We start from the raw sequence: 57,177 nt of genomic DNA, 5'->3' as shown, positions 1-57,177 counted from the left end.
GCGACGGGCGGGCGAGCACCACGAACCCGGCGATCGCCGCGGCACTCAGCGCTGCTGCGAGCCGAGGGTCGGCTCGCAGCAGCCGCAGCAGGGCCAGCACCGTGCCCCCGACGATGGCGAGGTTCGCGCCGGACACGGCCAGCAGGTGGGTGAGACCCGCGGCCTTGAAGTCGGCCTCCACCTCGGAGGTGAGACCGGCGGTGTCGCCGACCGCCAACCCGGGGAGCAGTCCGGCCGGTGCGGGCGGCAGCACAGCGGCGGCGGCCTCACGTAAGCCGCTGCGCAGCCCACCGGCCGCGTGCTGCCACCACGGCGCCGGCGTGACCTCGTGGGGCGGCCCGCGCACCCGCAACACGGCGATCGTGAGATCCAGTCGACCGGCGGGGGCCAGCAGGCCCTCGGCAGTGGCGCTCTGTCCCGGCAGCAACCCGACCCACCCGTCGGCCGGCGCGATGAGCAGCACCCTCCCGCCCGCGCTCCAGTGGCCGGCATCGACCTGCGCTCCGGCCAGCACGGACGGAATCAGGACCTGCCCGGCGGTGCCAGGGCTGGAACCGTAGGCCTCGGTGCGGATCGGCCGCGGGTCGTCGCGGAGCATCACACGCAGCGTCGCCGCCGCTCCCCGCTCGGCCGGTTCCCGCAGAGGATGCTGGACGAGGAGCAGGGTGTGCGCGGTGGCCACCACGGCTGCGGCTGCCGCACAGCCCGCGGCTGCCAGCACGGCGGGTGCGCCGCGCCTCGGTCGCAGCGCCGGCATCGTGAAGACGGCGAGTATCACCGTGGCGGCTGCACCGGCGCCGAGAGCGCCGACGGGCCCGAACCCGATACCGATCAGCATGACGGCCCACACCGCCAGAGCAGCGGGCACGAGCCGTAGATCGGGCGGGCGCCGGGGCTCGCCGGGATCGCGGGCGCGCATCAGACCTTGACCAGCTCGCGCAACTGGGCGAACCGACGCTCGCCGATTCCCTCGATCTCGCGTAGCTGTTCCACGCGGGCGAACCGGCCGTGGCGCGTGCGCCACTCGAGGATGCGCTGGGCGGTGACGGGCCCGACTCCCGGCAGCACGTCGAGCTGCTCCACCGTGGCGGTGTTGAGATCCACCCGGCCGGGAGGGGCACCGGGACGCGCCGGGCCGAGCGGTACCGGACCGCCGGCACCTGCGGCGGGCACGGCATCCGGCGCAGGCGGTACCCCGACCGCAACCTGCTCGCCGTCGACCACCCGCCGAGCGAGGTTGACCGCGGCCAGGTCGGTGCCCGGGAGCGCGCCACCCGCCGCGTGCACGACGTCGGCGACCCTGGCACCCGCGGGAACCTCGACGAGCCCGGGCCGCTGGACCCGGCCCGAGACGCTGACGACGAGCGGCACGGACGGCTGCGGTGGGCTCGCACCGGCGGCCGGGGTCGGACCAGCCGGAGCGCCCGGCTCGGCCCCGGCCGGCGGCCCGGCGGCGATCGGCCTGGCGTCAATCGGCTCGGTGGCCTGCTCACCGGGCGGCTCACCGGCGGCCTCGTCGCTGACCACGGCCAGCCCCGGCGGCGCGCCGACGGGCTCCGCGCGCGGCCGTTCCACCCAGACGCCGACGGCGGCCACGACCGCCGCCGCTGCCGCGATGAGCGCCAACGCGGTGGCGCCGGGCCGACCCGGATCGATCCGCGCGCCCTGCCAGGCGGCAGGCAACAGGCGGCGCAGAGCTCCACCGACTTGCCGGTCGTTCGGCGGGGGATGCGGCCCGACCGGCCCGGCCGACGGGACCGGCACCGTGGGCGGCTCACCGTCCTGTCCCGCTTCCCACGCCCAACCAACATCACCCGGCCCGTGGGCCCCGGCCGCCTGGCGGGGCATCCCGGACGGAGCCGCGAGCACGGCCGCCAACCGTGCGGGTGGGGAGGGAGGGTCGGGTCGGGCCACGGCTCGACGCTAGGTCCGGAACGGCGCCCGGCCCGGACGACTTCCTAACCTGTGGACGGCCGACCGATGATGGGGACAACTCGCCCCCACCACAACCTCCCCTGCTGTGATCTGTCGGCCCAGCCCTCCTTGCTTGAGGTCAGCTGCGGCCCAGCCCAGAAGAAGGGCCGCAGCCAGGAGGCCATCACACCCGAAACATCACCGGAACGAGTACCGCTAGTCAATATTGCCGATGTTGTTGAAGGTGTTGCCATTGAAAAAGTTTTCGAAATTGAACAGACCCCCGACCGGCGGGGGAGGCGGCGGCGGTGCGTCCGAAATCTCCACCGTCGTGGTGTCATTCGAGGCCCCGCAGTTGTCGTTGCCGTTGTAGGCAGCCGTGATCTCGTGGGTGCCGGTAGTGTCAAAAGAGGTCGCCAGCGATGCACTCCCGTTGGCGTCGACCGGCACCGTGTCCAGCAGATTCGCACCGTCGAAGAAGGTTACGCCGAGACCGCCGCCGGGCGGTGCTGAACAGGTGACTGTTGCCATCAGGACGACCTCCTCCCCGACAGTCGCCGACGCAGGCGATGCCTGCGCCGTCGTTGACGACTGTGCGGGCTGAGCCGAAGCTTGCGGCGCGAACGCCAGCAACGCGGCAAGCGCTATGAACGCCAGCGCGATGCGACGGCGCCCCCACCCGTGGCCGAATCTGGTGCTCATACTTGTCATGCACAGATAACGAGCGGGTTCAAAGGCCGGGAATCATTGTTCACCTGACAGGGGTGGTTCACTCGGCTGCCGGGTCAAGCCGACCGATCCGAATACCGTGAGTAAGAACGGATCGCGACGCGAGGTCGACCGGCCCGTGCTGCGTCAACCGATCTGGTTGCACACGACCGTCACCGATCGCGCTTCGGCACCACCACCACGCCGAGCAGCCCCAGCCCGACGTGCGCCCCGATCACCGCCCCCACCTCCGATACGAGCAGCCGTGTGGCCTGGGGCAGCCGTTCGCGCAACAGCGCGGCCACCTCCTCCGCGCGGGCGGCTGCGCCGAGGTGGTGCACCGCAAGGTCCACCGGTCCGTCGCCCGCGGCCCGCACCGCGAGCTCCACGAGCCGCTGGACCGCACGGGCGGTGGTCCGCACCTTCTCCAGCGGGACGATGCGGCCCTGCGCCACGTGCAGCAACGGCTTGACCGCGAGGGCCGTACCGAAGAGCGCCGCCGCCGGCCCGATCCGTCCACCACGGCGCAGCCGATCGAGGGTGTCGACGGAGAAGAAGACGCGGCACCGGTCGGCGACGTCGGTTGCCGCCTCCTCCACGACCTCGATGTCGCCACCGGCATCCGCAGCGTCCGCGGCGGCCAGCACTGCATAACCGAGTCCCATCGCAGCCGCCCGAGAGTCGACGATCCGGATGCGCCGCCGGCAGACCTGCTCCGCTGCCAGCCGCGCCGCATCCCACGTGCCGGAGAGCTCTCGGGACAGATGTACCGACACGACTCCGTCCGCGCCGGCAGCGAGCGCTCCGCTGTAGCAGTCCGCGAAGTCGGCGGGGGCCGGTCGGGAGGTCTGCACGTCGAGGTGCCGGTCGGCGAGCGCGACGCACAGCTCCGCGGTGTCGATGTCGGAACCCTCCCGCCCCACCCGCTGCCCCAGCCGTACCTCCAGCGGCACCACCCGGATCCCGCGTTCCTCCGCAACTCCCGAAGGCAGGTACGCGGTGGAGTCGGTCACGACAGCGACGGGCACAACGATGAACTTTATGGTCACGCTCGCGCGCGGCCCAGCGCGGGACGCAGCGCGTCGGCGCAGGCCGCGCCGACCGCCGCGTGCGCCTGCCATCCCCAGTGCATGCCGTCGGGATTGCCGCGGCCGCCGAGGACGTGCTCGCCGACCAGGGCCGCCAGGTCCACGAGCGCGACCCCGCACTCGCTCGCCCATCCGCGGGTGGCGCGCTCGGCCGCGGCCCGACCGGCGTGCACCTCCCCGTAGGCCGCGGCACGGTGGACCGACGGCAGCATCGCGACGACGGGAATCCCGGGCCGGATCGTGAGCACAGCCTGCCGGCATCGCTCCAGGTGGCGGACGGTCAATCGGGGCGGGAGCGCGACCGGGCCGCCGCCGGGGATCGTCGCCGCGAACGCGCGGGCGAGACCCGGCTGGGCCGAGCGGTACCCGGCCCGCACCGCCCGGCGCAGCCCGTCAGGGCGCAGCACCGGGATCAGCTCGCGCAGCGCGGTGGGCAGTGGCGACGGCAGGCTGTCCATCCCGCCGACGGCCAGCACGAGCGCGTCGACCCTCGGCATGACCGCCCACACGCGGGGGTCGGTGGTGAGCGCGTGCCAGGCGTGGCGGGCCGTCCATCCGATCCCGGCGACGAGCTCCGCGCGACCACCGAGCGCGGTCGCCGCGACGTTGGGCCACAGTCCGGGCTCATCGGCGGGCTCGGCGCGTTGCGGGCCGTGGAAAGTGAGCGAGTCACCGAGGATCAGGAGGACCGGGCCGGACCCGGAACCTGCTCCGGTCATTCCTGGTCGTCGGGACCGGTCACGACGTGCCGACGTTGTAACCGGCGAGCCGCCAGCGTGGGTGGTCGGCACGGCGGGCCAGCACGGCCCAGTGGCAGTTGCCGATCCCCCCGATCGCGGGCCACGACGACGTCGGCAGTGCCAGCAGCCCGCTGACCAGGCCTCCGATCAGGCCTCCGTGCGCGACGAGCACCACGGTGGCGTCGGGCGCCGAGGCGTACTCCTCGTCCAGCTCGTCGACCACCGGCTGCGCGCGGCGAACCACGTCGATCCGCGACTCGCCTCCGGGCGGGCGCCACGCGGGATCAGAGCGCCAGGCGGCAATGGCGCCCGGCCAGCCCTCCTCGATCTCCGGCACCGTGCGGCCCTGCCACTCACCGAGGTGCGTCTCGCGCAGCCGGGAGTCGAACTTGACAGGCAGGCCACACGCGGCGCCGACGACATCGGCGGTGTCCACCGCCCGCCGCAGGTCCGAGCTGATCAGACGATCCGGGGCGATGCGGGCGATCTCCGGAGCGACGGCGGCGGCCTGGGCCACGCCCGTCTCGGTGAGCATCGAGTCGATGTGGCCCTGCATCCGGCCCGCGACGTTGTAGTCCGTCTGGCCGTGCCGCAGCAGAACCAGTCGCCGCAGGCTCACCCGATGCCGTCCCCGTCGAGGGTGCCCGGCCCTGAGCCGTCCGCACCGACCTCGGCCTCGGGGAACGCGATCCGCGGGCAGTCCTTCCAGAGCCGGTCGAGCCCGTAGAACCCGCGCTCCTCGGTGTGCTGCACGTGGACCACGACGTCGACGAAGTCCAGCAGCACCCAGCGCCCTTCGCGGGTGCCCTCGCGGCGAGTGGGCTTCGCTCCGTGTTCGCGGAGCTTCTCCTCGACCTCGTCGACGATGGCCTGCACCTGCCGTTCGTTGGGCGCAGAGGCGATCACGAAGCAGTCGGTGATCACCAGCTGGTCGGACACGTCGAGCACGACGATGTCCTGCGCCTTCTTGTCGGCTGCAGCGGCTACCGCCACACGGGCCATGTCGAGCGCCTCGTCGGTCGCCGTCACCGTTCCCCTCTCCCGGCGGACCTGGGCCCACCTCGTCACGCACATTGTCCCAGCCGCCGCAGCGACGCGAGGACTCGGCCACCTCGGCCGGCACTACCGAGGTTTGAATTCCGCCACCGAACGGGTACCGGCATGATCAATGGATGTGGGGACGAGGGCAGCCGGGGGGCCGATGGGGCAGGAATCGACGGTGCGAGAGCCGACGATGGCCGAGCTCGACGAGGTCGCCCAGGCAGCGGCCCGCGATGTCGCGCGCCTGCTCGACCGCCGCGGCCTCAAGGACATCGTCGCCCTGGCCAAACGGGTGCTGTGCGACACGCAGTGGCGAACGAACACCATTGCGGTACCTCACGGAGGTGACCCGTGACAGACCATCTGTACGCTGCGCCAGCATGAACGGCTTCCTGGGCGGGATGCCGCCGGCCGAGCAGCTGATGACGCTCAACCGTGACGACCGGGACGGTTGCCTGGTGCTCATGGTCCAGGGGGAAGTGGACCTGAGCACCGGTGGTCGGCTGCTGGAGGCGGGCAGCGAGGCCCTCCAGCAGGCGGCGGGACGCCCTGTGGTGCTCGACCTCTCCGGCGTCGACTTCCTGTCGTCGTCCGGCATGGGGCTCCTCGTCGCGCTGCACGACGAGGGCCGCGCTACACGTACCCCGCTGCGGGTGGTCGTCGACGAGACGCGATCGGTGATCAGACCCATCAGAACAATGGGGCTGGACGAGGTGCTCTCGCTGTTCGGCTCCCTCGACGAGGCCCTCACGGCCTGATCGGCGCACGGGCGATGGTGTACTCCGAAGACCTCGACGCCGTGATCTCCATGGTCCTCATGGCGGATCCGGTGTCGCTGTCGGTCGTACGCCAACGGTTCCGTCGATGGCTGGGGAACCTGCGCTGGCCCGATGAGGAGATCGACGACGTGGTGATGGCCGTCAACGAGGCGGTGTCGAACGCCATCGAGCAGATCCACCCGTCGGAGATGGGCGCGGAGGTGCGTGTCGCGGCCCGGCAGTACGCCGAGCCGGACGGCGGCAGACGCGTGCTCGTCGCCGTGGCGGGCGGCAAGCTGTGGCGTCCCGAGCCTGCGGGTTTCCGCGGGCAGGGCCTGTTGATGATCCACTCGTGCATGGACGACGTCGGGGTGAGCCGCGAACACGACGGCATCACGATGATGATGACGAGCGCGAAGGTGCCCCCGCTGCCCCGCGAGGCGTAGCTCCGGGCACCGCACACCCCACGGAATCCGCGCCGCGAGGTGTGCGGTGGGCGTTTGCTCTCAGAGGCGGCCGTACTTGTTGTAGACGTCGATCACCGGAACGCCCGCCTGGACCTCTTCGCGCACCTTGTCCTCGATGTCCTTGGCTTCCTCGGACTTCGCGAGCACCTCGTCCAGCGCGTCCTTCGGGATCACCAGCACGCCGTCCTCGTCCCCGAAGATCCAGTCGCCGGGGTCGACCCGAACCTGGCTGCTGATCGTGCCGGTCATCGAGATCGGCACCTCGAGATCGCGGATCCGCGAGCGGCGCAGCGACTCGATCGGCGACGTGTACCGCGCGAAGACGGACAGTCCGTCGATCTCACGCACCAGCCGGCCGTCACGGATACCGCCGTCGATGACGACGCCCGTGGCTCCGCGGGCTCGGCTCGCGTTGCTCATCAGCTCGCCCCAGATGCCGCTCTGGCGCTCGCCCGCTGCTGCGACCACGACGACGCATCCGTCGTACATCTGCGTGAAGACGCCGAAGTCGGCCAGCTTCGTGTTCGGCGGCATCTCGGCGCGCTCTCGCATGTCGGGGCCGGCCGCCACGGTGTAGGCGGGGCCTGCCACCTGCATCGAGCGGTCGAGCGGCGCAATGGCGAGGTCGAGGCACTGATGGGGCAGGCCCATCTCGTCCATGATGTCGTAGACGACAGCCGAGTACAGCGCCTTCAGCCGCTTCGCGGTCTGCGCCACCCAGGCGGGGTCGGGACGTGCGGTTCCGTTCGTCATGTCGTGCGTTCCCCCTCTTACTCGAAGATCCCGTAGCCGGGTACGGCGTGCGCGCGGACGCCGTCCATGTCGAGCTCGACGCCGATGCCAGGGCTGTCGGGGAGGGTGATGTACCCGTCCTTGACGATCGAGCCGCTGCCGTCGGGCGCCGTGACGTAGCTGTCCCAGACCTCGCGCTCCTCGAGCGCGTGCCATTCCTGCACCAGGAAGTTGGGGATCGCGCCGCACTGGTGGGCCGTGGCCATCGTGCCGAGCGGTGTGGAGACGAGGTGCGGGGCGAACGGCACGTAGTGCATCTCGGCGAGGTTGGCGATCTTCTTGGCCTCGGCCAGGCCGCCGCACTTCGGCACGTCGGGCTCGATCACGTCGACCGCCCCGCGTTCGAGCAGCTCACGGAAGCCCCAGCGCAGGTAGAGGTTCTCGCCTGCGCAGATCGGCGTGCGGGTCTGGGCGCGTACCCGGACGAGCGCGTCGATGTTCTCGGCCGGGATCGGCTCCTCCAGCCACATCAGGTGGAACGGCTCCAGCTCCCAGGCGATCCGGCAGGCACTCGGAACGTCGTAGCGGGCGTGCAGGTCGATGGCCAGGTCGACGTCCGGGCCGATCGCCTCGCGGACGGCCGCCACCCGCTCCACCATCGAGCGCAGCTCTGCGGCGTTGACGGTGTGGTTGAACTCGTCGAACTTCGCCGGGTGCGCCATGTCGTCGATGTCGAACTTGATCGCGGTGAAGCCCTCCTCGACCATCCGCTGGGCCCGGTCGACGCAGCCGGACACGGAACCGTCGGGGTCGTCGCCGTCGCCGCAGTCGGCGTAGAGCCGGATCCGGTCACGGAACTTCCCACCGAGTAGTCGGTACACGGGCTGGCCTGCGGCTTTGCCTGCGATGTCCCAGAGCGCCAGCTCGATGCCGCTCAGGGCGATCACGAACACGCCCGCCTGCGGACCGGCGAAGACCTTCCGGCGCCGGAGCTTCTCCCAGCATCGCTCGACGTTGCGCGGGTCCTCTCCGACCAGTAGATCCTTCAGAAAGTTGATCATTCCGACGACGCCTCCCGCACCGGCGTCGGGATTGGCCTCGCCGAAACCGCTGATGCCCTCGTCGGTGTCGATCCGCACCAGCGTCGCCTCGCCGTGATAGCGGACGACGGCCGTCGTGACGTTGACGATCCTCATGTGTCTCCTTCCGGCCCACCGGCCCGGTGACGGGATTCCTGCAGGTCAGGCGATCAGCTGGCCGCCGGACACGGTGATCTCGATGCCGACGGCGTGCTGCGCGATCGGACGCCAGGAAGCCCACACCGTGGCGACGTCGAAACGTGCGCGCTCGGACCGCTTTGCGCAGCGACCAGCCGTGGTCTTCGGATTCGGTCGGAGGATCGAAACTTGTCCTATAAGCTGCTGACATGGCTAGGAGACAAGAGCTCGCGGACGTTGTCAAGGTCCGCACGCTCCCGGTGCAGGTGGCCGCCCACCTGACCCGCCGGATCGTCAACGGGGAGTTCGAGGAGGAGCGTGCCCCGTCGGAGCTCGACATCTCGCAGGAGTTCGGGGTCTCCCGCGTGGTCGCGCGCGAGACGCTCAAGATCCTCGCGTCGCTCGACATCGTGGAGATCGCGCAGGGCCGTCGGGTCGTCGTCCGGCCGCAGGCCGAGTGGGACTACCTGAATCCGCTCCTGGCCGAGTGGCTGCCGGAGGAGCACGTCGTCGAGTTGCTGCAGGAGCTGCACCAGATGCGGCTGCTGCTCGAGCCAGAGCTCGCCGCGATGGCTGCGGTGAACATCAGCGAGGAGACGCTCGCCGGGCTCCGGGAGGAGCTCGACCGGATGGCGAGCCTCGAGCACGAGCCGGACGACTACCTCGAGGTCGACCACGAGTTCCACATGGCGATCTGTCGCGCGGCCGACAACCGGATCCTCGACCGGATCATGTACTCGGCCCGCTGGCTCGGCACCGCGAGCCGCCGGGTGACGAATGAGGTGCCCGGCGGCCTGCACCGCGCCACCGACGCCCACAGCCGGATCTTCGCGGCGCTCGAGGCGAGGGATCCCGACGCCGCACGCGAGGCGATGCGCTCGCACCTCCAGCGGAACGTCCCGATCCTCGCCGAGAAAGAGCAGAAGACGAAGGCCCGGACGGCCAAGCGGTAAGAGACGACGACTCGACCGCAAGGCCGCGGCGAGTCCCCTTTCGATGCCCCGGCGTCGGGGCGGAGGGACCGGTGCGAGTTGGGAGCGAGCGAGGCAGGGCCGATCCGGCTCGGGCTGATCGGCACCGGGCTGGCCGTCGAGAAGTTGCACTGGCCGGCGTTACGCCGGCTCCCCGACCGATTCGTCGTCACGGCGTTCGCCGACCGGTCCACCGCCCAGGGCGAGCGCTTCTCGTCCTACAGCGGCGTCGACATGGCCGGCTTCACCCCCGATCACCACCAGCTGCTCGCCCGCGACGACGTGGACGCGGTGCTGATCTCGGTGCCGATCCCCTCCCTGTACGAGGTGGCGGAACACTCGCTCGCCGCCGGCAAGGACGTTCTCTGCGAGAAACCGACCGGCACCGACGAGGAGCAGGCGCGGGCGTTCCTGGCACTGGAGGACCGGCATCCGGACCGCACGATCCTGATCGGGGAGAACTACCTCTACCGCGACGACATCCGCCACGCACGTGCCCTGCTGGACGATGGCGCGATCGGCAAGCTGCATCTGATGGCCTGGCGCCGCGCCGGGCATCTCGTGCCGCGGGAGGGCTCGTTCACCAGCACGCCCTGGCGGCACCGGCCGCAGTACCGGGGCGGTGTGTACCTGGATGCAGGTGTGCACGACATCGCCCAGATCCGGATGCTCTGCGGTGAGGTCACCCGGGTCCACGCGGCCGTCCAGTGGGTCAACAGCACGATCGACTCGCCGTCGGACCTGACGTTGAACCTGGCGTTCGCCGGCGGCGCCATCGGCAACTACACGTCCACGTACTCGGAGATCGCCGTTCCCGAGGAGCCGAACGACATGCGGCTCTACGGGACGGAGGGCGTGCTCGTCCTGTCCGGGCCGGAGGCGGAGCGGCGGGTGACGCTGAGCCGTCCGGACGGGACGTCGCAGACCGACGTGTTCCGCGGGATCGACAACGGCTACTACGCCGAGCTCTGCAATTTCTCGGACGCCGTGCGGCACGGCGAGCCGGTGGTGGGCACCGTCCGGCAGAGCGTCGCGAACATGCTGGTGGTCCTACGGGCGCTGGACTCGGCCGAGCAGGACGCGGTCATGCCGCTCGACGACCTGCATGAGACCGCGTCGGTCCCGCTGTGGCGTCCGCGCAGCGCGTCGGGGCTGTTCGACGGCCTTCCCGGTGATCGCTCACGGAGCGCGGCCACACCGGCCGCGATCGATCATCCGCTGATCTCGACCGTTGACAGTCTCTGATCACCCTCCTACTGTGATCCGCGTCGCATTACGCGATACGACGTTCCGCTACATGAAACCCAAGACGGCACAGCGCTCTCTCCGGCAAGGGGGCCGGAGATCGCTGCGCTCCGCGCCGGCCCGGTGTCCGTTTCTCGGGGAAAGCGCGGTGGGCCCTGCATGCGGGCCCGTTCCACCGGGGAGGTGAAGCGCCTCCCGGCCCCCGTCGGTTGCACCGTCGCCCCGTCGGCACGCGTCCCCTTCGGCAGGACGCGGGAGGAGTGGTCATGGCCCAGCGGTCGGAATGGTCTCGAAGGAAGTTCCTCGGAACGAGCGCGCTCGGAATCCTGAGTCTCACCGCGTGCGGCGGCCAGCCGGCTGCCCCTCAGGTTCAGGTCCAGGTCCCGCAGGAGGTGATCGACGCGGCGGCCCAGTTCCGGGGCAGCTCGATGGGGTCGCTCTCCCAGAAGCTCTACTCCGAGGCCGCCAACGCGGCCTTCGACCGGTCGCTCCAGGCGTTTGCGCAGGCCACCGGCACCACGATCCAGAACGACCTGGTGCAGGGCGACTCCGGCGACATGGTCGCCAAGATGGACGCCGAGGTGAAGGCGGGCAACGCCCGTGACCTCGCATTCATGAGCGACTCGCGGTTCGTCGGCCAGCTCCAGAACCTCGGCGACCTCACCGACCTCACCGACGTGGTGGAGGAGATGCGCGGGCTCTACGGCGAGCCGGCCACGGAGGCCACCAACTACTGCGTTTTCAACGGACGCTGGTACGCGATCCCCTACCACTTCATCGCGGCCGGGATGTACCTGCGCAAGGACTGGTACCAGGAGAAGGGGATCGAGCTCAAGCCCACCTATTCCTGGGAGGAACTGCGGGACAACGCGCTGGAGGTGTCCGATCCGGCGAAGCGGCGCTTCGGATGGGGCATCACCGTGAACCGCTCCGGCGACGCCAACGGGTTCATCGAGAACGTCATCAACGCCTACGGCGGGGCGATCGCGGACAACACCGGGCAGAAGGTGGTGTTCAATTCGCCGGAGACCGTTGAAGGCGTCTCATTCATGGGCGACATCTACACGAACCCGAAGTACAAGCCCATGCTCCCGCCCGGGATCGAGAGCTGGACCGACTCCAGCAACAACGAGAACTGGCTCGCCGGCATCCTCGGACTGACCAACAACCAGTACAGCGTCTACGCCGACTCGAAAACCAAGGGCAACCCGGTCTACGAGCACACCCACCCGTTCAACGGCGCCTACGGTCCGGCGATCGACAAGCCGCTCGCGTACGGCCAGTCGAACTCCTTCGTCGTGTTCAAGGGCGCGAAGAATCCCGACCTCGCCAAGCAGGTGGCGAAGTACATGGTCAGCGGTTCCGCATTGCTCGGCGTCGCGAAGGAGGCGCCCTGCCTGGTGAACCCGGCGTGGGACAAGGTGTGGGACTCCGACCCGTACTACACCAGCGGTGACCCGGCCTTCGCCGCGATCCGCGAGCAGACCCGGACGCCGCTCCCGCTGACCACCTCGACCGGCTACTCGTTCCCGCAGCCTCCGAGCCCCGGCCAGCAGGCCGTGGTGGCCGCATACCTGCTGACCGACATGATGCAGTCGGTCATCCAGGGCGCCCAACCGGCCGAGGCGGTGGCCACCACCCACGAGCGCATGGTCCAGATCTTCGAGCAGCAGGGCTATCGGCAGTGACCGTCCTGCGCCCGCGGCCCGCACCCGTCCGCCCGGCGTCCCGTGCGTCGTCCTCGCTCACCGGCACGCAGCGGGTGCTCGGGCGCGACTGGCGGCTGGCCGCGGTGTTCATCGGACCGACCCTGATCCTGATCGCCGGGCTGATCCTCTTCCCGATCGTCAGCTCGATCGTCACCAGCACCACCGAGCGGCACGGGGCGGAGTCCGTCTTCGTCGGCCTGGACAACTACACCGCCCTCGTCAACGACCCGGTGTTCCACAAGGGCGTGCTCAACTCGTTCGTGTTCACGGCGTACGCCGAGATCTTCAAGGTCACCCTCGGCCTCATCGCGGCGCTGATGCTGCACCACATGCGCCGCGGCAAGGCGATCGTCGCCGGGGTGATCCTGCTGCCGTGGGTGGTCCCGACGGTCGTCACGGCCTTCACGTGGCGGTCGCTGTTCGACCCGATCTTCGGCAGCGTCAACGTCCTGCTCACCGACTCCGGCATCGGCCCGGTGCTCGCCGCGATCGGGCTCGTCGACAGCTGGCCGGCGGGGTGGCTGTCCGATCCGGAGCTCGCGATGCCCGCGGTGATCCTGGTGAACGTCTGGAAGGGCATCCCGTTCTTCGCGGTGACCTTCCTCGCCGGGCTCAAGGCGATCGACAACGGCCTCCACGAGGCGGCGATGGTGGACGGGGCGACGCCGTGGCAGCGGTTCGTGCACGTGACGCTGCCCGGACTGCGCCACGTCATGATCGTGACGGTGCTGCTGTCGTCCATCTGGACGTTCAACAACTTCGATCTCATCTGGCTCATGACGCAGGGCGGGCCCGGCGATGCCACCGCCCCGTACGTGATGGTGGCCTACTCCAAGGCCATCCAGCAGCTCCAGCTGGGCGCGGGCGCCGCCGTGACCCTGGTGATGGTGCCGATCGTCGGCATCCTGGTGCTGATCCTCGTGCGGATGATGCGGCGCAGCGACCTGCCCGGCACCGGCGACCTCGGGCGCAGCCGACTCAGCCCGGCGCAGCGCAAGGCGATGCCGTGGGTGATCGTCGCCGTCGCCACCGTGGTGCTCGCCTGGATCTCCCCGCACATCATCTGGAAGGCCGCGCTCGTGCTCGGCGTGTGCGTGCTGCTCGCCGCCGCCGTCGGACGGGTCGTCTCCACGCTCGCCGCCCGCGGCAACCGGGCAGCGTCCCGGCTGGTCAACGGTGTCGGCTCGGGCGTCGCGCTCGTCGCATTGCTGGCGTTCGTGCTCGCCCCGCTCTACTGGATGACGGTCACGGCGTTCAAGTCCGACGACCAGATCGTCATGCGCACCAACGACCTGTGGCCGACCCCATGGAGCACCGAGCAGTTCACCAACCTGTTCACGGGCCGGGAGTTCGGCACCTGGTACATCAACACGATCCTGGTGTCGGTGGCATCCACGGTGATCGCGCTCGTCTGCGCCGCGCTCGCGGGCTACGCGCTGGCGCGGCTCAAGTTCCGCGGGTCGGAGAGCTTCACGGTGACGATCCTGCTCACCTACGTGATGCCCGGCGCGCTGCTGTTCATCCCCCTCTACCAGCTGATGAGCGGCATCCAGCTGAACGACTCGCTGTGGGCGCTGGTGATCACGTATCCGACGTTCACGCTGCCGTTCGCGACGTGGCTGCTCGTCGGCTACTTCAAGTCGATCCCGGCCGATCTGGAGGAGGCGGCGCTGGTCGACGGCTGCACGCGGTTCGGGGCGTTCGTGCGGATCGTGCTGCCATTGGCGAAGCCCGGGCTCCTGGCGGTCGCGCTGTTCACGCTCACCAACGCGTGGAACGAGTTCCTCTTCGCGTTCGTGTTCATCACGCGCAACGACTACATGACCCTGCCGGTCGGGATGCAGTCGATGATCTTCGGCGACGTCGTGCCGCAGGGCCAGCTCGCCGCGGCATCACTGCTGATCAGTATCCCGGTGGTGCTCATGTACGCGTTCGGGCAGCGGTTCCTCACCGAGGGTCTGACGGCGGGGGCGGTCAAGGGATGAGTTCCGGGCTGGACGAGGCGGCGACGCCGCGACGGGGGCGGTCCAGCCCGGCGGGAACCTCGGTGGAGAAGGCGATGCGGATCCTCGAGGCGCTCGCCGTCGAGGACGGGCCGCACCGGCTGATGGACGTGGCGGAGCGGGCGGGGGTTCCCCGCTCCACCGCGTACCGCGTGCTCGCCACGCTCGGTGCGGAGGGCTTCGCCCAGAACTGTGGCGACGGGCGCTACGGGATCGGCACCCGCCTCGGCGGACTCGGGGCGAGGATCGTCCGGATGCTGTCGGCCGGGGTCGGACCGACGCTGCAGGAGCTGCAGCGGGGGGCGGGCGGCAACACCGTCCACCTCGCCGTCCGGGTCGGCGACCACGCGGTCTACCTGCACAAGGTCGACAGCGACAAGCCCTACGAGATGCGTTCGCGGGTGGGCAACCAGCTGCGCCTGCACTGCACGGCGATCGGCAAGGCGATCCTCGCCCATCTCCAGCGCCGCGAGGTGGAGGCCATCGTCATGTCGGCCGGGATGGAGTCCCGTACCCCGGCCACGATCACCGACATGGCCGCGCTGCACGCGGAACTGGCCGTCGTGCGCGAGCGCGGTTACGCCATGGACGACGAGGAGAACGAGCCGACGGTGCGGTGCATCGGGGCCGTCGTGCTCGATCGCGCCGGCAGGCCGCGCGGCGGCGTCAGCGTCTCCACGGTCACCTTCGTGGTGGAGCGCGCAGAACTGCTCGGCTACGTCCCGCTGTTGCGGGCCACCGCCCGGCGGGTGGCCGACCTGATCTGACCCGTAGGACCCGACGAGAGAGAAGGCGAAGAGGACGTGCGCATCCAACCCGGCAAGGACGACCTCGAAGAGCTCACCGCGGCCTGGACAGGTGAGCGCTTCGGCTCCGGCCGGCCCCGAGTGCCCGACGAGGTGCTGGACAGCCTGCGCCTCGCCACCACCGAGGAGGCGTGGGGATTCCTGTTCAAGGCCGGATACGTGCGGCAGTTCGCGGGTGAGTGGCGCGAGACCCATCCCGGCACGGTGATCGTCGGCCGGGCCGTCACGGCACAGTTCCTGCCGCACCGACCCGACCTCGACGCAGTGGTGGTGGAAGCCGGCAGACGCGAGGGTCACCTGGAGGGCGACCGGCAGAACTCCTGGGTCATCGAGACGCTGGAGAGCGGCGACATCATGGTCGTCGACATCTTCGGCAAGATCGTCGAGGGCACGGTGGTGGGCGACAACCTCGGCACCGCCGTGGCCACCCGCACCGGCGTCGGCGCCGTGATCGACGGAGGCATCCGCGACCTGCAGGGGCTGCAGCAGTTGGAGGGCCGGGTCAACATCTTCCACCGGGCCGTCGACCCCACGCCGATCCGTGGCGTCACGCTCGCCGGCATCAACGTCCCGATCCGTATCGGCGGCATCACCGTGCTGCCCGGGGACGTCGTGCTCGGCACACCGACGGGCGTGGCGGTGATCCCCGCGCACCTCGCGGCGGACGTGGCCGCGGCGAGCGAGGACACCCGCGTGCGGGACGTGTTCGGCAAGCAACGCCTGTCGGAGCGCCGCTGGACGAGTGCGCAGATCGACGTCGCCACGTGGAGCGAGGAGATCGAGGCGGACTTCCAGCAGTGGCGCGCGGCCCGCGCCGGAGAGGAGCGCTGACGTGACCACCACGAGCAACGAAGCATCCGTCGTCACCGAGGAGCACGTCAGCACGGCCTCGCGCCCGAGCGCGTTGCGCATCACCGACCTGCGGGTGGCCAACCTGCACGGCGTGCCGTTCCGGTCGTCGATCATCAGGATCGACACCAACCAGGGCCTCGTGGGCTACGGCGAGGTGCGCGACCAGGCGAGCGCCACCTACGCGCTGATGCTCAAGAGCCGCCTCGTCGGCGAGAACCCGTGCAACGTCGACAAGATCTTCCGCAAGATCAAACAGTTCGGGTTCCACGCCCGGCAGGGCGGCGGGGTCTCCGGCGTCGAGATGGCGCTGATGGACCTGGCGGGCAAGGCCTACGGTGTGCCCGCGTACGCGCTGGTCGGTGGTCAGTTCCGGGACTCGATCCGCTGCTACGCCGACACCCCGTCGGTGTCCGACCCGCACGAGATGGGGCAGCGGCTGCTGGAGCGCAAGCAGCGCGGGTTCACGATGCTCAAGATGGACCTCGGCGTGAACCTGCTCTGGGACGTGCCGGGCACGGTGATCGCGCCGCCGGGGGCCCGCGAGACCACCACGGTGATGCATCCGTTCTCCGGCATCCAGGTCACGGCGAAGGGCGTGGAGCACCTGGCGAGCTACGTGGAGACCGTGCGCGGGGTCGTCGGGTACGACGTCGCGCTCGCCACCGACCACTTCGGACACATCGCGGTCGACTCCTGCATCCGGATCGGACGTGCGCTGGAGCCGTTCACGCTGGCGTGGATCGAGGACCTGATCCCCTGGCAGTTCACCGACCAGTGGCGCCAGCTCACCGAGGCCGTCGCCGTACCGACGTGCACCGGTGAGGACATCTACCTGACCGAGGGGTTCAAGCCGCTGCTCGACGCGGGCGCGGTCCGGGTGATCCATCCGGACCCCGCCACGTCCGGCGGCATCACCGAGACCAAGAGGCTCGGTGACTACGCGCAGGAGCGCGGCGTCGCGATGGCCCTGCACCTGGCGGCGTCGCCGATCGCGACGATGGCGTGCGTGCACCTCGCGGCGGCCACGGAGAACTTCCTCGCGCTGGAGCACCATGCCGCCGACGTGCCGTTCTGGAGCGATCTCGTCACCGACCTGCCCCGGCCGCTCATCCAGGACGGCCACATCGCCGTGCCGGATACGCCGGGGCTCGGGTTCGGCGACATCAACGAGGAGCTGTTCATGGCGCAGCTCGACCCGCGCGATCCCGTGTTCTTCGCCGAGTCGGCGCACTGGGACGGCGAGTCGAGCCACGACCGGCTCTGGAGCTGAGCGGTGCGAATTGCGGTCACCGGCGCGGCGGGCAGGCTCGGCCGCTATGTCGTCGCGCGGGCACTCGAGGCAGGCCACGGCGTGATCGCCGTGGATCTGCCCTCGGTGCTCCCGGCGGCGCCCGCGGACGTGGAGTGGCGGGCGGCGGATCTCACCGAGCTCGACCAGGTGCGGGCCGCGCTTTCCGGCGCGGACGCCGTGGTCCACCTGGGCGCGCTCACCAGCCCTCGCTACCCGGAGCCGGAGGTGCACTGCACGAACGCCGGCGGCACGTACAACGTGCTGGTGGCGGCCGAGGAGCACGGGTTCCGTGCCGTCTGCGTCGCGTCGAGCGTCAACGCGATCGGCGGGATCTACAGCGCCGACCCGCGTTATGACTACTTCCCGGTCGACGAGGAGCACCCCTCGTACTGCGAGGACTCCTACAGCCTCTCGAAATGGCTGGTCGAGCAGCAGATGGCGGCGTTCGCACGACGACGGCCGCACGTGCCGTTCTCCGCGTTGCGGCTGCACGCACTGCGCGAGGACATCACGGCCGCGCGGAAGGCAGGCGATGGCGACGACCAGCACGAACGGCTCCACCTGTGGGGCTGGACGTCGTTCGACTCCGCGGCCGCGGCATGCCTGCTGGCCCTGCACCGCCCGGCACCCGGCCACGGCGTCTACAACATCGTCGGGACGCGCACCGCCAGCACCACGGCGTCCGAGAGCCTGGCCTGGCGCTGGTACCCGCAGGTGCCACTGCGTGCCCCGCTGCCGGGCGACACGGGCTTCTACTCCACCGCGAAAGCCCTCGCGGAGCTCGGCTGGGACGCCCGCGACGAGCACCCCGCGGTGTCGGCCGGTGAGCAACCACCGCCCTCGGACTGAGCGGCTACGTCGTCCGCTGCGCTGCCGCCAGGCCGTCGGTGATGAACCGGCGGGCGTGCACGGCCAGGTCCATCCCGTCCGACCACATGTTGCGCCAGACCGCGAGACGGTCGGAGAGATCGGCGGAGACCACCGCCCGGGAGAACGACTCGAACGCGACGGGACCGGCGTAGCCCGCTGCCGCGAGCGCGGCGAAGAACGCCGGGAAGTCGATCGTGCCGGTACCGAGATACCCGCGGTGCGACTCGCCGATGTGGACGTATCCGAGCCGGTCCCCCGCCTCCACGACCGGAGCAGTGAAGTCCCGCTCCTCGATGTTGGCGTGGTAGACGTCCAGGTGCACCACGACGTTGGGCTCGCCGACGTCGGTGATCACGGCGAGGGCGTCGGACACCGTGTTGATCGCGTTCGACTCGTACCGGTTCACCGGCTCCAGCCCGACCGTCACACCGTGGTCGGCTGCGGCGCGGGCGAGGCGGCGCAGGCTCGCGATCATGTTGTCGCGGCCGCGGGGGTGAAGCGGGCGGTCGTACTTGGCGAGGGCCGAGTAGACGGCGCCGCCGAGGTAGTCGCCTCCGATGCCGGTCACCACGGCCAGCGCGTCCGCGAGCTTCGCCTCGCCGCGGGCCACCACCTCCGGGTCGGGCGAGGAGATGTCGGCGTCGAGGTCGAGCCCCAGTGAGCACACGGCACGCACACCGTGGTCGGCGAGCACCGCCTTCGTGTGGCTCGGATCGATGGTGGCCGGGTCGAGCGCCGGGATCTCGATCAGGTCGTACCCGGCCTCTCGGGTGCTGCGCACGGCGTGCTCGCACTCGGCGTGGGACCACCCACCGGCCCAGACGAGCGCGTGGATGCCGAGCGGGTTCATGGAACCTCCGGGGGTGTTCACGAGAGCCGGCCGTACCGGCGCAGCGCCAGCGTGTTGAGCAGGGCGGACAGCACGAGCACCAGACCGAGCGCCAGCAACTGGTACCGGCTGCCGTCCGAGCCCTCGAACGCGAGCAGCATCCCGGCGTTGAGCCAGGTGACGAGCAGCGCCGCCACGAGTACCCCGCCGATGCGCCCGACCCCGCCCTGGATGGCGACGCCGCCGAGCACGGCGATCGTGATCGCGGGCAGCGCCATCCCGTTGCCGACCGTGCCCGCGTCCGGCCGGGCCGAGGCGAACTGTGCCACCGTCACCAGCGCGACCACGCCCGAGAGCAGGCCGGAGACGACGTACGCGGTGAACCGGGTGCGCGTCACGGGCTGCGCGGCGTACCCGGCGGCGACGTCGTTGGTACCCACGGCGTAGAGCGAGCGGCCGTAGGTCGACCGGGCGAGCACCACCCACGCCAGCACGGCGCACGGCAGCAGGATCGTGAAAACGTGCAACGGCACGGGCGGCAGCAGCGGCAACTCCACGTTCCGGGTGAGGTCGTGCAGCGCCACGATCGGCGGTGTGGAGATCGGGGCGTTCGCGTTGACGACCAGCGCGAGCGAGCTGAACGCGTAGTACGTGGCGAGCGTCGCGATGAGGGCCGGGAACCGCAGGTGGGCCACGAGCGTGCCGTTGACCGCGCCGAGCAGGGCGCCCACGACGAGGCAGCCGACGATCGACGGCAGCAGCGGCCAGCCCCACTCCCCGACCATCAACCCGAACACCATCCCGGCGAGCGACACGATCGCGCCGACGGAGAGGTCGATGCCGCCCCGGCCGGAGACGATCACGAAGAGCTCGGCGAGTGCGAGCAGAGCGAACGGCACCATCGACTCGAGCGCGTTGCCGAGATAGCGCAGGTCGTAAGGCGCGACGAGATAGCCACCGCTGCCCAGCAGCCGGAACCACGCGACCACGACGACGAGCAGCACCGCGAGCAGCACGACCCGCTCGGTGAGGGCCACCCGAAGCACCCGCTGCACGAGGCTCTCGCTGTGTCCGACGGCCGGCGCCGATGGGGTGCGGGTGTCGGTCATGTGCCACTCCTGCGCCGCTCGCGCAGCAGGTCGACACCGACCGCCACGAGGATGAACAGCCCGATGAAGAGCTGGGTCAGCTCGGTCGGCCAGGTCAGCAGCGTGACGGCGCTGGTGACGGTGCCGACGAGCAGTGCGCCGAGGAGAGTCCCGAGAACGGTGCCGCGACCGCCGATGATGCTGGTACCGCCGATGACCACCGCTGCGATCACCCGAAGCTCGAGACCGGTGCCGACGTTCTGCTGCACGAGCCCGCCGCTGCCGATGAGCACGCAGGCCGCCAGTCCCACGCATGCGCCGGTGAGGACGTAGGCGCTGATCTGCCGCCGCCGCACGCGCACGCCGGCCAGCCGCGCGGCGAACGCGTCGCCCCCCACCGCGTAGAGGTGCCGCCCGGTGGCCCAGAACCGCATGTAGCACCACATCCCGGCGGCCAGCACGACCGTGAGCCACCACGCCACCGGCACCCCGAACAGCCGGCCCTCGGCGCCGCCCCCGATCGGGCCGAACGTCCCGGGCACGCCCGCGACCTGCTCGTTCCCGAAGATCTGCAGGGCGACGAACCGGTAGATGTTCAGGGTGCCGAACGTGACGATGATCGGGTGGATCCCGCCGTAGGCCACGAGCAGCCCGTTGATCGCCCCTAGGGCCAGCCCCGTGACGACGGCGACCGCGAGCGCCGGCAGGAACGGCAGCCCCGCGTCCCGTACGAGCAGCGCGATCACGACCATCACGACCGCGGCCTGGCTGCCGACGGAGACGTCGATTCCGGCGGTGACGATCACCGCCGTCATGCCGATGCCGATCAGCGCGATCGGCGCCACGGTGAACAGGATGTTCTGCACGTTGCCCGCGGTGAGGAACGTGTCGGTGGTCAACGCGAGGACGAGCCACAACAGCCCGGTCACTCCGAGGAGCGCGATCTCCTGCCCCTCGATCGCCCGCACGCGCGGCCGCCTGCGGGTCACCGGCACGGCCGTGGTCTGCGGCGGAGCGGGGGCCGTCACGTGTGCGCCTCCTCGTCGGCGCCCAGCGCGGCCGTGGCGTCGCCGTTGTCGCCCGCCGCAGCTGCCAGCACCTCGGCCTGGCTCGCACCGCGCCCGAACTCGCGCACCACCCGGCCCCGCCGCACCACGAGGACGCGGTCGGCGAGTTCCAGCACCTCCGGCAGGTCCGTCGAGATGACGAGAACCGCGCTGCCCCCGTCGGCGAGCTCCAGCACCAGCCGGTGGATCTCCTCCTTCGCCCCCACGTCGACGCCCTGCGTCGGCTCCTCGAGCACGAGCACGCGGGGCGCCCGGACGAGCTGGCGCGCGAGCACGACCTTCTGCTGGTTGCCACCGGACAGCGCCGCGACGGCCGTGTTGATGCCGGGGGCCTTGATCGCGATACGGGACAGGAAGCCCTGGGCGAGGCTGCGCTCGCGGGCGCGGTCGAACCAGAACCCGAAGCGGGCGAGGTAGCGCAGGTGGGCGCTGGAGATGTTGAAGGCGATCGACTTGTCGGCGAACACGCCCTGTTGCTTGCGGTTGCCCGGGAGCATCGCGACGCCCGCGGCCGTAGCGTCCCGCGGGTTCTGCAGCCGTACGGACCGGCCGTCGACCCGCATCGTGCCGCTGTCGGCGGGCGTGATGCCGTAGAGCGCCCTGGCGATCGCGTCGGTGCCCGAGCCGACCAGTCCGTAGAGCGCCACCACCTCGGCAGGCCGCACCTGCAGGTCGAGCGCCTCGAACGCGCCTGCACGGCCGAGTCCGGCGACGTCCAGCACCGGCTCACCTGCGGGTGCCGGCCGGTCCGCGGTGGTCGCACCCAGTTCGTGCCCGACCATCAGCTCCGCGACCTGGCGGACGGACAGCTCCGCCGTGGGCCGCGTGGCCACCACCTCGCCGTCGCGCAGCACGGTGACGCGGTCGCTGATCTGTGCCAGCTCGTCGAGGCGGTGGCTGATGTAGACGATCCCGACGCCCGCCGCGCGAAGGCTGCGGACCACGCCGAAGAGCACCTCGATCTCGCGATCGGTGAGGATCGCCGAGGGCTCGTCCAGGATCAGCACCTTCGCGGAGTGCGCGAACGCCTTCGCGATCGAGACGAGCTGCTGCTCGGCCACCGGCAGGTCGGCGACACGGACGTCGCCGATTCCCGGGTCCAGCCCGATCTGTGCCAGCAGCTCCGCGACCCGCGTCCGTTGAGCGGCCCAGTCGATCCGCCCGCCCGTGCGCAGCTCGCGACCGAGGAACACGTTCTCGGCCACCGTGAGCTCGCCGAACAGGTGCGGCTCCTGGTAGACGGTGGCGATCCCCGCCTCCATCGCCGCCTGCGTGCTGCCGCCGGCGAGCGACTCCCCGCCGACCTCGACGGTGCCCTCGTCGGCCACCTCGGCGCCGGACACGATCTTGATCAGCGTCGACTTGCCCGCGCCGTTCTCGCCGACGAGGGCGTGCACCTCGCCCGCCCGTACCTCGAAGTCCACTCCGCGTAGCGCCCGCACCCCGCCGTAGTGCTTCCGGACCTCCTGCAGTCGGAGCAGTACGACGTGCTCCGCGATGGGCTCGCCCATCGGGTCAGTAGTTGTAGCGGTCGACGTTGTCCTTCGTGATCTGCAACGGGTCACCCAGCAGGAGCGTCTTGTCGCTCTCGGTCCACTGCACGGCGGTCAGCGAGTCGTTGACCTTGTTGGTGGCCTGGAACGGCGTGCCCGAAGCGAGCTGCTTGCCCGCCCACGCGGTGAGGTAGCCGAGCTGCTCGACGTCCCACAGGATCGCCGCGGAGGACGAGCCGTTGTCGAGGTACTGCTTCATCGACTGCGGCGTGCCGAGACCGACCGTGAAGACCTGCCCGACCTTGCCCGCCTCCGTCACGGCCTTGGCGACGCCCGGCGCGGACGCCGTGCACTCCCCGACAAGACCGGTGAGGTCGGGGTGGGCGTTCATCAGGTCCTTCGCCATCGCCACCGACTGCGCCTCGTCCTCACCCGCGTAGACGACGTCGACGATCTGCGCGCCGGGGTACTTCTCCGCGGTCACCTTGCGCTGCACCTCGATCCAGGAGTTGAGGTTCGCAGCGGTCTGGCCGCAGGAGACGATCGCGTACTTCCCCGATCCGCCCATGGCCGTCATCAGCGAGTCGGTGAGCGCGGTGCCGACTCCCTCCGCGGTGGCCTGGTTGACGAACGCCTCGCGGACGGAGCCGGGGGCGTCGGTGTCGCTGGTCATCACGTGGATGCCGGCGTCCTTGGCCTCCTGCAGCACCGGAGCCATCGAGTCCGGGTCGTTGGGTGCGACCACCAGGACGTCCACGCGCTGCTGGATCAGCGAGTTCACGATGTCGGTCTGCGCGCCCGGGTCGGCGGTGGTGCCGCCCCGGTAGATCCACTCGATGCCGAGGTCCTGCGCCGCCTGCCGGCCACCGGTGTTCATCGCCTCGAAGTACGGGATGCCCTGCAGCTTGGGCACGAACGCCACGGTGACCCGGTCCTCGCCGCCTCCCCCGCCCGCAGCCGCGTCGGGGTTCTTCTGGGTGCATCCGGCGAGAGCAACGATCCCCGCCAGTGCCACGGCCAGGGCCGTCCCCAGTGCGCGCCTACCGCCCGTGATCGTTCGCATGATCGCTCCCTCTCCACGTCCGCCGCACTGGACCCCCTGGAACGGGTGACCCCGATCACCCCGCGCCGGACACTAGGAAACCTGCCCGCACGCGTCAACGAGGGGACGGAACGCGCCGAGGCGTTCCCGGACAGTTCGACGGCCACCGTTCGCGGGAAGTCGGCGGGCGTCATCGCGGATACCATCCGAAGATGCGCGCCTCACGCCACCGCGTGCCCTGGCCCCCGGGGTGAGCAGCGAGGAGACCTTGGCCGTCACCACCGGACGACGCGCCCGGGTCAGTCCGCACGACCAGGTCGACGCTCTGACCGGAGCCGTCGAAGACCTCGCGGGCCAGTTCAGCTTGCAGCCGCTGCTGCAGCGCATCCTGCGGCGCGCAGTCGTCCTCCTCGGCGGCGACGCCGGCTCCATCTCCACCGTCGACGAGCGGGCCGGGACCTACCGCAAGGAGGTCGACCTCGGCGTCGGCTGCCAGGAGGGCAAGGTCTTCCCGCTGGAGGAGGGCGCGACCGGCGCGGTCGTCGCCAACCGGGCGCCGGTGGTGTTCGACAACTACGCGCAGGTCCGCGGGGGCCACGTCGCCCCGCCCGATCGGGCCCGGCTGCACGCGACCGTCGCGGTGCCCATCGAGTGGGGCGGTCAGATCATCGGGGCCTGCGTCGTGTTCAGCACCGACCCGCAGGTCCGGTTCCGCGACGAGGACATCGAACTGCTGGGTTTGTTCGCCACCCACGCCGCCATCGCCATCGTCAACGCGAGGCTGCACGCCGAAGCCGCTGAACGGGCCCGGCGACTGGCCGTGAGCTCCGAGCGGGAGCGGGTCGTGCGCGACGTCCACGACACCGTGGCCCGCGCCCTCGGGTCGATCCTCCTGCACCTCGACGCCTGCGAGGAACCGGGCTCGGAGCACATCTCCGCCGCGCGGGAGGCGGCCCGTGCCGCGCTCGCCGAGACCAGGCGCACCGTCCTCGGGCTCGGGCCGGCCCTTCTCGAGCTGCACTCGCTGGAGGACGCCATCGCCGTCGAGCTCGCATGGGCCCGCTCGACGACGAGCATCCGCACCGACCTCGTCGTCACCGGCGAGCCGCCTGCGTTGCAGCCCGAGATCGGCCAGCAGGCGCTGCGCCTGGTCCAGGAGGCGCTCACCAACGTCATCACGCACGCCAGGGCGGCGTCGGTACGGGTCGGCATGATGTACGGCGTCGAGGACGTCGCGGTCGTCGTCGAGGACGACGGCGTCGGGTTCGACCCCGCTGTTCTCACCGATCGCCGCCGATCCGGCCTCGGGCTGCACGGGATCGTCGCGCGGGCGCATCGGCTCGGCGCCGAGCTGGAGATCGAGTCGACCCCGGGGTGGGGCACGCGGATCCGGGCGCGGATCCCCTACGAGCCACGCGACACGGGCAGCGCGGCCCGCGCGGACGTGCCATGGCGGGTGCTCGTCGTCGACGCGCGGCCCGTCGTGCGGGCAGGCCTCGTGCGGCTCCTGGGCCAGGCGGAGCCCGACATCCTCGTCGTGGGCGAGATCGGCGACGCTCGTGACGTGGTCGACGCGGTGCGGGTGCTCGACCCTCACGTCGTACTGCTCGACCTGCGGATGCCGGTTCTCGACGGCGCCCGGCTGACCTCCTACATCCGTGCCGCGGGCCCGGGGGTCTCGGTGCTCGTGATGACCGACGATCTCTCCGACGAACTGCTGCGCGACGCCGTGCATGCCGGGGCCTGCGGCTGCATCGGGACCGACCTGGACGGCGCGGCGCTCGCCCGCGCTGTCCTGGCTGCGGCCCGCCGGGACGCGCTGCTCACCGAGAGCGTTATCGGTGCGGTTCGGGGGCGCGACCGCAACGACCGGCTCACCAGCCGCGAGCGCGAGGTCCGCACGCTGGTGGAGCTCGGAATGCGCGACAAGCAGATCGCCGACCGGCTCGGGATCTCGGCGAAGACCGTCGAGAAACACGTCGGAGCGCTCCTGCGCAAGACCGGTGCGCCCAACCGGACGGCCCTCGCCCGCTGGACGGACCTGTCCGAAGCACCGCGGTAGGGGATTTCCCCCACACGAAGATGGGGAGAACCACGCCTGGAAACGCAATACCGGCTGGCTAGCATCGAACCGTGCCTGTCGTCTCGCTCAACGACATCCTGTCCGACGCCTTCGACAAACGGTACGGCGTGCCGGCCATCAACGTGTTCAATGATCTGACTCTCGAGGCCGTTCTTGCGGCGGCCGTCGAGAAGTCGTCGCCGTTGATCGTGCAGACGTCGGTGAAGACCGTGAAGTCGATCGGCGTCGACGTGCTGTATTCCATGTGGACTTCCATGACCGCGGGTATCGAGGTGCCGGTCACGCTGCACCTCGACCACTGCCCGGAGCGCGAGGTCGTCACCATGTGCCTCGACCGCGGCTGGAACTCGGTGCTGTTCGACGCCTCCCACCTGTCCGTCGAGGAGAACACCCGGCAGACCATCGAGGTCGTCGCGGAGGCCCGCAGGCACGGCGCGCACGTCGAAGGGGAGATCGAGTCCATCACCGGTGTCGAGGACGGGATCGGCTCCGACACCGAGGCGAGGAGGCAGGATCTGCAGGTCGCACTCGACTTCCTCGACGCCACCCAGGTCGATGTCTTCGCACCGTCGATCGGCAATGCGCACGGCACGTACAAGGCAGCGCCGACGCTTGATTTCCAGCGCGTCTCCGACATCGTCGCCGCCCATCCGATCCCCATCGCGTTGCACGGTGGAAGCGGCCTTTCCGACGAGCAGTTCCGCGATCTCATCGACCGCGGCTGCGCGAAGGTGAACATCTCCACCGCTCTCAAGGAGACCTTCATGAAGTCGAGCCTCGCGTTCCTACAGGAGACGGCGGCCAAGGACAAATGGGACCCGCCGTCACTGTTCCGGGCGGTGCGCCAACAGGCCGTCGACATGACAGGGTCACTGATGGATCTGTTCGGCAGCGCCGGCCGAGTCGGCTGACCCGTGCCCGCCCTCGTCTTCGACTGCGACGGTGTCCTCGCCGACACCGAGCGCTACGGCCATCTGCCCGCGTTCAACGCGATGTTCGAGGAGTTCGGTCTGCCCGTCCGTTGGAGCGAGGCCGAGTACGGCCGGAAGCTCCTGGTCGGTGGCGGCAAGGAACGAATGGCGACGATGCTGACGCCTGAGTTCATCAGCTCGGCAGGGCTCCCCTCCGACCCTGCCGAGCTGGCCGAACACGTGGCGCGCTGGCACCGCCGCAAGACCGAGATCTACACCGGGATCATCGCGAGCGGGACGATCCCGCCGCGGCCGGGAGTGCGGCGCATCGCGGAGGAGGCCGCCGACGCCGGCTGGTCGCTCGCCGTCGCGTCCACCTCCGCCGAGGCATCGGTGCGCAGCGTGCTCCAGCACGTGATGGGCGACGCGCTGACCCCTCGGTTCGCGGTCTTCGCAGGCGACGTCGTCGCACACAAGAAGCCCGCGCCGGACATCTACCTCCTCGCCGTGTCGGAGATCGGGACCCCACCCGGCTCCGTCGTGGTCGTGGAGGACAGCCGCAACGGGATGCTCTCGGCGCTCGATGCCGGGCTCTCCTGCGTGGTCACCCCGAGCAGCTACACCGGCGGCGAGGACTTCACCGGCGCCACGCTCGTGGTGTCGTCGCTGGGCGATCCGCAGGAGACCACGCGCGTGCTCGACGACCCGTTGGCGCTACACCCCACACCCTTCGTCCGCCTCGACCATCTCCGGAAGCTCCTCACCGAAGCTGCGCCGCATCCGGCCCGACCGTCCAGCAGGGAGTGAGCATGACGTCGCCGTCATCAGCGAGTCTCGAGTTCGTCGTTCGCACGATCGCGCAGACCGCGGTCGACAACGAGCGTGAGTTCGGTGAGCTCGACGCCGTCGTGGGCGACGGAGACTTCGGCTACTCCCTCGCTCGCGGGTTCGAGATCGTGCTGGCCGAGTGGGACGCCTACGACCGCAGCGAGCCATCGGTCTTCCTCCAGAAGATCGCCCTGACGATCTCCAAGCGGGTGGGAGGTACGTCCGGCCCGCTCTGGGGCACGGCGTTCCTGCGTGCGGCTGCGGCCGTCAAGGGAAAGTCGGAGCTGACCGGCCAGGACGCCGTCGCGATGCTCCGGGGCGCCGCCGAGGGGATCAGGAAGCGAGGCAACTCCGACGTCGGCGACAAGACGTTGCTGGACGCACTGGTGCCGATGACGGACGCGATCGCCGTGCAGCTCGCCGCCGACTCCTCGACCCCGGCCCCCGAGGTCGCGAAGGTCGCCGCGAGCGCCGCGCGGGCCGCCGCCGACGCGACGACATCGATGCAGGCGATGCGTGGCCGTGCGAGCTACACGGGTGAGCGCAGCATCGGGTCACCCGACGCGGGTGCTGTCGCCGTCGCGGTGATGGCCGAACGTGTCGCGCAGACCTGGACGGGATCGGCGAGCTCCTGAGAGCCCGACCACGGGACGGCGTAGTCAGACGAGACCCAGGGAGAACCGGATGAAGAAGTTCGTCAACGACCCGAAGAACTACGTTCCGGAGATGCTGGAGGGCCTGGCGCTGGCCAATCCGGACACCCTCCGGTACGTCCCGGACTACAACCTGATCATGCGGACGGACGCCCCGCGCGAGGACAAGGTCTCGATCATCCAGGGGTCCGGATCCGGCCACGAGCCCGCCCACGTCATGACGGTCGGCAAGGGCATGCTCGACGCCGCCTGTCCGGGTGACGTGTTCGCCGCCCCGCCCACCGACTACGTCTACGAGACGATCAAGCTGCTCGCCTCGCCCAAGGGCGTGCTGCTGCTGGTGAACAACTACACCGGCGACCGGATGGCCTTCGACATGGCCCAGGAGCTCGCCGAGGCCGAGGACATCACCGTCCGCACGCTGTTCATCGACGACGACGTCTCGGTCCAGGATTCGACCTACACCGTCGGCCGCCGGGGTGTGGCGGGCAACTTCTTCGTGATGAAGGCCGTCGGGGCGGCGGCCGAGCGCGGTGCCGACCTCGACGAGATCTGCCGGATCGGCGAGAAGGTCAACAGCGTCACCCGCACGATGGGCATGGCCCTCACTGCATGCACGCCGCCCGCGAAGGGAACGCCGCTGTTCGACCTGCCGGCCGACGAGATCGAGATGGGTGTCGGCATCCACGGCGAGCCCGGGCGCCGGCGGGTGAAGCTGATGCCGGCCGACGCGATCGTCGACGAGCTTCTCGACGCGGTGGTGAGCGACCTGCCGTTCGAGTCCGGCGACCGGGTCGCCCTGATGGTCAACGGCCTCGGCGGCACCCCGATCAGCGAGCTGTACCTCGTCTACCGGCGGGCGCACAACCAGCTCGCCGACCGGGGCATCACCGTGGGCCGCAACTACGTCGGCGAGTACTGCACGTCGCTGGACATGGCAGGCGTGTCGATCACGCTCGTCCGGCTCGACGACGAGATCGAGTCCCTGCTCGGCGACCCGGCGGAGATCGCAATCCGCGTGTTCTGAACGACGACGGCCCCTTCGCACGTCGCGGAAAAGCGAAGATCGTCACCGTGATCACGATTGACGCGTTGCGCAGTAGGATCTGCCCGCAACAGACGGTCTGCGACTGTGAAGAGGACGAGCGCCAGTGAGCGATCCAGCGACGTTGTCAGGAGACGCCGGGAGCACGCCCCACGAGCTGCCGCCCGAGATCGACATCAGTGTGCCGTCGGTGGCACGGGGCTACGACTACGCGCTGGGTGGCAAGAACAACTTCGAGATCGACCGGGTGGCCGCCGACGCCTACACCGCTGTGTTCCCCGGTGCGGTCGTCCTCGCCAAGCACAACCGGGGCCTTCTCCAGCGTGTCGTGCGCTACCTGGTGGGTGAGGCCGGGATCAGCCAGATCATCGACGTCGGATCGGGCCTGCCCACCGTAGGCAACGTCCACGAGGTCGCACACGAGATCGACCCCGCGGTGCGCGTCGTCTACGTCGACATCGATCCGATCGTGCTCGCACACGCCCGAGCACTGCTCGCCCAGAACGACACCACGATCGTCATCCAGGCCGACGCGGCGGACCCGAGGTCGATCCTCGACGACCCGAAGACCCGCGAGCTCATCGACTTCGACAAGCCGCTCGCCGTCCTCATGTCCGGGATCCTGCACCACCTTCCCGACGAGAAGAACCCACTCGGTGTGGCGCGCGCGTTCAAGGAGGTGCTGCCCTCCGGCGGCTACCTGTTCGCGAGCAACTTCCTCGACGACGACGACGACCCACGTGCGAAGGAGGCGGAGCGCTCGATCTCCGGGAACTTCGGCACCGGCCGGTTCCGCACCTGGCAGGAGCAGCGGCCGTTCTTCGACGGGTTGGAACTGGTGGAGCCGGGTCTGGTCTACGCGAACGACTGGCGCCCGGACGAGGACACCGAGACCGACAGCCCCTGGCACACGTTCTACTGCGGAGGCGTCGGCCGTAAGCCGTGACCGCGCGGGCCGCCCTGCCTGCCGAGCCGGGCGGCCGAGCGCGACGACGGCCGTGCGCCGTGCTCGACGAGGCGCCGGATCACGGTGGCCATCCCTCACCTCAACGGCGGGCGGGCGGGAGTGCTGACGGCGGGGCCGGACCGCGGCGCGGGGCGGGCGCCGGCGCGCCCGTGCCGACCCGGTGGATCACGGCGGTGTCGATCAGTGCGAGCGTGGGCTCCCACTCGACAGGTACGCCTTGTGTGGGCGGCAGGCCCCCGAGGCCTGACGACGGGATCCAGGGACCCGTCGTCAGGCAGGCATCGGGGAGCTCACGCAGGCGCCTGCGCATCCGTCTGACGATCCTCGATGAGCCGGTGACGACGACCGCGAGAGCCAGCCGTCCGCCGAACGGGTCGGTGACGCAGCGGACCAGATGGTGACGGTGGCGGTCCTCGGAGAGGACCAGCTCACGCATAGGGTGGCCGGCGACAGCGAGCAGCGCCCGCACGACGTCCGCGTGCCCGGCACCGAGCGCCTCCGCATCATCGAGGCCCCCGCGAACCCACGCGTCGAGCACCATCCCGCTGTCGACATCGAGGACGACGGCCACATCGACCCCACCGGCCGTGACGAGCGGGCCGATGACGGCAGGAAGACCGTCGTCCCGGATGTTGACCGGGCGCCGGTGGCGCACCACGACCTGTCGCCGACCTCGATCAGCGGTGGCCGGCGTTGGCCTGGAAGTACGCCGAACCGTCCTGCTGGCTCGGCACCGGCCGCCCCGGCGTCGGGTTGGTCATGTAGAACTGCTGCTCGATCATCCGCAGGTCACGACGGGCCATGGCCAGGTTGGCCTGCGCCCGGTTCAGCACCAGGTAGAAGAACAGCTTCTCGTCGGCGTTTCCGCGGATCGGCCGGATGAGGTGGTACTGCGTGTCGAGGGTGATCAGGATGTCTTCGATCGACTCCCGCAAGCCCAGCTTCTGCATGACCTCGAGCTTCGTGCGCACGACGTCGCTGTTGCCGGGCGCGGCGACGTCCAGGTCGAACTCGGGGCTTCCGCCGCGGGAGCCGAGGGTCATCCCGCTGTCGTAGTCGACGATCGCGACGGCGAAGGCGCCCTTGATGTTGGCAGCCAAGTCCAGCGTGTATTCGATACTGCTCATTGCCAGAGCCTCCAGGACAGGCCGCCACACGGTCGGGGCGATGTGGGCCAGCCTTTTCTCATCGGGTACGGAAGACCGTAACGTACAGGTCGCAGGGCCCCATTCAGCGGGGTTGTAACAATGTTTTATCAGGGCGATTCAGCATCGTCGCCCCATGCGCGCAGCGCCGTCAACAGCCGGCTCATCGTTGCGACGTCATTGGCCCATTGTCGACCGAGGACCGGGTCTGACGACCACTGCTGCTGAGGTGGCGGAGCAACGCCCGGAATTGCTCGTGGGCCGGCCCTGCGGGGCAGCGGAACCGAGATGGCCGTTGGGACGACCGGCTGCCGGGCGGGCTTGGCCGACGCGGGCGGCATTGCGGAAGCGGCGTGTGAAATCGCAGGTGAGAAACCCTGCAACGACTCCGGCGGCGGCCTGGGAGCCGCCACTGTGACGGCCCGATCCTCGAACCGGACGGCGGCCAGCTCCCGCCGGGCCGACGCCAGGTTGGCCCGCGCCCGATCCACGCAGAGATAAACCAGCAACGAGCGCGACACACCGAGCGGACGAACGAGGTGATAAAGGTAGTCCGAGGTCAGGATGACGTCTTCCAAACCCCCGTCGGTCGCCGCCTCGAGAACGGTCGCAGCCTCCGTTCCCCAGCGCAGCACAACGGCCGGGTTGACCGTCGCCACGCCGGACTCGACCAGTATCTGACCGCTTTCCCGCTCGGCCACACAGGAGTACCTGGAGCCCGGCAGATCGAGCAGGCCCAACACCATGTCGCGAATCGTCACCAGCAGAAATCCTTCCGCTCTGCGGAGTTTGCCCCATCACTCGGGTTGAATGATCTTCAACCCTTTCGGCCGCAGCGATCAGACTGTTCGGCGGTCCGATGAATGGGCCGGTTGGCGTACGTCTGCGCGTCGCGTGTCACCGACCAACCGCGATCCGGCCATGCCCACTGACTTCTCAGCCGTCCGCGAGCGCCTCGGCGATCATCCTGTGCCCCTGCTGCTCGAAGAGCTCGTCGCCCACCTGGCAGGCCCACACCGCGGTGCCGATCGCCTCTCGAACCCGGTTGCGACGCCACCCGGCCGCTTCACGCGGATCGCTGCCGTACCCGTCGAGGAACGCCGACTCGAGCGCCGGATCGGTCCGGAACTGCTGGACTGCGAGCCGCGCGAAGTCCGTCAAGGCCGGTCGCAGGCCGGCCCGTCCGAAGTCGATCACGCTCACCACGCCCTCGTGCACGAGCCAGTTCCGAGGCTGCCAGTCACCGTGCGTCGGCACGAGAGTCACCGGCGGCGTCGGCCACGACTCGACCACCTCACGGAGCCGTGCCACCACGTCCGGGGCGATGCGGTGTGGCCTGTCGAGCCACGCGAGCGACTTCGCCTTCTCCCTGGCCTCGAACTCCTCACCCTCGATCGCGACCTGCTCGTGCGACCGTGCCAGCAACTCGCCGGCTTGCCGGTAGATGTCCGGGCGAAACTCGTACTCGCTGCCTTCCACCAGCTCGCCCGGCAGGTAACGCGTCACGAGCAGCTTGGCCTCGCTGTCTGCGTGCACGAGTTGCGGTGCGCGCCCGCGTGACGTCCACGGGCCGAGCCAGTCGCGGTGCGCCCGCAATTCACGCGCCAGGTGATGGTCCTTCCCGTCGCCTGCCTTGGCGACGTAGCGGGCGCCGCGATGGACCAGCTCCAGCACGGTGGTCCCGACGAGTCCCCAGCTGTGGTCCTGCACGACCGCGGCGCCAGGCAACCACTCGTGCAGGAGCTCCCGTTGGCGTTGAGTGAGCTGATCGCCCCCCGGATCCACGGGGGGATGGTAGGGCTACCGCGGTGGGCGCTGGTCACTCGTCCTTTTCGCGGTAGAGACCGCGCTTCGAGATGTACTGCACCACCCCGTCCGGCACCAGGTACCAGACCGGATGGCCCTCGGCTACACGGCGCCGGCAGTCGGTGGACGAGATGGCCAACGCCGGTACCTCGACGAGCGTGACCGAGCCGTCCGGCAGGTGGTGGCCGTCCAGCTCGTAACCCGGGCGGGTGACCCCGACGAAGTGCGCCAGACTGAACAGCTCGTCCAGCTTCTGCCAGGACAGAATCTGGGCCAGCGCGTCGGCGCCGGTGATGAAGTAGAGGTCGGCACCGGGCCGCTGCTCATGCAGGTCCCGGAGAGTGTCCGAGGTGTAGGTGAGCCCTCCGCGGTCGATGTCGACGCGGCTGACCGTGAACCGGGGGTTCGACGCCGTGGCCACCACTGTCATCAGGTAGCGGTCCTCGGCGGCGCTCACATCGCGCTCCGTCTTCTGCCATGGCTGACCGGTGGGCACGAAGACCACCTCGTCGAGACCGAAGCGGTCGGCGACCTCACTGGCCGCAACGAGGTGTCCGTGATGGATGGGATCGAACGTCCCGCCCATCACCCCGATCTTGGGACTCATCACGAGAACAGTAGTGCGCGTGCCGATGGTCAGGGGCGATCCAGCATCCGTAACGTGCTGTGAACCACACGGTTCCCCGCACGTCAGGGCGCCGCCATGTCCTCAGCTCGCTCCGAACCCGGGTTCGCCACGGGCGGACAGGCTACCGTTGAACCACTGCCGTGGCCTCTGGGCGCCGTCGCCGCGACACGGCAGCGACTGTCGCTTCCCAGCGTGCGTGATGCGCGATTCACCGGAGCCCGACATGCGAGCAGCACACGGCGTCACCCCTGTGCCCACCGAGAGCTCCACCGGCGCGGCCATCGCCCTGCACGGGATCGTGAAGGATTTCCCGCTCCGGCGCGGCAAGGCGGTGCGTGCGCTGGAACGTCTCGACCTGGAGATCGCCCGCGCGGAATTCGTGGCGATCCTGGGTCCGTCCGGATGTGGGAAGTCCACCCTCCTACGGCTGGCCGCCGGCCTCGAGATTCCCACCGAGGGTGAGGTGCTCGTCGAGGGCCGCAGCCCCGCCGAACTGATCACGACCCATCGGCTCGGCGTGGCCCTCCAGGAGCACGCACTGCTGCCGTGGGCCACTGCACGCAACAACGTGGCCCTGCCGTTCCGAGTGGCCGGTCGCGCGGTCGACCGCGAGCGGGTCGACGCGCTGCTCGAACTGGTGGGCCTGGCCGGCTTCGAGAACGCCCGGCCCCGCCAGCTCTCGGGCGGGATGCGGCAGCGCGTCGCGATCGCCCGTGCGCTCGCTCTGGAACCCGACGTGCTCCTGCTCGACGAACCGTTCGGCGCGCTGGATGCCGTCACGCGGCGGCGGATGAACCTCGAACTGGTGCGGATCTGGATGGAGCAGCAGATCACCACCCTGCTGGTCACCCACGACGTCGACGAGGCCGTGCTGCTGGCCGACCGGGTCGTCGTCATGACCGGCCGGCCGGGCCGGGTGCGCCACGTGCAGCAGGTGGACATCCCGCACCCGCGCGGCAGCGAGGTCACCCGCGACCCCGAGTTCCACGCCCTCGTCGACCGGCTCACCGGGATGCTCGACGACGCCGAGCCCGCCGCGGCGACCACGTGAGCCGCAGCGAAGAAATCGGGGCGGCCGCGCTTCCCCGGAGCCCGTGGCTCGCCGCCTGTGGGGTCGTCGCTTTGCTTGTGCTGGTCGAGGTCGTCGGCCGGCTCGGGCTGGCAGGGACCGGCTGGCCGCCGCTCACCGCCGTGCTCGGGTACGTCGCCGAGCCCGGCGCGCAGCAACTGCTCGGACGCGCGCTCCTCGCCACCGGCACGGCCGCGCTGGCCGGGTTCCTGCTCGGCGGCGTCGTCGCTCTGCTGGTCGCTGTGCTCAGCGCGCTGGTGCCCGCCGCCGGCCCGGGCTTCGACCGGCTCGCCGCCGTCGTGAACGCGGTGCCGCTCATCGCCCTGGGCCCGCTGCTGATCACCACTGCCGGGCGGGAGGCCACGCCCACCCTGGTCGCCGCGCTGGCGGCCGGCTTCGCTCTCTTCGTGGCCGCGACGTCGGCACTCGGGGCGGCGAGCGACGCCCAGCGCGACGTGTTCGCGGTGCTCGGCGCGGGCCGGGTCGCCACCCTGCTGCGGCTGCAGCTACCGGCCGGGCTTCCGCTGATCGTCGACGGCCTCACCCTCGCCGCACCGGCCGCGGTGCTCGGCGCCGTCGTCGGTGAGTGGTTCGGCGCGCGCCGCGGACTCGGCGTGCTGCTCGTCAGCTCCATGCAGAACGTCCGGATCGACCAGCTCTGGGCCGCGGCCCTCACCGCGGCCGCCATGTCCCTGCTCGCGTACGTGCTGCTGGTGGCCCTGCGCGCCGCGGTGACCCGGAGATTCCAGTGAGCGAGCGATGAGCACCGACGTGGCGCACGGCTCTGCGCCGGCGCGACTGATCACCCGCCGGCTCGGCCGGCTCGTCTCCCGCTACTGGACGATCGCCGCATTCGTCGTGGCGTGGCAGCTGTGGTCCTGGTTGAGCGGCTTCAACCAGATCGTCGTGCCCCCACCGGCCCTGGTGTTCACCGACGTCGCAGGCAACATCGGCGCCTACCTGCCCGACCTGGGGTGGACGCTCGCGATGTCGGCGGGCGGTCTCGTTGCGGGGATGGCCGTGGGCACGGGGATGGCGGTCGCGGTGTGGGCGTCCCGGATCCTCTCCGGGCTGGTGACGCCCCTCGCGCTGGTCATGCGGTCTGTGCCGGTGGTCGCGATGATCCCGGTGTTCGCCACGGTGGTCGGCTACGGCTGGGTGACGGTCCTGGTGATCACGTCGGTCGCCTCGTTCTTCCCGGCCTTCGTGTTCGTCGGCTCCCGGTTGCGAGCCGCGCCGAGGGCCGCCTCCGACCTGATGGCGGTGCTCGGCGCGTCCCGCTCCACGGTCCTTCGCCTGCTGCTGCTCCCGCACGCCGTGCCCGGGCTCCTGGTGGCCTTCCGGATCACCGCCCCCACGGCCGTGCTCGCCGCGATGCTCGCCGAGTACCTGATGGGTGGACACGGCCTGGGCACGCTGTTCGCGCAGTCGGTCAGCTTCTACCAGGTCGATCGCGCCTGGGGCACCGCGCTCGTCGCCACCGTCGTGTCGGTCGCCTGCTTCGTGGGCGCGCGCGGCGTCGAACGCTGGGGCATCGCCCGGTTCACCTGAGCCATCCTGCACGGCTCCCGACCCGCTCCGAGGAGACCCATGTCCAGCGTCCCCACCCTCTGGTCCCGCCGCCGGCTGTTACGCACCGCCGGCATCTCCGGCCTGGGCCTCGCAGCGCTCGCCGCCTGTGGCACCGGCGGCGATACTCCCGGCGGGGACGGTGCACGCGCCCCCGTCCGCGTGGCGCTGGGCTGGATCACCAACGTCGAGTTCGCCGGCTTCTGGATCGCCGACGACCGCGGCTACTACAAGCAGGAGGGCCTCGACGTCGATTTCCTCCCCGGCGGCCCGAACGCACCCGACCCGACCCAGACCCTCGCCGGGCACGGAGCCGAGATCGCGATCCCCGTGGGGCTGCAGGCCTTCCTGTCGGCCGTCAACGCGGGCAACGACTTCGTCACCTACGGCACGACGTACGAGAATACGCCCGCAGGACTGCTGTCGTTGGCGCGCCGCCCCGTGCGCACCGCGAAGGACATCGTCGGCGCTCGGGTGCTCGGCCAGCAGGGCCTGCAGCCCTACATCGATGCCGCGATGCGGTTGGCAGGCGTGCCCGTCGAGTACCAGTTCATCCCCGTCGGCTACGAACCCAGCCCGCTCCTGGACGGCCAGGGCGACGTCTACACCTGCTTCGCGACCAACCAGCCCATCATCCTCGAGCAACAGGGGCTCGTGCAGGACCGCGACTTCATCGTCACCACCTATCAGCAGCTCGGGCTCGAGCAGTACTCCAGCGTCGTGTGCAGCGAACGCTCCTGGCTGCAGGCCAACCGCCCGACCGTCGAGAAGTTCATGCGCGCCACCATCCGCGGTTGGCAGGACAACGCCGCCGACCCCTCCGTCGCCGCCCACCTCGCGGTGGAGAAGTACGGCACCGACCTCGGCCTCGACCTCGCCCAGCAGACCCGGGAGAACCAGCTGCAGATCCCCTACACCCAGAACGAGCTCACGGCCTCGCGCGGACTGTTCCGGATCGACCCGGCGCGCCTGGCCGGTCCGATGTACAGGGCATACACGGCTGCCGGAGTGACCCCGCTGCCCGACGTGGCAATGATCGTCGATACGACCGTGCTCGACAACGTATTCCAGGGAAAGGCCACCGTCTGATGGTGCGGGATCTCGCACAGCTGCCGAAAGCCCACCTGCACCTTCATCTCGAAGGAGCGATGCGGCCCTCGACGCTGGCCGACCTGGCCGCTGCCGCCGGCGTGGCCGTCCCGCCCGTGCGGGGCTACACCTCGTTCGGCGAGTTCGGGTTGCAGTACCGGGCCGCGTCCGCGTTGATCGTCACGGAGGATGACCTTCGGCGCGTGGTGCGCGAGGTCGTCGACGACGCCGCCGACGACGGGGCGGTGTGGGTCGAGCCGCATTTCTACCCGCCCCGGTACGTGGGCGAGCTCGGCACCGCCGACGAGGTGCTGGAGATCGTCCTCGACGAAGGTCGGCGCGCCGCAGACCGCCGCGGGATCGGGTGCGGCTGGATCGTCTCGGCGTTGCGCGACTTCGATCCCGCGCAGGCCATGGAGCTGGCGAAACTCGCCGCCCGCTACGCGGACTCCGGTGTGGTGTCGTTCGGGTTGGCGGCCGATGAGGCGCTGTTCCCGCCGGAGCCGTTCGCGGAGGCGTTCGGGATCGCCCGCGACGCCGGTCTGATCTCCGCTCCGCACGCCGGCGAGCTGGCCGGGCCCGCCAGCGTCTACGGCGCGCTCGACGCGCTGGGCGCCCGGCGGATCTGCCACGGTGTCCGCGCGATCGAGGACCCTGCGCTGGTGGAGCGGCTCGCCACCGAGGAGGTCGTGCTCGACATCTGCCCGACGTCCAACGTGATGCTCGCCGTGGTGCCGTCCTTCGAGGAGCACCCGCTGGTCCGGCTGCTCGACGCGGGAGTCCGCTGCACGTTGAACGGCGACGACCCGCTGCTCTTCGGCCCCGGCCTGCTCGGGGAGTACGAGCTGGCCCGCACGACGATGGGCCTGTCCGACGAGCGGCTGGCGCAGCTCGCGCGCTCGTCGCTGGTGGGTTCGGGCGCGCCGCCGGAGTTCGTCGACGACGGCGTGGAGCGCATCGAGGAATGGCTGACGAGCGCACCGTGACAACGGCCTGCGCCGCCGTGGAGTAGCCCTGCTGAAACCAGGCCGCGAGGTGTGGATCTACGCCGTGGACACCGCGCCGGCACCTGCCGCCAGCGCGTCGGCCAGGAAGCACAGTTCCCGGCGCATGGTCGCGCGTCCGTCCTCGGCGTGCCGGGCCACCGAATGCCGATAGCTGACGGCCGAGGCCAGCAGGTGCGCGGCACTGTCCACGTCGGCCGCGGCGCAGCCGTCCGGCCGGGCGGCCGCGATGACGGCGCGGACCTGCTCGACGAGCAGGTTGAAGCGCGTGCGGAGCGCGTCGAGGACGGCGGGGTGGGTGTCCGCCTCCCGCCAGAGCAGGTGCGAGAGCACAGCCGACGAGGCCTGGGTGCGGTCGAGCGCGTCGACGAGCCGGTGCAGGCTCGCCGCAACGTCTCCGGGCACCACCACATGCGCGGGATCGAGACGGTCCTCGGGTAGCCGTTCGACGAGCGCCGTCAGCAGGTCGGGCTTGCGCTTGAAGTAGTAGTGCACCAAGCCCTTCGGCACGCCGGCCCGCTCGGCGATCTGCGAGGTCGGCGTGGCGTCGAACCCGCGGTCGGCGAACAGCTCCTCCGCGGCGGCCAGGATCCGGTCGCGCGCAGCCCGCTCGTTCATCTGCCTCTCACCACCAATACATCCTGACGCGCGGCACGGCCGCGGCCAACCGGGCCGCGGCCGTGCTGTCGATCGGTTTTGCCAGAGATTCAGTGCTGCGGTTCAGTGCCGATTTCAGTGCTGCCCGGCGAGCCCCCGGTGCTCCGCGTTCGCTGCCGGGAGGGCGGCGACGCCCACCGCGACCGTCAGCACGCCCGCGACCCAGGACGTCCAGGACGACCCGGTGAGGGCGGTGTAGGCCAGTACCCAGGGCGAGATGAACAGCAGCACACCGAGCACCGCGTGCACGTACTCGCTGGCCACCGATCCCGGCCGCCCCAGCGACCAGAGCGCCGTGGCTGCGATCAGCACACCGAAGATGATGAGCGTCCACAACGCGGTGGCGTCGGTGCTCACCACGATCGGCGACAGGGCCGTCAGCACACCGATCACCAGCGCTGCCCAGTCCTGCCACCGGTGCCATGACCTCGCGGTCATCGCGATCACTTCCCTCGTGAGGAGTTGATATCCAATGAACCGAGCATGCGCCTTGACTGACCACCCGGTCAAGTCATCTCCTCGAACCGGACTGCGATCTACGCCATAGGCGTCAGCGCTGGTAGGCGTGGCGGAACTGAATGCTGGCGCGCGGGCCCACCGAACGGGTCTTGGGCACGGAGTGCTGCCACGTGCGCTGGCAGGACCCACCCATCACGAGGAGGTCACCCGGCCCCGGCAGGTAGCCGATCGAGGCGCCGCCGCCGGTGGGACGCAGCCGGAACGGCCGGACCGCACCGAGCGACACCAGCGCGACGATCGCCTCCGGGAGATCGCGCGCCACGCGGTCGCCGTGCCACGCGACGCTGTCGGAACCGTCGCGGTACAGGTTGGCGCCCACCTGCGTGAACTCCACGCCGTAGCGATCACTCAGCACCCGGGCCATCTCCTGCAGCTCGGCAGGCGGAGCGGGGCCGTCGTCGAGACGCCAGCGGTGGGTGAGCCGCGGCTCGGGCAGCACCCGGTCGTACATCCGCACCTCCCGGCCCGCCCACGGAGTGGCGGCGAGGAGGCGGGCGAACAGATCATCGGCACCACGGCACCAGCCGGGACCGTGGTCGACCCACGCCCCGTCGCCCAGGTCGCGGCGCTGCACACCACCGAAGCCCGCGTCGAGTTCGACGCCGTCGGCGGTGGCGTCGAGCAGCGACGCCTGCCAGGCGAGATCGACGTGCGACACGCCGGCGACGCTACACGGAATCGAACATCAGTTCGATGCCGATCACACCACGCGCGACCCATCTGGCCGTCGAACGCTGCCATTAGCGTGTGGACCTTCGGCGGACCCGCTACGTGACCGGGAGGTCCTCACATGGCCAGTAAGTTCACCGAGCTTGCGATCGACTGTGCCGATCCCCACGGTCTCGCACGGTTCTGGTGCTCAGTGCTCGACTACGAGGTTCAAGACGAAGACGACGAAACTGTCACGATCGGCTCCTCGACGGTGCCTGAAGGCAGGAACCACCCCGGCCCCGTGCCACCGACGTTGACATTCGCGCGCGTGCCCGAGGGCAAGACCGTCAAGAACAGGCTCCACATCGACGTCAACCCGACCGACAGGGAGCAGGACGACGAGGTCCGTCGCCTGCTCGACCTCGGTGCCCGACACACCGACGTCGGCCAGGGCGATGAGAGCTGGGTCGTACTCGCCGACCCGGAGGGGAACGAGTTCTGCGTCCTTGCGGGCCGCCACCCCTGATCCGGTCGCCTGCCCCCCGCTATCGGCGGATCTCGTTGAGGTAGTTGTAGATCGTGTACCTGGTGACGGCCAGCTCGGCAGCAAGCCGGTCAACCGAGTCCTTGATCAGGAAGTAGCCGGCCTCGTCCAGCTCCTGCACCACGGCAGCCTTGTGGCTCTTCTTCATCAGGTCCACCGGCACCCCGGTGCGGTCGATCGCATGGTCCACCAGGAACCGCTGCAGGCTGTCGACGTCCGGTGGGAAGGTCTCGCGTTGCTTTCCCTCGCCGCGAGAACCGGTCGCGGCAGCCGGACGTTCGCTGTTGATGCACAGGCAGCCGATCGCCACCCCCGCCTCGTCCCGCAGGAAGATCGTGGACGAGCGGATGGGGCGCCCGTTCGGCCCGTGTGTCTCGTAGTCGGTGAGGTCGTGCGTGGTGCCGCGGCGCACCAGCCCGAGCAACAGGTCGGTCATCGGGCCACCCGTGGTGCGGCCGGTGACGTCGCCCGCCGTCGCGATGATCGAGTCGGGTAGTCGCGACAGGTCGTGCAGCACCACCTCGTTGCCCGGACCGAGCATCGTGGCGAGGCCCGACACCGCAGGGATCAGCGCGGTGAGCACACCGTGCGACGCCTCGCCGGACAACCCGATCGTGGGCCGTGACGAGGAGTGCAGAGCCCGTTCGAGCCGGGACAGCGTCGACCGGACGTGCTCCGCGGCCGAGGCCGGGGTGGAGGCGTGGGGCGATAGTCGGACGTGCTCGGTGCGCACCGTCGCGGCGATCCCCTCGGCGGCCAGCGCGGCGCCGACCCGCTCGGCCGGCTGCCCCGGCAGCTCGAAGGCCAGGATGCCGCCACGTCTGCCGGTGGCCGACACGATCCGCGCCCCCAGCGACCGCAGCGCCTCCTCCAGCTCCCCGACACGCTCCTGGATGCGGCCCTCCACCGCGGCGATGCCGGCGTCCTCGACCAGTTCGAGCGCGGCGGCGAAGGCACCCGAGGTGACCGGGCTGAGGTTGCTGATCGACCAGGCCGCCGCGGTGTCGGCAGGCGGGTGGATCTCGTCGTCGAAGAGCCCTGGGTCACGGGCGCCGGTCCAGCCGGAGAGCACCGGCTGCATCCGCTCGAACGCGCGGTCCGACAGAACCACGAAGCCCGTGCCCCAGCCCGCTCGCAACCACTTCTGGCCACCGACCACGAGGACGTCGGCAGCGTCCCACGGCGCGTCGACCGCACCGAACCCCTGGATGCCGTCCACCACCAGGAGCCGGTCGCCCACCACCTCACGGAGTGCGGCGAGATCCGCCCGATAGCCGGTGCGGAAGTCGACCGCGCTCACCGAGACCACGGTGGTGTCGCCGGTCAGGGCGCCGGCGACCGCATCGGCGGTGACGTACCCGTCGGGCGGGGACAACCAGCGGACCCTGCTGCGGCCCACCGCCTCCGCGCGGGCCCACGGGTAGGTGTTGGCCGGGAACTCCGCAGCCGCGACGAGCACCTCGCCACCCGGCGCGTTGAACGCCGCCTGGAAGAGGCCCGTGCTGGTGTTCGGCACGAGCACGACGTGGTCGGTGTCGCTGCCACACAGCCGCGCGATGGCCGCCTTCGCGCGCACCTCCTGCCGCATCAGCTCGTCGACCGTGGCGGGACCGGCCTTCGTCGACAGCTCCAGCAGCTGCGCGGTGGTGTCCAGCACCGCATGCGACGGTGGACCGAACCGCGCGAAGTCGAGGTACCCGGCCGGTTCGTCGAACTGGGCGAGGTAGCGGGGCGAGAGCCGGGCCTCGCGGACGTCGCCGCTCACAGGACCCTGGCCAGGAACTGGCGGGTGCGCTCGTGGCGCGGCGCGCCGAGCACCTGATCCGGCGGCCCGGTCTCGACCACCGCGCCGTCGACCATGAACACTACCTCGTCGGCGGCCTCCTTGGCGAAACCCATCTCGTGGGTCACGACCACCATCGTCATGTTCTCGGCTGCCAGCGCCCGCATCACCTCCAGCACCTCACCCACCAGCTCGGGGTCCAGCGCCGAGGTCGGCTCGTCGAAGAGCATCAGCTTCGGCTTCATCGCGAGCGCGCGGGCGATGGCCACCCGCTGTTGCTGCCCGCCGGAGAGCTGACCGGGATACGCATCCGCCCGGTGGGCGAGACCCACCCGGTCGAGCAGATCGAGCGCATCCCGGCGAGCGGCAGCGGCCGCCATACCGAGCACCCTGGTCGGGCCTTCCACCACGTTCTCCAGGACGGTGCGGTGCGCGAACAGGTTGAACCGCTGGAACACCATGCCTATGTGGCGGCGCTGGCGGGCCACGTCGCGTTCCGGCAGCTCGTACAGCTTCCCGTTGCGCAGCCGGAAGCCGATGGGTTCCCCGTCCACCCAGACCTGGCCGCCGTCGATCGTCTCGAGGTGGTTGATGCACCGCAAGAACGTGCTCTTGCCCGCGCCCGACGGGCCGAGCAGGCACACCACCTTCCCTCTCGACACGGTCAGGTCGACGCCGTGCAGCACCTCCGTGTCGCCGAACCGCTTGCGCACACCCACGGCGCGCAGCACGGGCGCCTGGTCGTTGATCGGGTCAGACATCCCGGCTCCTCACCGTGGGGGCGGTGCGAAGAGCGCGGGCCGCACGAGACCAGGCACCGCCGGCCGAACCCACGCGGTCGGCCGCGCCGAACGCCCGCTCCAGGTAGTGCTGGCCGATGCCAGCGATCGTGACCACGACCATGTACCAGATCGCAGCGGCGAGGAGCGTCTCCATCACCAGCAGGTTGTTGGACGAGATGTTGTTGGCGGCGTGGATCAGCTCGGTGACGCCGATGACGGAGGCGATCGAGGTGCCCTTGAGCATGTTGATGAAGTCGTTGCCGGTGGGCGGGATGATCACCCGCATCGCCTGGGGCAGCACCACTCGGCGCAGCGTCAGCAGCGGGCCCATCCCGATCGACTTCGCCGCCTCGGCCTGCCCGCCGTCCACGCTGTTCAGCCCGGCCCGGACGATCTCGGCCATATAGGCGCTCTCGTTCAGCGCCAGCCCGAGCAGCGCCGCCACGAACGCTGTGACCAGCACGTTGGTCTGCTCGTGCAGCAGATAGCCGCCGAACGGCAGCGGGATCGAGATGTAGGTGAAGACCAGCGCCAGGTTGTACCAGATCAGGATCTGGAGCAGCACCGGAAGACCGCGGAACAGCCAGATGTAGGCCGCGGCGAACCACCGCGCGACGGGGTTGACCGAGCGGCGCATCAGGGCGATCACGACCCCGATCACGATCGCCGACCCCTGTGCGATCACGGCGAGCAGCACCGTGTTCAGCAGGCCGACCAGCACCACCCGGTACCAGAGGAACTCGGGAACGGAACCGTAGTCGATCTGTGCCTGCGCCAGGGCGACCCCGAGCAGAGCGAGCAGGCCGAGCACGACGGCGCCGCTGATCCAGCGGCCCCAGTGCCGGAGCCGGACGATCGGCAGCTCCTCGCCCACGACGAGCGAGCGACCCTGCTCCACGTCAGCTTCCGGCATTGGTGCCTGCCTGCTGGACGGCCCCCTGCTGGACGCCCCAGGCCTCGAGGATCTTGCCGTAGGTGCCGTCCGTGATCAGCGACTGCAGAGCCCCGCGCACCGCCTCGGTGAGCTGCGTGTTGGTCTTGTTGACGCCGATCCCGTACGGGCCTCCGTTGATCGGCTCGCCGGGGACGACCTCGAAGAAGTTGCCGTCGCCCGCGGTGCGGGCGATGTAGACGGCGCTCGGCAGGTCGTTCAGGATGGCGGCCACCCGGCCGGTGCGCAGCTGGTTCTGGTTCTGCGTGTCGCTGTCGGTGGCGGTGATCGTGATCGCTGCCTGACCGGACTGGACGCACTTCGCGCTCTGCTCGGTGGCGAACTCCTGGTGGCTCGTGCCCTGCACGAGCGCCACGGTCTTCCCGCACAGGGTGTCGGGGCCTGTGATGCCGTCCGGGTTGCCCTTGCGGACCATGATCGTGATGCCGGACGTGAAGTAGTCGACGAAGTCGATCTGCTTCTGACGCTCGGCGGTGTCGTTCATCGCGGCCATCGTGAGATCCACCCGGGCGGACTGGAGGCTCGTGATGAGCGAGCCGAACGCCATGTCCTGGTACTTCACCGTGACGCCGAGCTTCGCCGCGATCGCCTTCGCCAGGTCGACCTCGTAGCCGACAGGTGTGGTGCCGTCGGCCGCGTAGAAGTTGTTGGGCGCCGACTGGAGGTTCGAGCCGAGAGCCAGGGCGCCCGCCTGCGCGATCGTCGGCGGCAGCATGGCGGCGAGTTGCGGATCCTTCTGAACTCCGGCCAGCACCGCAGTGACGTCGGGGATCGCGCCGCCCCCACCGGCGGCCTGTGGCGCGGCGGCCTCTCCGCCGTCCCCGCCGCCACCGCACCCGGCGAGCACCACGGCAAGCAGCCCGGCAAGCACGGCGGTGCACAAACTGCTCGATCGGGACCGGCCCGTCGGTTTCTGCGGCAGGACAGGCACGGATACCTCCAGGTGCGGGGAGCAGCAGGATGGGCGCAAACGCTACAACCCCGTGTTGAAGCTATCAACACGGGGTTGAAAGCATCAGCGCGCGGTCCGGTTCCTGTCGGTCGCTCCCGCTAGCGTTCCCCGCCGTGATTGATCACCGCAGCGCCTACGGGCTCGTCACCCACTTCGATCCGTTCCGGCGCATCGAGACCGACACCCTGGCCCTCGCCGATGCGGCGGAGGGCCATCTCGCCGCGCCCGTGCCGAGTTGCCCGGGGTGGTCGGTGGCCGACTTGGTGTGGCACCTGCTCGAGGTGCAGCAGTTCTGGGGCACCGTCGTGGCCGAGCGCGTGCAGAATCCGGCCACGGTCGCCGAGGCCGTGCGGCCCGCGGAGGAGCGGCTCGTGCCCGAGCTACGCGCCGGCGCCGCCCGGCTGGTGAAGTCGCTGCAGGAGGCGGCGCCCGATGAGCCCGTCTACACGTGGGCCGCCCGGAGCGACGCCGGCTTCGTGGTGCGCCATCAGGTCCAGGAGGCTGCCGTCCACCGTTGGGACGCCGAGCAGGCCGTCGGGCGGCCACAGGCTCTCGACGCTGCGGCCGCCACTGATGCCGTCGAGGAGTTCCTCGAGGTCAGCACCCCGTTCCGCACGAAGGAAGCCGCTGCGGTCGGGGGCACGCTGGAGCTCGCCGCCGTCGACACCGGCATCCGATGGGCCGTCGGCGAGGACGAGCACGGCACCGCTCGGTGGCACCGGCTGACCGACCGATCCGATCAGCGGCCGGATGCGCTGATCGAGGGATCCGCGTCCGACCTGCTGCTCTACCTCTACCGCCGCCGCCCCGCCGGCGAGCTGCCGGTCACGGGCGACGTCGCGGTGGCCGAACGGTTCGCCCTGCGTACCGGCACCGACTGAGCGCCGTCGTCAGGAGCGGAGGCCCCCATGATCGTGCGCGAGCCCGCCGCCACCCGCGGGAGGTGCGGCCGGCTCGGACGGTGCCGCAGAGGCCGGGCCCGTGATCAGCGTCGGATCGGATGCGAGTGTGAGGGTCGCGAAGGCGATCCCGTCGGCGTTCTGGTCGAGCGCCGTGTCACTGATGTTGGTGACGGTGTCGCAGGCCTGGTGGTAGCAGGGGTCGAAGGGAGCTCCCGCCGTGCCGCCGAACATCGAAGCCTGTTCCGGGGTCTTCACGCCCTCCGCACCGGTGAACAACCCGCCGGCGGGGATCCCCGCCGCGATGAACGGCCCGTAGTCGGAACGCCCGTCGAAGTCGGTGCCCTGGAAGGCCAGGCCACGGTCGGCGTAGAACTTCTCGAACACGTCCTCGATGGCAGCCGAGCCCTCGGGGCCGGGGCCCGCGCCGGCGGCGTCGGAGTTGTCGCCGTCGTAGACGAACCGCCCGAAGTTGGGCGAGCCGACCATGTCGAAGTTCAGGTAGCCCGCGATCCGGGAGCGCTCGTCCTGCGGCAGCGTCGCCACGTAGTGCTGCGAGCCGAGCAGCCCGAGCTCCTCCGCGCCCCACCAGGCGAATCGCACCGTGGCATCCGTCTGCACCCCGGCCATCTGCCGCGCCACCTCGAGGATCGACGCGCTTCCGCTGCCGTTGTCGTTGATGCCGGGACCCTCCGGCACCGAGTCGAGGTGGGCCCCCACCATCAGCACGGTGTCGCCACCGTTCGGCGTCTCGGCGATGACGTTGGTGGTGGTGCGGTTCTCGCTCACGGCGTCCACCTGCAACTGCACGGTGGCGTTCTGCAGCGCCTCGCCGATGGCGAAGGTGGTGCCCACCACCGGGATGCCGATCGGCGCGCCGAGCGTGCCCTGCAGCAGTTCGGTGCGATCAGGTGCGTCGCCCTCGTTGAAGATCACCGCGCCCACGGCGCCTGCAGCCTCGGCGTTGCGTGCCTTCACTCCGAACTCGCAGGTGCCGCGCTGCAGCAGGGCGATACCCCCGTCGGGGAAGTCGGCGAAGTCCTCGGCCTCGCACCCACTGGTGGAGCCGCCGGTCGATGGCAGCCGAAGGTCGACCGGCACGGCCGTGCCGGTCACGTCACCGCTGCCCGAGAACGTCGTCGCGACGAAGTCGGTGCCCGCCGTATAGGTCACGGAGGTGGGCTCGGTCTGCGCCAAGGCCTGGCTGTTCAGTTGGAAGAACGCGAACTCGAAGTCCTGCGTGCTGACGTCGAGCCCGGCGTCGCGGGCCTGCTCGGCCACGTACTCCGCCGACGCTGTGTAGCCCGGGGTGCCCGAGGCACGCGTGCCGTCGTTGGCGTCGGCGATCGACTGGAACTCCGCCAGGTGCGCGCGCACCCCCTCCGCGGAGACGCAGTCCAGGATCTGCTCCACCGTGTCGCATTTCTGCGCCCCCGGAGCGTTGGCAGACGACGCCGCGGCCGGGGTGGCGCCCAGCAGCGACGCGGCGAGGGCAACGGCTGCCACGGCAACCACTCGTGATCGACGGGACACCGTAGCTGCGGTCATGAGGCACTCCACCGTTGTCAACGATGACCCGTTTACGTGGATCACTCTGACGGAGGAGAATGCCGAGTTCCGTCACGCAGGGTCAAGTACTGGACTCGCTGGGTACGCGTGTGCTAGCGACTCGAGGTCAGACCGGAAGCAACCCCTCCACCACGTCGGCGAGCTGCCCAGCCGTGCGGCACTCGTGCATCGGTAGTACCTCGCCATACCGGAGCGCAGCGGAGTCGCCAGTACCCCACTGCCGGCGCGGTTCCGGGTTGAGCCAATGCGCGTGCCGCGCCTGCCCGACGAGCCGGCTCAGCACGACGAGGTTCGGGTCGCGGTAGTTCGTGCGTGCATCACCCAGCACCAGCAAGGAGGTCTTCGGCGTCACCACCTCACCCCAGTGCTCCGCGAAGGTGCCGAAGGAACCGCCGTAGTCACTGTGGCCGTCGAAGGCCACGAGGTCGGCCTCCCGCAACACCCGCTGCATCACACCGGAGAGCTCCGCTCCGGGGTCGAAGAGGTGTGTCACCTCGTCGGCACGTTCGACGAAGGCGAACACCCGCACCTTGCTGAACTGCTCGCGCAGGGCCTGCACCAGCAGCAGCGTGAAGTGGCTGAACCCGGCCACCGAGCCGGAGACGTCACAGAGCACCACCAGCTCCGGGCGCCCGGGGCGTCGCTTGCGGTACGCCGGGCGCATCGGCACGCCGCCGGTGGACATCGACCGGCGCAGCGTCCGGCGCATGTCCAGCGTCCCGCGCTTGGCGTGCTTACGGCGCACCGCCAACCGGGACGCGAGGCGGCGGGCCAGCGGATGCACGGTGCGGCGCAGCAGGGCGAGCTGCTCGGCGTGCGCGGAGAGGAACTCGACCTGCTCGGCCTGCTTGGGCACGGCCGTCTTGGCCACGTGATCGCGTCCGCGGTGCTCGGCGGTGCGCCGGCGCACCTCGTCGGTGACCATCTTGCGGAACGCCGCGATGCGATCACGGATCTCGCGGCGGCGCACCTCGTCGGTGAAGGCGTCCTCGTCGCTGCCGCTCGCCCTGAGGTCGCTGAGGATCCGGGCCAGCAGCGTCTCGGGCGAGAGCACCCGCAGCGCCTGGTAGGCCGACCAGCTGGGCTGCCCACCGGCCCCCCGCACGCCCGTGCCGGAGGCGCCCGAGTGCCCGAGCGCGTCCACCACCGCGCGGGCGAGCTCGGCGAGGGCTTCGGTGTCGCCGTCGCGCAGCAGGTCGGCCAGGATGTCGCGGAGCGCGTCGACGTCCACGGGCCCGTCGGGCACGTCGTCCACGCGGGGCACCTCGACCTCCGCGGAACCGGAGCCCAGGGCGGCCGGGAAGTACAGCTCGAAGAGGGTGTCGAACACCTGCCGCTGACCGGACCGGCGCAGCAGGGCCGCGGCGAGTCCCTCGCGAACGTGCTCGCGATGGATCAGGTCGAGGGCACCGAACACGCGCGCGGCGTCCACCGTCTCCCCCGGCCCGACCGACACTCCATGACGCCGCAGGGCCGCCACGAAATCGACGAGATGTCCGGGCAGGCCGTGCTCCGACCTCTGGCCGGCCACTGTGGTCACCGTCTCATCATGAGCCATCGTCGGGCCGCTGGGCCAGCTTCTCGCCGACCCATGAGCCTGACGCGCCCGGTCAGTTCAGGCGCAGCTCGGCTGCCGCTTTCACCGCGTCGGACTGATGTTTGAGCACCACGCCGAGGGTGGCGCGCACCGTCTCGTCGTCCAGCGTGTCGAGCCCGAGCGCCAGCAGGGTGCGGCCCCAGTCGATCGTCTCGGCCACCGAGGGCGCCTTGCGCAGCTCGAGGCCACGCAGGACGCGGACCGTGCGGACGAGGGCGTCCACCAGCGACTCGGCCAGTTCCGGCACACGGCTCTGCACGATGCGCCGTTCCAGGTCTGCGTCCGGAAAGTCGAGGTGCAGGAAGAGGCAGCGACGCTTGAGCGCCTCGGAGAGCTCGCGCGTGGAGTTCGACGTGAGCAGCGCGAACGGACGGCGGGACGCGGTGATGGTGCCCATCTCCGGGACGGTGACCTGGTAGTCCGAGAGCACCTCCAGCAGCAGGCCCTCTACTTCAACGTCCGCTTTGTCCATCTCGTCGACCAGCAACACCGTCGGCTCGGTGCGGCGGATCGCGGTGAGCAGCGGGCGCGCGAGCAGGAACTCCTCCGAGAACACGTCGTCGCGTGTGTCGTCCCAGGACTCTCGGCCCTGGCCCGCGGTGATCCGCAACAGCTGCTTGGCGTGGTTCCACTCGTAGAGCGCGCGGGCCTCGTCGATGCCCTCGTAGCACTGCAGCCGTACCAGTCCCGAGCCCGTCGACTCCGCGACGGCCTTGGCCAGCTCGGTCTTGCCGACCCCGGCCGGTCCCTCGACGAGCAGCGGCTTTCCCAGCCGATCGGCCAGGTACACGGTGGTGGCCACGGCGGTGGAGGCCAGGTAGCCGACGCCGGCCAGCCGCTCGGCCACGTCAGCGACCGAGCCGAACAACGGGGACTGGGGAGCACTCACCCGCCCCATCCTGCCTCCCGGCCGCCCGTGAGCGAAGTGGTTGCCCGAACCGGACAGGAAGGCACACTGCTCATGGTCGCGGCTTCCCCTCGACATCGGTGCTCGACACGATCCGCAGGTTCGCGGAGGCAGACGTCACGCGGGTTGTCCACAGCCGGACTCCCCTGCCCGCCCGGCTGTCGGTGTCCTCGTCCACCATGGGTTGCGTGACGACAGGTACCTCCACGCACGAAGATCTGACACAGCAGGATCTCCGGCAGCGCGCCGAGGCCGTGCTCGCCACCCTGGCCGGTCCATCGGCCCGCTTGCGCGACGACCAGTGGACGGCGATCCACGCGCTCGTCGCAGATCGACGGCGGGCGCTGGTGGTGCAGCGCACGGGGTGGGGCAAGTCGGCGGTGTACTTCGTCGCCACGGCGCTGCTCCGGGCCGCGGGCGCTGGCCCCACCGTCATCGTCTCGCCGCTGCTGGCGCTCATGCGCAACCAGATCGACGCCGCCGCGCGCGCAGGCATCCACGCCGCCACGGTCAACTCGGCCAACACAGCCGACTGGGAGCGCACCTATGCCTCGGTCGACGCCGGTGAGGTCGATGTCCTGCTGGTGAGCCCGGAGCGGCTCAACAATCCGGATTTCCGTGATCGCGTGCTGCCCCGGCTCACCGCGAGCGCCGGGATGCTCGTGGTCGACGAGGCCCACTGCGTGTCCGACTGGGGCCACGACTTCCGTCCCGACTACCGGCGGCTGCGCGCGCTCATCGCCGACCTGCCCGCCGGCATTCCGGTGCTCGCCACCACCGCCACGGCCAACGACCGGGTGGTCGTCGACGTCACCGAGCAGTTGGGGCTCGCCTCCGGGGAGCCGCTGGTGCTGCGCGGCACGCTCGACCGCGAGAGCCTGCGGCTGTCCGTCGTGCGGCTGCCCACGCCTGCGCAGCGGCTGGGCTGGCTCGCAGCGCAGCTCGACGCCCTGCCCGGCGCGGGCATCATCTACACGCTCACGATCGCGGCCGCCGAGGAGGTGGCCGAGTTCCTGCGCGAGCGCGGCCACCCGGTGGCGTCCTACACGGGCAAGACCGAGCCCGCGGAGCGGCTTGCGGCCGAGGGCGATCTCCTCGCCAACCGCGTCAAGGCTCTCGTGGCCACCAGCGCGCTGGGCATGGGCTTCGACAAACCCGATCTCGGGTTCGTCGTCCACCTCGGCGCTCCTGCGTCGCCGGTGGCCTACTACCAGCAGATCGGTCGTGCGGGCCGTGCCGTCGAACGTGCCGAGGTGGTGTTGCTGCCCGGCCGGGAGGACCGCGACATCTGGTCCTACTTCGCCTCGCTCGCGTTCCCGCCGGAGCCGGTGGTTCGCCAGACACTGCGGGTGCTCGGGCCCGAGTCGCTCTCCACTGCTGCGATCGAGACACGCGTCGATCTCTCCCGCACGCGCCTGGAGATGTTGCTCAAGGTGCTCGACAGCGACGGCGCGGCGCAGCGCGTCAAGGGCGGATGGGTCGCCACCGGGCAGGAGTGGGTCTACGACGAGGAGCGCCACCGGCGCATCGCCGAGGCCCGCCGCGCCGAGCAACAGGCGATGCTCGACTACATCGACACCACCGACTGCCGGCTGGTGTTCCTCCGCCGCCAACTCGATGATCCCGACGCTCAGCCGTGCGGGCGCTGCGACAACTGCGCAGGCCCGATGTGGAGCACCGACGTCGACTCGAGCGCCGCCACCGCGGCGGAGGAACGGCTCGCCCGTCCCGGGGTCGAGGTCGCGCCGCGCAAACAGTGGCCGAGTGGGATGGCCGAGCTCGGGGTGCCGGTGTCCGGTCGGATCTCCGCGGGAGAACTCGCCGACACCGGGCGCGTCATCGGGCGCTTGTCCGACATCGGGTGGGGCACCCGGCTGCGTGAGCTGGTCACGGGGCAGGACGCGCCGGTTCCCAAGGACGTGCTCGACGCGTGCGTCCGGGTGCTGGCCGGATGGGGATGGGCCGAGCGCCCCGTGGGTGTGGTCGGCATCGGCTCGCGCACCCGGCCCCACCAGCTCGACCACCTGGCCCGTCGAATCGCCGAGATCGGCCGACTCCCGCTGCTGGGCAGCCTCGTCCCTGCGGGGCCACGGCCCGGTGAGCACTCCAACAGTGCTCAGCGGCTGGCGGCGGTCTGGCAGGCGTTCGAGCCACCGGCGTTCCCCGTCCCCGACGGGCCCGTCCTACTCGTCGACGACGTGATCGACAGCGGCTGGACGGCCACGGTGGCGGCGAGAATGCTGCGCCGCGCAGGGGCGTCGGCCGTGTTGCCGTTCGCGTTGGCGCAAGCCGGCTGAGCGGAGGAGCCCGCTCAGCTCGGCACCGGCACGGGTAGGTCCACGAGCAGGCTGCAGTGCACCTTGCGCACCACGCCCACACCAGGCGGCGGGTCCTCGTAGAACGCCCCGGCGGGCACGGCGACGATCCGCCACTCCGCGGCGCCCGGGCGCCCCGCGGCGAGCCACCGGTCGAGCGCGGCGAGCAACCGCCCGGCAAGGGTCGGTCCTGCGCTGCCGAACTCCCGCACGGCCACGGCTCCGGGCCCGCGGCCGTCCGGTCGCCCAGGCCCGGCCACCACCATCGCGAGACCCAGCGGCTGCACGTCGGCCATGGAGGCGAGCGCGATGGTGCCGGAGCCCGGACCGAGGGGCAGCAGGTCGTCGGGCAGGCCGGTCTCCGGCTCGGCCGCCAGCAGTCGGCACGCGCCCGGCTCGGTCAGGGCCAGCCAGAGACCGAACCCATCCCACACGTCCGCGGCGCCGAGCGCCACCGGCACGGTGAGCAACGCACCCGGTTCGGCGAGCGCCGCGGACACGCCGGCCGCCTCCGCCCGGGGTCCGTCCTCCGGCACCTGCAACATGAGGCCGACGCCGTCGAGCCTGGTCGCGACGTCCGTGCTCGCCCCCACGCCGCGAAGCCGGATGAAGGCGCAGCTGCGCACGGAGTGGCTGCGCAGCACCCCGTCGGGCCCGAGGTCGAGGGCCGTGGACAGCTGGCTCCCCCGCACGGCGATCGGGAGCAGCAGCCGCCCGCCCGGCACGAGCTGGGCCACCCATTCGGGCCGGATGTCGCCGCTGCCGACGGTCAGCACGATCCGGTCGTAGGGCGCTCCGGGCGGATGGCCGAGCGCGCCGTCCGCAGCCACCAACTCCACCCCGTCCACCCCGGCGCTCGCGAGGTGGAAAGCGGCCCGCTCGATGAGGTCCTCGTCGATGTCGACAGCTGTGACCGTTCCGCTCGGGCCGAGGATCCGCGCCATCAGCGCGGCGTTGTAGCCGGTGCCCGCCCCGATCTCGAGCACGCGCTGCCCCGGCCGCAGGTCGAGCTGCTCGAGCATGATCGCCATCATGGACGGCTGGGATGCCGAGCTCGTGGCCACACCGTCGGCGAACTGGACCGCGACCGCTTCGTCGGCGTAGGCCTCGTCGAGGGAGAGCCCGGGTAGGAACAGGTGGCGCGGCACGTTCCGGAAGGCGTCCTCGACGGCGGGCGAACGGATACGGCCGGCGTCACAGAGGACGTCGACCATGCTGGCGCGAGCGCGGTCGGCGGCAGCCACCGCCCGATCCTCGTCCGGGCGCCGGGGTGGCGACAACCCGGGTCAGCCGACTCGCAGGCGAAGCGTGGGCAACGCTGAGCAGGAGACTGGCGTGCGGGCGGACAACGCGTGTGAATGGCGGACGATTCGCAGACCGGAATGAGCCGCTCGCAGGGGGCCGGCGACCCGACAAACAGGCCGGCGGCGGCTCGTGCGAGCGGGCAGCGACTTACGCCCGGAAACCGATGACTGCCGAGAACGAGCGAGCGGCGTGCGTCCGGAAAACGGGCCTCTCGTAGGAAGGGGCGATTCGCATCAGAAACGGGGGGCTTACGCAAACAGGGAGACAACTCACACGCGGAAAGCGGCGAGTCGCGCCCGGGGACGGGCGGCTCGCGGGGGCATCGGGGTCAGGGGGTGGTCAAGGGGACCAGGTCGTCGGCGTGCACCACCTCGCGGCGCTGCTCGGGGGCCAGGTCGCGACTGCGGCGGCCGATGAGCGCCGGCAGTTCCGTGGCGTCGAACCCCACCACCCCGCGTGCGACGACCACGCCGTGCGGTCCCACGAGGTCCACCACATCACCCGCGACGAAGTCGCCGGAGATCCCGTGGATGCCCGCGGCGAGCAGGGAGCGGCGACGGCCGATCACCGCGGCCACGGCGCCGGCGTCGAGGTCGAGGGAGCCGCGCACGTCCGCCGCGTGTCGCAGCCAGAATCGGCGGGCCGACATCCGCCGCCCTGACGGCCGGAATGCCGTGCCCACCTTGGGACCCGTCTCCGAGGCGTCCAGGGCGGAGCTGACGTCCTCAGCTGCCGCGAGCAGCACGGGGATGCCCGCGGCAGCGGCCATCGCGGCCGCCGTGATCTTGGTGGCCATCCCGCCGCGCCCGAGGCTCCCCTCGCCCGGGCGGGCGACCCGCACTGACTCGAGGTCCGTCGGCGCCTCCACCTCGCTGAGCAGCCGAGATCCGGGCAGCCGCGGGTCGCCGTCGTACAGGCCGTCGACATCCGAGAGCAGCACGAGCCCGTCGGCTCCGATCAGGTGGGCGACGAGCGCGGCCAGCCGGTCGTTGTCGCCGACGCGGATCTCATCGGTGGCCACCGTGTCGTTCTCGTTCACCACCGGGAGCACGCCCAGGCCGAGCAGGCGCTCCAGCGTGCGCTGGGCGTTGCGGTAGTGGGCGCGGCGGATCATGTCGTCGGCGGTGAGCAGCACCTGCCCGATCGCCTGCTCGTGCCGCCCGAACGACGCCGCGTAGGCCTGCGCAAGCAGCAGCTGCCCGACGGACGCCGCGGCCTGCTGGGTGGCGAGGTCCCGGGGACGGCGGGCCAGCCCGAGCGGGGCGAGGCCTGCCGCGATCGCCCCCGACGACACGAGCACCACCTGGCTGCCCGCGCTGCGGCGGGCGATGAGCGCGTCGACGAGCGCGTCGAGCCGCAGCGGATCGAGCCCGCCGTTGAGACTGGTCAGGGACGACGACCCGACCTTGACGACGATCCGGCGCGCCGTGGCCAGCTGTCGCCGGGCAGTCACGGCCCGGTCCGGGGCCGATCCCCGGAGTCCGCAGGCTCGTCCCACACGGCGTCGTCCCAGGTGCCATCCGCATCCGGTTCGGTCCACCGTTCGGCCGGCCCGTCCGGCTCCTCCATGAGCAGCTCCGCATCGGTACGTGGTCTGCGCCGCTCGATGCGGGCTGCCTTGCGCTCGGCGGCGCTGATGCGGGAGTCGCGGTCGAGGCGCCGGTCGGTGCCGCGGCCGGACATCAGCACGGCGACACCGGCGGGCGTGCTCGGCTCCCAGTCGAACGTGACGTCGCCGATGGTCACCGGGCAGCCCGGCTTCGCGCCGGCCTTGGCGAGGGCCTCCTCCACGCCGAGCCGCGCGAGACGGTCGCCGAGATATCCGACGGCCTCGTCGTTGTCGAACGACGTCTGCCGGATCCACCGCTCGGGGCGGGAGCCGCGAACGATGAAACCGCCGGGCAGCTCGGGGTCCTCCTCGATCGTGAACCCGGCGTCGTCCACCGCCTGTGGGCGCAGCACGATGCGGGTGGGTTCGGCCACCGGCTGGGCGGCGCGGTAGGCCCGCACCTGCTCGGCCATGGCGAACGTCAGCTCACGGAGCCCGGCGCGGCTCGCGGTGGAGATCGGGAACACCGGCCAGCCGTAGCGCTCGGTGAGTTCGGCCGTGACGAGCTCGGCCATCTCCTGCGCGTCGGGCACGTCGATCTTGTTCAGCGCGATCAGCCGCGGCCGCTCGGACAGCTCGCCGCCCAGCGCCGGGGTGTAGCGGGCGAGTTCGTCCTCCAGCGCCTGGACGTCGGACACCGGATCGCGGCCGGGCTCGAACGTGGCGCAGTCGACGACGTGCACGAGCACCGAGCAGCGTTCGATGTGGCGCAGGAAGTCCAGGCCCAGACCGCGACCCTCGGACGCCCCGGGGATGAGACCCGGAACGTCGGCCACGGTGTAGACCTCCTCGCCTGCGGTGACGACCCCGAGCTGCGGCACGAGCGTGGTGAACGGGTAGTCGGCGATCTTCGGCCGCGCTGCGGACAGCGCCGCGACCAGCGACGACTTGCCCGCGGACGGGAACCCGACGAGACCGACGTCGGCCATCGACCGCAGCTCGAGCGTGAGGTCGCGGCTCTCCCCCGGCTCGCCGAGGAGCGCGAACCCGGGGGCCTTGCGGGCCTGCGAGGCGAGCGCGGCGTTGCCCAGCCCGCCACGCCCACCCTCCGCCGCGACGAAACGGGTGCCGGCGCCGACGAGGTCGGCGATGATCTCGCCGTTGCCGTCGAACACGACGGTGCCGTCGGGCACCCGTAGTTCCATGTCCTCGGCGTTGGCGCCGGCGCGGAACCCACCCTGGCCCTGCTTGCCGTTGCGGGCCATCGCGTGCGGGCGGTGGTGGAAGTCGAGCAGGGTGTGGACCCCGGGGTCGACGACGAGCACGATCGAGCCACCCTGCCCGCCGTTGCCGCCGTCAGGGCCGCCGAGCGGCTTGAACTTCTCGCGGTGCACCGAGGCGCAGCCGTTGCCGCCCGCCCCCGCGGTGGCGTGCAGCACCACCCGGTCCACGAACTTCGACATCGACT

At 70.7% G+C, this 57,177-nt stretch carries 57 protein-coding genes (1 of these 57 only partly in view); 25 read left to right on the top strand and 32 right to left on the bottom strand.

Annotation, left to right across the window (positions count from 1 at the left end):
- From ABD743_RS32745 to rsfS, 7 genes are all read right to left on the bottom strand, one after another.
- On the bottom strand, positions 1-919 hold the 5' portion of the coding sequence (locus ABD743_RS32745; protein WP_344726718.1) for a ComEC/Rec2 family competence protein. It extends 1,625 nt beyond the left edge of the window; the window shows 919 of its 2,544 coding nt (coding positions 1-919); it begins with the start codon at positions 917-919; its stop codon lies off the left edge, out of view.
- Entirely contained in the window at positions 919-1,914 is a 996-nt protein-coding gene (locus tag ABD743_RS32740) for a ComEA family DNA-binding protein (RefSeq protein WP_344726716.1), read from the bottom strand. Before ABD743_RS32740 ends, ABD743_RS32745 begins: the two co-directional genes overlap by 1 nt.
- Positions 1,915-2,130: 216 nt before the next feature.
- Complete coding sequence (locus tag ABD743_RS32735) at positions 2,131-2,616, bottom strand: Ig-like domain-containing protein (RefSeq protein ID WP_344726714.1); 486 nt, start codon at positions 2,614-2,616, stop codon at positions 2,131-2,133.
- A gap of 179 nt (positions 2,617-2,795) precedes the next feature.
- Positions 2,796-3,650: a DegV family protein gene (locus tag ABD743_RS32730; RefSeq protein ID WP_344726712.1), complete on the bottom strand. Its 855-nt coding sequence runs from the start codon at positions 3,648-3,650 to the stop codon at positions 2,796-2,798.
- 17 nt (positions 3,651-3,667) lie between these two features.
- Positions 3,668-4,429, bottom strand: coding sequence for a diglucosylglycerate octanoyltransferase (octT, locus tag ABD743_RS32725; protein ID WP_344726710.1), 762 nt, complete (start codon positions 4,427-4,429; stop codon positions 3,668-3,670).
- A gap of 19 nt (positions 4,430-4,448) precedes the next feature.
- A complete protein-coding gene (locus tag ABD743_RS32720; RefSeq protein ID WP_344726708.1) occupies positions 4,449-5,069 on the bottom strand; it encodes a histidine phosphatase family protein in 621 nt (206 codons plus the stop codon).
- Positions 5,066-5,479 carry a ribosome silencing factor gene (gene rsfS / locus ABD743_RS32715; protein ID WP_344726706.1) on the bottom strand — a complete coding sequence of 138 codons (414 nt, stop codon included), beginning with the start codon at positions 5,477-5,479 and terminating at the stop codon, positions 5,066-5,068. Before rsfS ends, ABD743_RS32720 begins: the two co-directional genes overlap by 4 nt.
- A gap of 190 nt (positions 5,480-5,669) precedes the next feature.
- Between rsfS and ABD743_RS32710 the strand changes: the two genes are divergently transcribed.
- Genes ABD743_RS32710 through ABD743_RS32700 form a run of 3 tightly spaced genes read left to right on the top strand, consistent with a single transcriptional unit; the run spans position 5,670 to position 6,695 of the window.
- Positions 5,670-5,846, top strand: a complete 177-nt coding sequence (locus ABD743_RS32710; protein WP_344726704.1) for a hypothetical protein — start codon at positions 5,670-5,672, stop codon at positions 5,844-5,846.
- Positions 5,847-5,871: 25 nt separating this feature from the next.
- The gene (locus ABD743_RS32705) at positions 5,872-6,249 is read left to right on the top strand and encodes an STAS domain-containing protein (RefSeq protein WP_344726702.1); all 378 of its coding nucleotides are present in this window, start codon (positions 5,872-5,874) and stop codon (positions 6,247-6,249) included.
- Between the two features lie 14 nt (positions 6,250-6,263).
- Positions 6,264-6,695, top strand: a complete 432-nt coding sequence (locus tag ABD743_RS32700) for an ATP-binding protein (protein ID WP_344726700.1) — start codon at positions 6,264-6,266, stop codon at positions 6,693-6,695.
- A gap of 60 nt (positions 6,696-6,755) precedes the next feature.
- Here ABD743_RS32700 and ABD743_RS32695 read toward each other — a convergent pair whose 3' ends face one another.
- Together ABD743_RS32695 and ABD743_RS32690 are read right to left on the bottom strand one after the other, a co-directional pair.
- Positions 6,756-7,469 carry an RraA family protein gene (locus ABD743_RS32695; RefSeq protein ID WP_344726698.1) on the bottom strand — a complete coding sequence of 238 codons (714 nt, stop codon included), beginning with the start codon at positions 7,467-7,469 and terminating at the stop codon, positions 6,756-6,758.
- Positions 7,470-7,486: 17 nt separating this feature from the next.
- Positions 7,487-8,644, bottom strand: a complete 1,158-nt coding sequence (locus ABD743_RS32690) for a mandelate racemase/muconate lactonizing enzyme family protein (protein WP_344726696.1) — start codon at positions 8,642-8,644, stop codon at positions 7,487-7,489.
- A 230-nt stretch (positions 8,645-8,874) separates the two neighbouring features.
- Here ABD743_RS32690 and ABD743_RS32685 point away from each other — a divergent pair, with 230 nt between their 5' ends.
- The 8 genes from ABD743_RS32685 (at position 8,875) to ABD743_RS32650 (ending at position 18,391) form a co-directional block, all read left to right on the top strand.
- Positions 8,875-9,618 (top strand): FadR/GntR family transcriptional regulator, encoded by a 744-nt coding sequence (locus ABD743_RS32685; protein ID WP_344726694.1) that lies wholly within the window; start codon positions 8,875-8,877, stop codon positions 9,616-9,618.
- A gap of 78 nt (positions 9,619-9,696) precedes the next feature.
- Positions 9,697-10,881, top strand: a complete 1,185-nt coding sequence (locus ABD743_RS32680) for a Gfo/Idh/MocA family protein (protein ID WP_344726692.1) — start codon at positions 9,697-9,699, stop codon at positions 10,879-10,881.
- A 266-nt stretch (positions 10,882-11,147) separates the two neighbouring features.
- Positions 11,148-12,569 (top strand): extracellular solute-binding protein, encoded by a 1,422-nt coding sequence (locus ABD743_RS32675; protein ID WP_344726690.1) that lies wholly within the window; start codon positions 11,148-11,150, stop codon positions 12,567-12,569.
- Positions 12,566-14,575: an ABC transporter permease gene (locus tag ABD743_RS32670; RefSeq protein ID WP_344726688.1), complete on the top strand. Its 2,010-nt coding sequence runs from the start codon at positions 12,566-12,568 to the stop codon at positions 14,573-14,575. The genes ABD743_RS32675 and ABD743_RS32670 overlap by 4 nt, the downstream gene beginning before the upstream one ends.
- On the top strand, positions 14,572-15,360 hold the full coding sequence (locus ABD743_RS32665) for an IclR family transcriptional regulator (RefSeq protein ID WP_344726686.1): 789 nt from the start codon (positions 14,572-14,574) through the stop codon (positions 15,358-15,360). The genes ABD743_RS32670 and ABD743_RS32665 overlap by 4 nt, the downstream gene beginning before the upstream one ends.
- Positions 15,361-15,396: 36 nt before the next feature.
- A complete protein-coding gene (locus tag ABD743_RS32660) occupies positions 15,397-16,230 on the top strand; it encodes an RraA family protein (protein WP_344726684.1) in 834 nt (277 codons plus the stop codon).
- Position 16,231: 1 nt separating this feature from the next.
- The gene (locus ABD743_RS32655; RefSeq protein ID WP_344726682.1) at positions 16,232-17,521 is read left to right on the top strand and encodes a mandelate racemase/muconate lactonizing enzyme family protein; all 1,290 of its coding nucleotides are present in this window, start codon (positions 16,232-16,234) and stop codon (positions 17,519-17,521) included.
- Between the two features lie 3 nt (positions 17,522-17,524).
- Positions 17,525-18,391, top strand: coding sequence for an NAD-dependent epimerase/dehydratase family protein (locus ABD743_RS32650; RefSeq protein ID WP_344726680.1), 867 nt, complete (start codon positions 17,525-17,527; stop codon positions 18,389-18,391).
- 4 nt (positions 18,392-18,395) lie between these two features.
- On the opposite strand, the gene ABD743_RS32645 is transcribed toward ABD743_RS32650, so the two are convergent.
- The 5 genes from ABD743_RS32645 to ABD743_RS32625 are packed head-to-tail and all read right to left on the bottom strand — an operon-like array spanning position 18,396 to position 23,952.
- Positions 18,396-19,262 carry a sugar phosphate isomerase/epimerase family protein gene (locus ABD743_RS32645; RefSeq protein WP_344726678.1) on the bottom strand — a complete coding sequence of 289 codons (867 nt, stop codon included), beginning with the start codon at positions 19,260-19,262 and terminating at the stop codon, positions 18,396-18,398.
- A gap of 17 nt (positions 19,263-19,279) precedes the next feature.
- On the bottom strand, positions 19,280-20,350 hold the full coding sequence (locus ABD743_RS32640) for an ABC transporter permease (protein WP_344726676.1): 1,071 nt from the start codon (positions 20,348-20,350) through the stop codon (positions 19,280-19,282).
- Positions 20,347-21,357, bottom strand: a complete 1,011-nt coding sequence (locus tag ABD743_RS32635; RefSeq protein WP_344726674.1) for an ABC transporter permease — start codon at positions 21,355-21,357, stop codon at positions 20,347-20,349. Before ABD743_RS32635 ends, ABD743_RS32640 begins: the two co-directional genes overlap by 4 nt.
- A complete protein-coding gene (locus tag ABD743_RS32630) occupies positions 21,354-22,907 on the bottom strand; it encodes a sugar ABC transporter ATP-binding protein (protein ID WP_344726672.1) in 1,554 nt (517 codons plus the stop codon). Before ABD743_RS32630 ends, ABD743_RS32635 begins: the two co-directional genes overlap by 4 nt.
- A 4-nt stretch (positions 22,908-22,911) precedes the next feature.
- Positions 22,912-23,952 (bottom strand): autoinducer 2 ABC transporter substrate-binding protein, encoded by a 1,041-nt coding sequence (locus ABD743_RS32625; protein WP_344726670.1) that lies wholly within the window; start codon positions 23,950-23,952, stop codon positions 22,912-22,914.
- A 229-nt stretch (positions 23,953-24,181) separates the two neighbouring features.
- Here ABD743_RS32625 and ABD743_RS32620 point away from each other — a divergent pair, with 229 nt between their 5' ends.
- The 6 genes from ABD743_RS32620 (at position 24,182) to ABD743_RS32595 (ending at position 30,397) form a co-directional block, all read left to right on the top strand.
- Positions 24,182-25,993, top strand: coding sequence for a hybrid sensor histidine kinase/response regulator (locus ABD743_RS32620; RefSeq protein WP_344726668.1), 1,812 nt, complete (start codon positions 24,182-24,184; stop codon positions 25,991-25,993).
- Between the two features lie 71 nt (positions 25,994-26,064).
- Positions 26,065-26,925 (top strand): class II fructose-bisphosphate aldolase, encoded by an 861-nt coding sequence (locus ABD743_RS32615; RefSeq protein WP_344726666.1) that lies wholly within the window; start codon positions 26,065-26,067, stop codon positions 26,923-26,925.
- Positions 26,926-26,928: 3 nt separating this feature from the next.
- Positions 26,929-27,732: an HAD-IA family hydrolase gene (locus ABD743_RS32610; protein ID WP_344726664.1), complete on the top strand. Its 804-nt coding sequence runs from the start codon at positions 26,929-26,931 to the stop codon at positions 27,730-27,732.
- Positions 27,733-27,734: 2 nt separating this feature from the next.
- Entirely contained in the window at positions 27,735-28,388 is a 654-nt protein-coding gene (gene dhaL, locus ABD743_RS32605; protein WP_344726662.1) for a dihydroxyacetone kinase subunit DhaL, read from the top strand.
- A 49-nt stretch (positions 28,389-28,437) separates the two neighbouring features.
- The gene (gene dhaK / locus ABD743_RS32600; protein WP_344726660.1) at positions 28,438-29,433 is read left to right on the top strand and encodes a dihydroxyacetone kinase subunit DhaK; all 996 of its coding nucleotides are present in this window, start codon (positions 28,438-28,440) and stop codon (positions 29,431-29,433) included.
- Positions 29,434-29,557: 124 nt separating this feature from the next.
- Positions 29,558-30,397: an SAM-dependent methyltransferase gene (locus ABD743_RS32595; protein WP_344726658.1), complete on the top strand. Its 840-nt coding sequence runs from the start codon at positions 29,558-29,560 to the stop codon at positions 30,395-30,397.
- Between the two features lie 100 nt (positions 30,398-30,497).
- Here the strand turns inward: ABD743_RS32595 and ABD743_RS32590 are convergent, their stop codons facing one another.
- The 5 genes from ABD743_RS32590 to nadD all read right to left on the bottom strand — a co-directional run bounded on the left by ABD743_RS32590 (position 30,498) and on the right by nadD (position 33,976).
- The gene (locus ABD743_RS32590) at positions 30,498-31,076 is read right to left on the bottom strand and encodes a hypothetical protein (protein WP_344726656.1); all 579 of its coding nucleotides are present in this window, start codon (positions 31,074-31,076) and stop codon (positions 30,498-30,500) included.
- A 19-nt stretch (positions 31,077-31,095) separates the two neighbouring features.
- Complete coding sequence (locus tag ABD743_RS32585) at positions 31,096-31,545, bottom strand: hypothetical protein (protein ID WP_344726654.1); 450 nt, start codon at positions 31,543-31,545, stop codon at positions 31,096-31,098.
- Between the two features lie 128 nt (positions 31,546-31,673).
- Entirely contained in the window at positions 31,674-32,324 is a 651-nt protein-coding gene (locus ABD743_RS32580) for a hypothetical protein (RefSeq protein WP_344726652.1), read from the bottom strand.
- 175 nt (positions 32,325-32,499) lie between these two features.
- Positions 32,500-33,348 carry a phosphotransferase gene (locus tag ABD743_RS32575; RefSeq protein WP_344726650.1) on the bottom strand — a complete coding sequence of 283 codons (849 nt, stop codon included), beginning with the start codon at positions 33,346-33,348 and terminating at the stop codon, positions 32,500-32,502.
- Positions 33,349-33,382: 34 nt separating this feature from the next.
- Complete coding sequence (gene nadD / locus ABD743_RS32570; protein ID WP_344726648.1) at positions 33,383-33,976, bottom strand: nicotinate-nucleotide adenylyltransferase; 594 nt, start codon at positions 33,974-33,976, stop codon at positions 33,383-33,385.
- Positions 33,977-34,220: 244 nt separating this feature from the next.
- Here nadD and ABD743_RS32565 point away from each other — a divergent pair, with 244 nt between their 5' ends.
- Genes ABD743_RS32565 through add form a run of 5 tightly spaced genes read left to right on the top strand, consistent with a single transcriptional unit; the run spans position 34,221 to position 38,710 of the window.
- Positions 34,221-35,048, top strand: coding sequence for an ABC transporter ATP-binding protein (locus tag ABD743_RS32565; RefSeq protein WP_344726646.1), 828 nt, complete (start codon positions 34,221-34,223; stop codon positions 35,046-35,048).
- A complete protein-coding gene (locus ABD743_RS32560) occupies positions 35,045-35,818 on the top strand; it encodes an ABC transporter permease (RefSeq protein ID WP_344726644.1) in 774 nt (257 codons plus the stop codon). The genes ABD743_RS32565 and ABD743_RS32560 overlap by 4 nt, the downstream gene beginning before the upstream one ends.
- A 7-nt stretch (positions 35,819-35,825) precedes the next feature.
- Positions 35,826-36,617, top strand: coding sequence for an ABC transporter permease (locus ABD743_RS32555; protein WP_344726642.1), 792 nt, complete (start codon positions 35,826-35,828; stop codon positions 36,615-36,617).
- A 39-nt stretch (positions 36,618-36,656) separates the two neighbouring features.
- Positions 36,657-37,724 carry an ABC transporter substrate-binding protein gene (locus ABD743_RS32550; protein ID WP_344726640.1) on the top strand — a complete coding sequence of 356 codons (1,068 nt, stop codon included), beginning with the start codon at positions 36,657-36,659 and terminating at the stop codon, positions 37,722-37,724.
- Between the two features lie 2 nt (positions 37,725-37,726).
- Entirely contained in the window at positions 37,727-38,710 is a 984-nt protein-coding gene (add, locus tag ABD743_RS32545; protein WP_344726638.1) for an adenosine deaminase, read from the top strand.
- A 57-nt stretch (positions 38,711-38,767) separates the two neighbouring features.
- Here add and ABD743_RS32540 read toward each other — a convergent pair whose 3' ends face one another.
- The 3 genes from ABD743_RS32540 to ABD743_RS32530 all read right to left on the bottom strand — a co-directional run bounded on the left by ABD743_RS32540 (position 38,768) and on the right by ABD743_RS32530 (position 40,562).
- Positions 38,768-39,346, bottom strand: a complete 579-nt coding sequence (locus ABD743_RS32540) for a TetR/AcrR family transcriptional regulator (RefSeq protein ID WP_344726636.1) — start codon at positions 39,344-39,346, stop codon at positions 38,768-38,770.
- A 114-nt stretch (positions 39,347-39,460) separates the two neighbouring features.
- Positions 39,461-39,823: an SPW repeat protein gene (locus ABD743_RS32535; RefSeq protein ID WP_344726634.1), complete on the bottom strand. Its 363-nt coding sequence runs from the start codon at positions 39,821-39,823 to the stop codon at positions 39,461-39,463.
- A 112-nt stretch (positions 39,824-39,935) separates the two neighbouring features.
- The gene (locus ABD743_RS32530; RefSeq protein WP_344726632.1) at positions 39,936-40,562 is read right to left on the bottom strand and encodes an alpha-ketoglutarate-dependent dioxygenase AlkB; all 627 of its coding nucleotides are present in this window, start codon (positions 40,560-40,562) and stop codon (positions 39,936-39,938) included.
- Positions 40,563-40,694: 132 nt separating this feature from the next.
- Between ABD743_RS32530 and ABD743_RS32525 the strand changes: the two genes are divergently transcribed.
- A complete protein-coding gene (locus tag ABD743_RS32525) occupies positions 40,695-41,081 on the top strand; it encodes a VOC family protein (protein ID WP_344726630.1) in 387 nt (128 codons plus the stop codon).
- 19 nt (positions 41,082-41,100) lie between these two features.
- Here the strand turns inward: ABD743_RS32525 and ABD743_RS32520 are convergent, their stop codons facing one another.
- The 4 genes from ABD743_RS32520 to ABD743_RS32505 are packed head-to-tail and all read right to left on the bottom strand — an operon-like array spanning position 41,101 to position 45,538.
- Positions 41,101-42,864 (bottom strand): aminotransferase class V-fold PLP-dependent enzyme, encoded by a 1,764-nt coding sequence (locus tag ABD743_RS32520; protein WP_344726628.1) that lies wholly within the window; start codon positions 42,862-42,864, stop codon positions 41,101-41,103.
- On the bottom strand, positions 42,861-43,643 hold the full coding sequence (locus ABD743_RS32515; protein WP_344726626.1) for an amino acid ABC transporter ATP-binding protein: 783 nt from the start codon (positions 43,641-43,643) through the stop codon (positions 42,861-42,863). The genes ABD743_RS32520 and ABD743_RS32515 overlap by 4 nt, the downstream gene beginning before the upstream one ends.
- Complete coding sequence (locus ABD743_RS32510) at positions 43,636-44,577, bottom strand: amino acid ABC transporter permease (protein ID WP_344726624.1); 942 nt, start codon at positions 44,575-44,577, stop codon at positions 43,636-43,638. Before ABD743_RS32510 ends, ABD743_RS32515 begins: the two co-directional genes overlap by 8 nt.
- Positions 44,564-45,538: an ABC transporter substrate-binding protein gene (locus ABD743_RS32505; protein ID WP_344726888.1), complete on the bottom strand. Its 975-nt coding sequence runs from the start codon at positions 45,536-45,538 to the stop codon at positions 44,564-44,566. The genes ABD743_RS32510 and ABD743_RS32505 overlap by 14 nt, the downstream gene beginning before the upstream one ends.
- 143 nt (positions 45,539-45,681) lie before the next feature.
- Between ABD743_RS32505 and ABD743_RS32500 the strand changes: the two genes are divergently transcribed.
- Positions 45,682-46,449, top strand: a complete 768-nt coding sequence (locus ABD743_RS32500; RefSeq protein ID WP_344726622.1) for a maleylpyruvate isomerase family mycothiol-dependent enzyme — start codon at positions 45,682-45,684, stop codon at positions 46,447-46,449.
- 9 nt (positions 46,450-46,458) lie between these two features.
- Here ABD743_RS32500 and ABD743_RS32495 read toward each other — a convergent pair whose 3' ends face one another.
- From ABD743_RS32495 to ABD743_RS32485, 3 genes are all read right to left on the bottom strand, one after another.
- Complete coding sequence (locus ABD743_RS32495; RefSeq protein ID WP_344726620.1) at positions 46,459-48,015, bottom strand: M28 family metallopeptidase; 1,557 nt, start codon at positions 48,013-48,015, stop codon at positions 46,459-46,461.
- 127 nt (positions 48,016-48,142) lie between these two features.
- Positions 48,143-49,567: a vWA domain-containing protein gene (locus ABD743_RS32490; protein ID WP_379659462.1), complete on the bottom strand. Its 1,425-nt coding sequence runs from the start codon at positions 49,565-49,567 to the stop codon at positions 48,143-48,145.
- 79 nt (positions 49,568-49,646) lie between these two features.
- A complete protein-coding gene (locus ABD743_RS32485) occupies positions 49,647-50,531 on the bottom strand; it encodes an AAA family ATPase (RefSeq protein ID WP_379659460.1) in 885 nt (294 codons plus the stop codon).
- 197 nt (positions 50,532-50,728) lie between these two features.
- On the opposite strand from ABD743_RS32485, the gene ABD743_RS32480 reads away from it, so the two are divergent.
- Complete coding sequence (locus ABD743_RS32480; protein WP_379659461.1) at positions 50,729-52,837, top strand: RecQ family ATP-dependent DNA helicase; 2,109 nt, start codon at positions 50,729-50,731, stop codon at positions 52,835-52,837.
- Positions 52,838-52,851: 14 nt separating this feature from the next.
- Here the strand turns inward: ABD743_RS32480 and ABD743_RS32475 are convergent, their stop codons facing one another.
- From ABD743_RS32475 to obgE, 3 genes are all read right to left on the bottom strand, one after another.
- Positions 52,852-54,099 carry a methyltransferase domain-containing protein gene (locus ABD743_RS32475; protein ID WP_344726614.1) on the bottom strand — a complete coding sequence of 416 codons (1,248 nt, stop codon included), beginning with the start codon at positions 54,097-54,099 and terminating at the stop codon, positions 52,852-52,854.
- Positions 54,100-54,488: 389 nt separating this feature from the next.
- Complete coding sequence (gene proB / locus ABD743_RS32470; RefSeq protein ID WP_344726612.1) at positions 54,489-55,613, bottom strand: glutamate 5-kinase; 1,125 nt, start codon at positions 55,611-55,613, stop codon at positions 54,489-54,491.
- Complete coding sequence (gene obgE, locus ABD743_RS32465; RefSeq protein ID WP_344726884.1) at positions 55,610-57,172, bottom strand: GTPase ObgE; 1,563 nt, start codon at positions 57,170-57,172, stop codon at positions 55,610-55,612. Before obgE ends, proB begins: the two co-directional genes overlap by 4 nt.
- Between the last annotated feature and the right edge of the window lie 5 nt (positions 57,173-57,177).

Origin of the sequence: Pseudonocardia yunnanensis (assembly GCF_039534065.1) — a bacterium.
Taxonomy (GTDB): Bacteria; Actinomycetota; Actinomycetes; order Mycobacteriales; family Pseudonocardiaceae; genus Pseudonocardia; species Pseudonocardia yunnanensis.
The sequence above is the reverse complement of the archived record's forward strand: the minus strand, read 5'-3'. Positions and strand labels throughout refer to the sequence as shown.

Bases quoted from the DNA above. Each gene is read 5' to 3' on its own strand.
- ABD743_RS32515 (WP_344726626.1), bottom strand. From the start codon at position 43,643: ATGTCTGACCCGATCAACGACCAGGCGCCCGTGCTGCGCGCCGTGGGT.
- dhaL (WP_344726662.1), top strand. From the start codon at position 27,735: ATGACGTCGCCGTCATCAGCGAGTCTCGAGTTCGTCGTTCGCACGATC.
- ABD743_RS32485 (WP_379659460.1), bottom strand. From the start codon at position 50,531: ATGGGGCGGGTGAGTGCTCCCCAGTCCCCGTTGTTCGGCTCGGTCGCT.
- ABD743_RS32535 (WP_344726634.1), bottom strand. From the start codon at position 39,823: ATGACCGCGAGGTCATGGCACCGGTGGCAGGACTGGGCAGCGCTGGTG.
- ABD743_RS32695 (WP_344726698.1), bottom strand. From the start codon at position 7,469: ATGACGAACGGAACCGCACGTCCCGACCCCGCCTGGGTGGCGCAGACC.
- dhaK (WP_344726660.1), top strand. From the start codon at position 28,438: ATGAAGAAGTTCGTCAACGACCCGAAGAACTACGTTCCGGAGATGCTG.
- ABD743_RS32510 (WP_344726624.1), bottom strand. From the start codon at position 44,577: ATGCCGGAAGCTGACGTGGAGCAGGGTCGCTCGCTCGTCGTGGGCGAG.
- ABD743_RS32690 (WP_344726696.1), bottom strand. From the start codon at position 8,644: ATGAGGATCGTCAACGTCACGACGGCCGTCGTCCGCTATCACGGCGAG.
- octT (WP_344726710.1), bottom strand. From the start codon at position 4,429: ATGACCGGAGCAGGTTCCGGGTCCGGCCCGGTCCTCCTGATCCTCGGT.
- ABD743_RS32550 (WP_344726640.1), top strand. From the start codon at position 36,657: ATGTCCAGCGTCCCCACCCTCTGGTCCCGCCGCCGGCTGTTACGCACC.
- obgE (WP_344726884.1), bottom strand. From the start codon at position 57,172: ATGTCGAAGTTCGTGGACCGGGTGGTGCTGCACGCCACCGCGGGGGCG.
- nadD (WP_344726648.1), bottom strand. From the start codon at position 33,976: ATGAGTCCCAAGATCGGGGTGATGGGCGGGACGTTCGATCCCATCCAT.
- ABD743_RS32645 (WP_344726678.1), bottom strand. From the start codon at position 19,262: ATGAACCCGCTCGGCATCCACGCGCTCGTCTGGGCCGGTGGGTGGTCC.
- ABD743_RS32685 (WP_344726694.1), top strand. From the start codon at position 8,875: ATGGCTAGGAGACAAGAGCTCGCGGACGTTGTCAAGGTCCGCACGCTC.
- ABD743_RS32625 (WP_344726670.1), bottom strand. From the start codon at position 23,952: ATGCGAACGATCACGGGCGGTAGGCGCGCACTGGGGACGGCCCTGGCC.
- ABD743_RS32585 (WP_344726654.1), bottom strand. From the start codon at position 31,545: ATGAGCAGTATCGAATACACGCTGGACTTGGCTGCCAACATCAAGGGC.
- ABD743_RS32735 (WP_344726714.1), bottom strand. From the start codon at position 2,616: ATGAGCACCAGATTCGGCCACGGGTGGGGGCGCCGTCGCATCGCGCTG.
- ABD743_RS32640 (WP_344726676.1), bottom strand. From the start codon at position 20,350: ATGACCGACACCCGCACCCCATCGGCGCCGGCCGTCGGACACAGCGAG.
- ABD743_RS32665 (WP_344726686.1), top strand. From the start codon at position 14,572: ATGAGTTCCGGGCTGGACGAGGCGGCGACGCCGCGACGGGGGCGGTCC.
- ABD743_RS32700 (WP_344726700.1), top strand. From the start codon at position 6,264: ATGGTGTACTCCGAAGACCTCGACGCCGTGATCTCCATGGTCCTCATG.
- ABD743_RS32630 (WP_344726672.1), bottom strand. From the start codon at position 22,907: ATGGGCGAGCCCATCGCGGAGCACGTCGTACTGCTCCGACTGCAGGAG.
- ABD743_RS32525 (WP_344726630.1), top strand. From the start codon at position 40,695: ATGGCCAGTAAGTTCACCGAGCTTGCGATCGACTGTGCCGATCCCCAC.
- ABD743_RS32675 (WP_344726690.1), top strand. From the start codon at position 11,148: ATGGCCCAGCGGTCGGAATGGTCTCGAAGGAAGTTCCTCGGAACGAGC.
- ABD743_RS32540 (WP_344726636.1), bottom strand. From the start codon at position 39,346: ATGAACGAGCGGGCTGCGCGCGACCGGATCCTGGCCGCCGCGGAGGAG.
- ABD743_RS32555 (WP_344726642.1), top strand. From the start codon at position 35,826: ATGAGCACCGACGTGGCGCACGGCTCTGCGCCGGCGCGACTGATCACC.
- ABD743_RS32495 (WP_344726620.1), bottom strand. From the start codon at position 48,015: ATGACCGCAGCTACGGTGTCCCGTCGATCACGAGTGGTTGCCGTGGCA.
- ABD743_RS32565 (WP_344726646.1), top strand. From the start codon at position 34,221: ATGCGAGCAGCACACGGCGTCACCCCTGTGCCCACCGAGAGCTCCACC.
- ABD743_RS32705 (WP_344726702.1), top strand. From the start codon at position 5,872: ATGAACGGCTTCCTGGGCGGGATGCCGCCGGCCGAGCAGCTGATGACG.